The sequence below is a fragment of the Massilia agri genome (assembly GCF_024753255.1).
Taxonomy (GTDB): Bacteria; Pseudomonadota; Gammaproteobacteria; order Burkholderiales; family Burkholderiaceae_D; genus Telluria; species Telluria agri.
Genome location: NZ_JANUHA010000017.1, coordinates 56182 through 113028, shown reverse-complemented (window position 1 = coordinate 113028; position 56847 = coordinate 56182). Strand labels below are relative to the sequence as shown.

52 protein-coding genes and 1 riboswitch (2 of these 53 cut by a window edge) are annotated in these 56847 nt (G+C 66.8%); of the genes, 35 read left to right on the top strand and 17 right to left on the bottom strand.

The window, feature by feature from the left end; genetic code table 11:
- Positions 1–58: the 5' end (the start) of an FAD-binding oxidoreductase gene (locus NX780_RS20455; RefSeq protein WP_258829722.1), read on the bottom strand. It extends 1538 nt beyond the left edge of the window; only the first 58 of its 1596 coding nucleotides appear in the window; its start codon is at positions 56–58; its stop codon lies off the left edge, out of view.
- A 127-nt stretch (positions 59–185) separates the two neighbouring features.
- On the opposite strand from NX780_RS20455, the gene NX780_RS20450 reads away from it, so the two are divergent.
- From NX780_RS20450 to NX780_RS20395, 12 genes are all read left to right on the top strand, one after another.
- Positions 186–1175 carry an AraC family transcriptional regulator gene (locus NX780_RS20450; protein ID WP_370663632.1) on the top strand — a complete coding sequence of 330 codons (990 nt, stop codon included), beginning with the start codon at positions 186–188 and terminating at the stop codon, positions 1173–1175.
- Positions 1176–1469: 294 nt separating this feature from the next.
- Positions 1470–2681, top strand: coding sequence for a succinyldiaminopimelate transaminase (gene dapC / locus NX780_RS20445; protein ID WP_258829720.1), 1212 nt, complete (start codon positions 1470–1472; stop codon positions 2679–2681).
- A 39-nt stretch (positions 2682–2720) separates the two neighbouring features.
- Positions 2721–3548, top strand: a complete 828-nt coding sequence (dapD, locus tag NX780_RS20440) for a 2,3,4,5-tetrahydropyridine-2,6-dicarboxylate N-succinyltransferase (RefSeq protein WP_258829719.1) — start codon at positions 2721–2723, stop codon at positions 3546–3548.
- Positions 3549–3605: 57 nt separating this feature from the next.
- A complete protein-coding gene (locus NX780_RS20435; RefSeq protein ID WP_258829718.1) occupies positions 3606–4748 on the top strand; it encodes a PilT/PilU family type 4a pilus ATPase in 1143 nt (380 codons plus the stop codon).
- Positions 4748–5632, top strand: coding sequence for a LysR substrate-binding domain-containing protein (locus NX780_RS20430; RefSeq protein ID WP_258829717.1), 885 nt, complete (start codon positions 4748–4750; stop codon positions 5630–5632). The genes NX780_RS20435 and NX780_RS20430 overlap by 1 nt, the downstream gene beginning before the upstream one ends.
- A gap of 134 nt (positions 5633–5766) precedes the next feature.
- Entirely contained in the window at positions 5767–6831 is a 1065-nt protein-coding gene (locus NX780_RS20425) for a porin (RefSeq protein WP_258829716.1), read from the top strand.
- A gap of 154 nt (positions 6832–6985) precedes the next feature.
- Entirely contained in the window at positions 6986–8281 is a 1296-nt protein-coding gene (locus NX780_RS20420) for an MFS transporter (protein WP_258829735.1), read from the top strand.
- Positions 8282–8310: 29 nt separating this feature from the next.
- Positions 8311–9651: a glucarate dehydratase gene (gene gudD, locus NX780_RS20415; protein ID WP_258829715.1), complete on the top strand. Its 1341-nt coding sequence runs from the start codon at positions 8311–8313 to the stop codon at positions 9649–9651.
- A gap of 194 nt (positions 9652–9845) precedes the next feature.
- Positions 9846–10205 (top strand): ArsC family reductase, encoded by a 360-nt coding sequence (locus NX780_RS20410; protein ID WP_258829714.1) that lies wholly within the window; start codon positions 9846–9848, stop codon positions 10203–10205.
- Positions 10202–11341, top strand: a complete 1140-nt coding sequence (gene dapE, locus NX780_RS20405) for a succinyl-diaminopimelate desuccinylase (protein WP_258829713.1) — start codon at positions 10202–10204, stop codon at positions 11339–11341. Before NX780_RS20410 ends, dapE begins: the two co-directional genes overlap by 4 nt.
- 27 nt (positions 11342–11368) lie before the next feature.
- Positions 11369–12259 (top strand): 50S ribosomal protein L3 N(5)-glutamine methyltransferase, encoded by an 891-nt coding sequence (gene prmB, locus NX780_RS20400; RefSeq protein ID WP_258829712.1) that lies wholly within the window; start codon positions 11369–11371, stop codon positions 12257–12259.
- Between the two features lie 123 nt (positions 12260–12382).
- Positions 12383–14359: an ATP-binding cassette domain-containing protein gene (locus NX780_RS20395; protein WP_258829711.1), complete on the top strand. Its 1977-nt coding sequence runs from the start codon at positions 12383–12385 to the stop codon at positions 14357–14359.
- 6 nt (positions 14360–14365) lie between these two features.
- Here NX780_RS20395 and NX780_RS20390 read toward each other — a convergent pair whose 3' ends face one another.
- The 5 genes from NX780_RS20390 to NX780_RS20370 all read right to left on the bottom strand — a co-directional run bounded on the left by NX780_RS20390 (position 14366) and on the right by NX780_RS20370 (position 20053).
- Positions 14366–14827 (bottom strand): chemotaxis protein CheW, encoded by a 462-nt coding sequence (locus tag NX780_RS20390; protein ID WP_258829710.1) that lies wholly within the window; start codon positions 14825–14827, stop codon positions 14366–14368.
- A gap of 97 nt (positions 14828–14924) precedes the next feature.
- Positions 14925–15368 carry an SRPBCC family protein gene (locus tag NX780_RS20385; RefSeq protein WP_258829709.1) on the bottom strand — a complete coding sequence of 148 codons (444 nt, stop codon included), beginning with the start codon at positions 15366–15368 and terminating at the stop codon, positions 14925–14927.
- A 105-nt stretch (positions 15369–15473) separates the two neighbouring features.
- Positions 15474–16430, bottom strand: a complete 957-nt coding sequence (locus NX780_RS20380) for an IS1595 family transposase (RefSeq protein ID WP_441295000.1) — start codon at positions 16428–16430, stop codon at positions 15474–15476.
- A gap of 80 nt (positions 16431–16510) precedes the next feature.
- A complete protein-coding gene (locus NX780_RS20375) occupies positions 16511–17143 on the bottom strand; it encodes an NUDIX hydrolase (RefSeq protein ID WP_258829708.1) in 633 nt (210 codons plus the stop codon).
- 9 nt (positions 17144–17152) lie between these two features.
- Positions 17153–20053: a hybrid sensor histidine kinase/response regulator gene (locus tag NX780_RS20370; protein ID WP_258829707.1), complete on the bottom strand. Its 2901-nt coding sequence runs from the start codon at positions 20051–20053 to the stop codon at positions 17153–17155.
- Between the two features lie 193 nt (positions 20054–20246).
- On the opposite strand from NX780_RS20370, the gene NX780_RS20365 reads away from it, so the two are divergent.
- The 3 genes from NX780_RS20365 to NX780_RS20355 all read left to right on the top strand — a co-directional run bounded on the left by NX780_RS20365 (position 20247) and on the right by NX780_RS20355 (position 22194).
- Positions 20247–21089, top strand: a complete 843-nt coding sequence (locus NX780_RS20365) for a DUF817 domain-containing protein (RefSeq protein WP_258829734.1) — start codon at positions 20247–20249, stop codon at positions 21087–21089.
- 114 nt (positions 21090–21203) lie between these two features.
- Positions 21204–21710, top strand: coding sequence for a nuclear transport factor 2 family protein (locus tag NX780_RS20360; protein ID WP_258829706.1), 507 nt, complete (start codon positions 21204–21206; stop codon positions 21708–21710).
- A gap of 163 nt (positions 21711–21873) precedes the next feature.
- Positions 21874–22194, top strand: coding sequence for a DUF1330 domain-containing protein (locus tag NX780_RS20355; RefSeq protein ID WP_258829705.1), 321 nt, complete (start codon positions 21874–21876; stop codon positions 22192–22194).
- A gap of 80 nt (positions 22195–22274) precedes the next feature.
- Here the strand turns inward: NX780_RS20355 and NX780_RS20350 are convergent, their stop codons facing one another.
- Together NX780_RS20350 and NX780_RS20345 are read right to left on the bottom strand one after the other, a co-directional pair.
- Positions 22275–24191, bottom strand: a complete 1917-nt coding sequence (locus NX780_RS20350; RefSeq protein ID WP_258829704.1) for a flagellar assembly protein A — start codon at positions 24189–24191, stop codon at positions 22275–22277.
- A 161-nt stretch (positions 24192–24352) separates the two neighbouring features.
- Positions 24353–24724 (bottom strand): hypothetical protein, encoded by a 372-nt coding sequence (locus NX780_RS20345; RefSeq protein WP_258829703.1) that lies wholly within the window; start codon positions 24722–24724, stop codon positions 24353–24355.
- A gap of 283 nt (positions 24725–25007) precedes the next feature.
- Here NX780_RS20345 and ompR point away from each other — a divergent pair, with 283 nt between their 5' ends.
- The 6 genes from ompR (at position 25008) to NX780_RS20315 (ending at position 29752) form a co-directional block, all read left to right on the top strand.
- On the top strand, positions 25008–25709 hold the full coding sequence (gene ompR / locus NX780_RS20340; protein WP_051306146.1) for an osmolarity response regulator transcription factor OmpR: 702 nt from the start codon (positions 25008–25010) through the stop codon (positions 25707–25709).
- Entirely contained in the window at positions 25709–27082 is a 1374-nt protein-coding gene (locus NX780_RS20335) for an ATP-binding protein (RefSeq protein WP_258829702.1), read from the top strand. Before ompR ends, NX780_RS20335 begins: the two co-directional genes overlap by 1 nt.
- Positions 27083–27229: 147 nt before the next feature.
- Positions 27230–27877 (top strand): exopolysaccharide biosynthesis protein, encoded by a 648-nt coding sequence (locus NX780_RS20330; RefSeq protein ID WP_258829701.1) that lies wholly within the window; start codon positions 27230–27232, stop codon positions 27875–27877.
- A gap of 53 nt (positions 27878–27930) precedes the next feature.
- Positions 27931–28905 carry a threo-3-hydroxy-L-aspartate ammonia-lyase gene (locus NX780_RS20325; RefSeq protein ID WP_258829700.1) on the top strand — a complete coding sequence of 325 codons (975 nt, stop codon included), beginning with the start codon at positions 27931–27933 and terminating at the stop codon, positions 28903–28905.
- Positions 28905–29279 (top strand): RidA family protein, encoded by a 375-nt coding sequence (locus tag NX780_RS20320; RefSeq protein ID WP_258829699.1) that lies wholly within the window; start codon positions 28905–28907, stop codon positions 29277–29279. Before NX780_RS20325 ends, NX780_RS20320 begins: the two co-directional genes overlap by 1 nt.
- A gap of 95 nt (positions 29280–29374) precedes the next feature.
- Positions 29375–29752: a DUF4124 domain-containing protein gene (locus tag NX780_RS20315; protein ID WP_258829698.1), complete on the top strand. Its 378-nt coding sequence runs from the start codon at positions 29375–29377 to the stop codon at positions 29750–29752.
- Between the two features lie 33 nt (positions 29753–29785).
- On the opposite strand, the gene NX780_RS20310 is transcribed toward NX780_RS20315, so the two are convergent.
- The 3 genes from NX780_RS20310 to NX780_RS20300 form a co-directional block, all read right to left on the bottom strand.
- On the bottom strand, positions 29786–32734 hold the full coding sequence (locus tag NX780_RS20310; protein ID WP_258829697.1) for a putative bifunctional diguanylate cyclase/phosphodiesterase: 2949 nt from the start codon (positions 32732–32734) through the stop codon (positions 29786–29788).
- A gap of 96 nt (positions 32735–32830) precedes the next feature.
- Entirely contained in the window at positions 32831–33628 is a 798-nt protein-coding gene (locus tag NX780_RS20305; RefSeq protein ID WP_258829696.1) for an N-acyl amino acid synthase FeeM domain-containing protein, read from the bottom strand.
- A gap of 234 nt (positions 33629–33862) precedes the next feature.
- On the bottom strand, positions 33863–34723 hold the full coding sequence (locus NX780_RS20300) for a PhzF family phenazine biosynthesis protein (protein WP_258829695.1): 861 nt from the start codon (positions 34721–34723) through the stop codon (positions 33863–33865).
- A gap of 146 nt (positions 34724–34869) precedes the next feature.
- Here NX780_RS20300 and NX780_RS20295 point away from each other — a divergent pair, with 146 nt between their 5' ends.
- On the top strand, positions 34870–35157 hold the full coding sequence (locus NX780_RS20295; RefSeq protein WP_258829694.1) for an autorepressor SdpR family transcription factor: 288 nt from the start codon (positions 34870–34872) through the stop codon (positions 35155–35157).
- Positions 35154–35801 carry an SdpI family protein gene (locus NX780_RS20290; RefSeq protein WP_258829693.1) on the top strand — a complete coding sequence of 216 codons (648 nt, stop codon included), beginning with the start codon at positions 35154–35156 and terminating at the stop codon, positions 35799–35801. The genes NX780_RS20295 and NX780_RS20290 overlap by 4 nt, the downstream gene beginning before the upstream one ends.
- 101 nt (positions 35802–35902) lie before the next feature.
- On the opposite strand, the gene NX780_RS20285 is transcribed toward NX780_RS20290, so the two are convergent.
- Positions 35903–36796, bottom strand: a complete 894-nt coding sequence (locus NX780_RS20285; protein WP_258829692.1) for a LysR family transcriptional regulator — start codon at positions 36794–36796, stop codon at positions 35903–35905.
- A 108-nt stretch (positions 36797–36904) separates the two neighbouring features.
- Between NX780_RS20285 and NX780_RS20280 the strand changes: the two genes are divergently transcribed.
- On the top strand, positions 36905–38110 hold the full coding sequence (locus tag NX780_RS20280) for an MFS transporter (protein ID WP_258829691.1): 1206 nt from the start codon (positions 36905–36907) through the stop codon (positions 38108–38110).
- Positions 38111–38133: 23 nt separating this feature from the next.
- On the top strand, positions 38134–38934 hold the full coding sequence (gene dkgB / locus NX780_RS20275; RefSeq protein WP_258829733.1) for a 2,5-didehydrogluconate reductase DkgB: 801 nt from the start codon (positions 38134–38136) through the stop codon (positions 38932–38934).
- Here the strand turns inward: dkgB and NX780_RS20270 are convergent, their stop codons facing one another.
- Positions 38935–39642, bottom strand: a complete 708-nt coding sequence (locus NX780_RS20270; RefSeq protein ID WP_258829690.1) for a glutathione S-transferase — start codon at positions 39640–39642, stop codon at positions 38935–38937.
- Between the two features lie 337 nt (positions 39643–39979).
- Here NX780_RS20270 and NX780_RS20265 point away from each other — a divergent pair, with 337 nt between their 5' ends.
- Entirely contained in the window at positions 39980–40951 is a 972-nt protein-coding gene (locus NX780_RS20265; RefSeq protein WP_258829689.1) for a DUF535 family protein, read from the top strand.
- Between the two features lie 22 nt (positions 40952–40973).
- Entirely contained in the window at positions 40974–41405 is a 432-nt protein-coding gene (locus tag NX780_RS20260; protein ID WP_258829688.1) for a GNAT family N-acetyltransferase, read from the top strand.
- Here the strand turns inward: NX780_RS20260 and NX780_RS20255 are convergent.
- Positions 41369–42973: a methyl-accepting chemotaxis protein gene (locus NX780_RS20255; RefSeq protein ID WP_258829687.1), complete on the bottom strand. Its 1605-nt coding sequence runs from the start codon at positions 42971–42973 to the stop codon at positions 41369–41371. The two genes, NX780_RS20260 and NX780_RS20255, sit on opposite strands and share 37 nt — an antisense overlap.
- A 203-nt stretch (positions 42974–43176) precedes the next feature.
- Positions 43177–43285, top strand: a riboswitch (TPP riboswitch).
- A 95-nt stretch (positions 43286–43380) separates the two neighbouring features.
- Between NX780_RS20255 and NX780_RS20250 the strand changes: the two genes are divergently transcribed.
- Positions 43381–45516 (top strand): TonB-dependent siderophore receptor, encoded by a 2136-nt coding sequence (locus NX780_RS20250; protein WP_258829686.1) that lies wholly within the window; start codon positions 43381–43383, stop codon positions 45514–45516.
- A 133-nt stretch (positions 45517–45649) separates the two neighbouring features.
- Here the strand turns inward: NX780_RS20250 and NX780_RS20245 are convergent, their stop codons facing one another.
- Positions 45650–46612 carry an HDOD domain-containing protein gene (locus tag NX780_RS20245; RefSeq protein ID WP_258829685.1) on the bottom strand — a complete coding sequence of 321 codons (963 nt, stop codon included), beginning with the start codon at positions 46610–46612 and terminating at the stop codon, positions 45650–45652.
- A 244-nt stretch (positions 46613–46856) separates the two neighbouring features.
- On the opposite strand from NX780_RS20245, the gene NX780_RS20240 reads away from it, so the two are divergent.
- Both NX780_RS20240 and NX780_RS20235 read left to right on the top strand, forming a co-directional pair.
- The gene (locus tag NX780_RS20240) at positions 46857–49130 is read left to right on the top strand and encodes a TonB-dependent receptor domain-containing protein (protein ID WP_258829684.1); all 2274 of its coding nucleotides are present in this window, start codon (positions 46857–46859) and stop codon (positions 49128–49130) included.
- Positions 49131–49153: 23 nt separating this feature from the next.
- Positions 49154–50299 carry a hemin-degrading factor gene (locus NX780_RS20235; RefSeq protein WP_258829683.1) on the top strand — a complete coding sequence of 382 codons (1146 nt, stop codon included), beginning with the start codon at positions 49154–49156 and terminating at the stop codon, positions 50297–50299.
- 4 nt (positions 50300–50303) lie between these two features.
- Here NX780_RS20235 and NX780_RS20230 read toward each other — a convergent pair whose 3' ends face one another.
- Together NX780_RS20230 and pnuC are read right to left on the bottom strand one after the other, a co-directional pair.
- Positions 50304–50807, bottom strand: coding sequence for an AAA family ATPase (locus tag NX780_RS20230; protein ID WP_258829732.1), 504 nt, complete (start codon positions 50805–50807; stop codon positions 50304–50306).
- Between the two features lie 17 nt (positions 50808–50824).
- Positions 50825–51418: a nicotinamide riboside transporter PnuC gene (gene pnuC, locus NX780_RS20225; RefSeq protein ID WP_258829682.1), complete on the bottom strand. Its 594-nt coding sequence runs from the start codon at positions 51416–51418 to the stop codon at positions 50825–50827.
- 210 nt (positions 51419–51628) lie between these two features.
- Here pnuC and NX780_RS20220 point away from each other — a divergent pair, with 210 nt between their 5' ends.
- The 5 genes in view from NX780_RS20220 to NX780_RS20200 are tightly spaced (at most 18 nt apart) and all read left to right on the top strand, a layout consistent with a single transcriptional unit that may run on beyond the window.
- A complete protein-coding gene (locus tag NX780_RS20220; RefSeq protein WP_258829681.1) occupies positions 51629–52876 on the top strand; it encodes an efflux RND transporter periplasmic adaptor subunit in 1248 nt (415 codons plus the stop codon).
- Positions 52877–52892: 16 nt separating this feature from the next.
- On the top strand, positions 52893–53555 hold the full coding sequence (locus tag NX780_RS20215; RefSeq protein WP_258829680.1) for an ABC transporter ATP-binding protein: 663 nt from the start codon (positions 52893–52895) through the stop codon (positions 53553–53555).
- Between the two features lie 18 nt (positions 53556–53573).
- Complete coding sequence (locus tag NX780_RS20210; protein ID WP_258829679.1) at positions 53574–54821, top strand: ABC transporter permease; 1248 nt, start codon at positions 53574–53576, stop codon at positions 54819–54821.
- Complete coding sequence (locus NX780_RS20205) at positions 54818–56020, top strand: ABC transporter permease (RefSeq protein ID WP_258829678.1); 1203 nt, start codon at positions 54818–54820, stop codon at positions 56018–56020. The genes NX780_RS20210 and NX780_RS20205 overlap by 4 nt, the downstream gene beginning before the upstream one ends.
- Positions 56021–56038: 18 nt before the next feature.
- Positions 56039–56847: the 5' portion of a sigma-54-dependent transcriptional regulator gene (locus NX780_RS20200; RefSeq protein ID WP_258829677.1), read on the top strand. 589 nt of this gene lie beyond the right edge of the window; only the first 809 of its 1398 coding nucleotides appear in the window; it begins with the start codon at positions 56039–56041; the stop codon falls past the right edge of the window.

Genomic DNA, 56847 nt, shown 5'->3' with positions numbered 1-56847 from the left:
CCTCCACGCCCAACGCCACATCGATCCCGTCGTCGCCCCAGCCATTCCAACGCCGCATTGCCATCCCTCTTATATACTGTTGATTGTTTTTCATGCCAGAGTAAGCATTCGTTCCTCAACCGTATTGCGCTTTCATGACACAGCCTTGCTCCATTGCGTCAATTTCGCCCCCGGATGGCGGCCGGGTGACGGGTTCCTACCTGCAGCCGCTCGTGGAGACGGCGGCGGCGCGCGGCGTCACGGCCGACCGCCTGGCCGCTGCCGCGGGCCTGCCGGCCGGCGCCCTGCGCCCCCTGCCCGACTCGCTCGCCGCACGCGACTACATCGCCCTGCTGGATGCGGGGGCCATGCTCACGGAAGACCCGCATTTCGGCCTGCACGTGGGCGAACGGGTCCGTCCCGGCACTTACACGGTCTACGGCCTGGTCCTGATGGCCTGCCGCGACGTCGGCCAGGCGCTGGAACAGACGCGGCGCTACGAAGTCCTGGCCCACGACCTGGGACGCACCCAGCTCAGTGTCGAAGGCGCGGATGCGCTCTACGCCTGGATCAGCCACTACCCTGCCGCTTCCCGCCACCTGGTGGAAAGCGTGTTCGCCGGTATTCGCATTTTCGGCAGCTGGCTGGCCGGGCGCCCGCTCAGCCCGCGCCATGTCGCTTTTGCTCACCGCAGCGACGCGCCGCTGGACGAGTACGAGCGCGTGCTGGGCGTACGTCCGCAGTTCGGCGCAGCTGGCAATGTGGGGCGCTTCGACGCCGCCATCCTCGCCATGCCGGTGCCGGACGCCGATCCCAGCCTGTATCCGGTGCTGCGCCAGCACGCCGAGCGCCTGCTGGGCGCCCGCAATGCGGAAGGCAGCGGCATCCTGGCCCAGGTCCGCGCGATGCTCGTCAAGCAGCTCCCGCAAGGCGGCGCGCGCCTGCCGGCGGTGGCGGCGGAACTCGGCATGTCGCCCCGCACCCTGCAGCGCAAGCTGGCCGACGCCGGCTCCAGCCTCCAGGAGCTGCTCGACGGCGCCCGCTACGAGCTCGCCCGCGACTACCTGCGCCAGCGCGAGCTGGGCCTGGTCGATATCGCCTTCCTGCTGGGCTACCAGGAACAGAGCGCCTTCACCCACGCCTTCCGCGAGTGGTCGGGCGTGAACCCGGGGGCCTGGCGCGACGCCGCGGCCTGAATCCAGCCTGTCCCGGAGAACACATGGCCACATCGATACCCCGTCTCCTGCTCGGCCTTCTTTCCCCCAAACAATCGGTGTCAGGTTGCAATCGGTGTCAGGTCTGACAAACGGACACGAACCCATGCATTGAACCTGCTTAATGCTCAGCTCGTGTCTGAATGTCAGACCTGACACCGAGTTTGTGACACCGAGTTTGCCCCCGACTTACGCAGCCTGAGCAGCCGTCCATCGCCCCTTCGTGCAAGGGCTATAATTGTCAGAATATCGAAAGCGCACATACCGGTAACCGACGTGAACTCCCATCTCGACCAGCTCCACCCCTATCCCTTCGAACAGCTGCGCCAGCTATTCAGCGGCGTGACGCCGAACGCCGCCTACAGCCCGATCAGCCTGGGCATCGGCGAACCCAAGCACCCGACCCCGGCCTTCATCGAGAAAGCCCTGATGCATGCGATGTCCGGCCTGTCGAGCTACCCCAGCACCCACGGCAACGAAGCGCTGCGCGTGGCGATCGCGGGCTGGCTCGAGCGCCGCTACGGCATCCCGGCGGTCGATGCGAACACCATGGTGCTGCCGGTGAACGGCTCGCGCGAGGCGCTGTTCGCCTTTGCCCAGTGCGTCATCGACGCTTCAAAAGGCGAGGCGCTGGTGATGAGCCCGAATCCCTTCTACCAGATCTACGAAGGGGCGGCCCTGCTCTCGGGCGCCCAGCCCTACTACGTGAATTCGGAACCGGGCCGCAACTTCGCGCCCGACTACGGCAGCGTGCCGGACGAGGTCTGGTCGCGCGTGCAGCTGCTCTACGTCTGCTCGCCCGGCAACCCGACCGGCGCGGTGCTCACGCTGGAAGACTGGAAGCAGCTCTTCGACCTCTCCGACCGCCACGGCTTCGTGATCGCATCGGACGAGTGCTATTCCGAGATCTATTTCGGCTCCACGCCGCCGCTGGGCGCGCTGGAGGCGGCGCACCAGCTGGGCAGGAGCAGCGGCGAGCGTCCCTACGCCAAGCTGGTCGTGTTCTCCAGCCTGTCGAAGCGTTCCAACGTGCCGGGCATGCGCTCGGGCTTCGTGGCGGGCGACCCGCATCTGCTCAAGAAGTTCCTGCTCTACCGCACCTATTGCGGCGGCGCGATGTCGCCGCCGGTGCAGGCGGCATCAAGCGCTGCGTGGAGCGACGAGCACCACGTGCAGGACAACCGCGCGCTCTACCGCGAGAAATTCAACCTCATCACCCCGCTACTCAAGCAGGTCATGGACGTCGAGCTGCCGGACGCCGGCTTCTACCTGTGGGCCGACGTGCGCCGCAGCGGGCTTTCCGACACCGAGTTCGCACGCCGCCTGTACGCCGAATATAATGTGACGGTTTTGCCAGGCAGTTACCTTGCACGCGAAGCGCACGGCCTCAATCCGGGCCGCAACCGTATCCGCATGGCGCTGGTCGCCAGCGTCGACGAAGGACTCGAAGCCGCCAACCGCATCGTCGAGTTCTGCAAGAGCCTCTGAGGCAGCACCACCGAAATACCCTAACCAGAGAATCGCATCATGACCCAACAACTCCAGAACATCATCGACACCGCGTGGGAACAGCGCGCGGAGATCAGCCCGACCAGCGCCAGCGCCGAAGTGCGCGACGCGGTCGCCCACGTGCTTGCAGGCCTCGACGCCGGCACCCTGCGCGTGGCCCAGAAAGACAGCGGCAGCTGGGTCGTGAACCAGTGGATCAAGAAGGCCGTCCTGCTGTCCTTCCGCCTCGAGAACAACGTGCCGGTCGCCGGTGGCGGGGGCATGCAGTTCTACGACAAGGTCCCGACCAAGTTCGCCGACTACACCGCCGAAGATTTCGCCAAGGGGGGCTTCCGCGTGGTGCCGCCGGCCGTCGCCCGCCGCGGCAGCTTCATCGGCAAGAACGTGGTCCTGATGCCGTCCTACGTCAACATCGGCGCCTACGTCGACGAAGGCGCGATGGTCGACACCTGGGCCACCGTCGGCTCCTGCGCCCAGATCGGCAAGAATGTCCACCTGTCGGGCGGCGTCGGCATCGGCGGCGTGCTCGAACCGATGCAGGCTAACCCGACCATCATCGAAGACAACTGCTTCATCGGCGCGCGTTCGGAGATCGTCGAAGGCGTGATCGTGGAAGAGAACTCGGTGATCTCGATGGGCGTGTACATCGGCCAGTCGACCAAGATCTACAACCGCGAGACCGGCGAAGTCACCTACGGCCGCGTGCCGTCGGGCTCCGTGGTGGTGTCGGGCAGCCTGCCGTCCGCCGACGGCAAGTACAGCCTGTACTGCGCCGTGATCGTCAAGCGCGTGGATGCGCAGACGCGTTCGAAGACCGGCATCAACGAGCTGCTGCGCGGCGACTGAGCATGACCCGGCCGGCCATGTGAGATGGCCGGCCACACGACAAAAGGAGACGATGCCATGGCCATGGACCGCCTGTTCCAGCTGATGAAGGAGAAGAACGCTTCCGACATGTTCTTCGCCGTGAACTCGCCGGTGCACATCAAGATCAACGGGAACCTCATCCCGATCAACCAGCATCGTCTCGAACCGGAGAACATCCTCTCGCTGCTGTCCGAGATCGCCACGCCGGAGCAGATGCAGGAGCTCGAGCGCGAGAACGAACTGAATATGGGCGTCTCGGTGCCGAACCTCGGCCGCTACCGCCTGTCGGCCTTCCGCCAGCGCGGCACCATCTCGGCCGTGTTCCGCTTCGTGCCGGCGACCATCCCGCCGCTCGGCGAACTGGGCCTGCCGCCCGTGCTGTCCGAGCTGATCATGGAAAAGCGCGGCCTGCTCCTGATCGTCGGCGCGACGGGTTCCGGCAAGTCGACCACCATCGCCTCGATGCTGGACCACCGCAACGAACAGCGCACCGGCCATATCCTGACCCTGGAAGACCCGATCGAGTACCTCTTCAAGAACAAGAAATCGATCGTCAACCAGCGCGAGATCGGCAGCGACGCCACCAGTTTTGCCACTGCCCTGCGCAACTCGATGCGCCAGGCGCCGGACTGCATCCTGATCGGCGAGATCCGCGACAAGGAAACCATGGCGGCGGCGTTGGCCTATGCGCAGTCGGGCCACCTGGTCCTGGCCACGCTCCACGCCAACAACAGCTATAACGCGCTGAACCGCATCATCAGCTTCTACCCGATCGAGAACCGCGCCGCCCTGCTGCAGGACCTGTCGTCCGCTGTGAAGGCGATCGTCTCGCAGCGCCTTGTGAAATCCGCCGCGGGCGGCCAGCGCCAGGCTGCGGTCGAGGTCATGCTGAACACCCGCTACATCGCCGACCTGATCGAGAAGGGCGAGATCGGCCAGATCAAGGACGCGATGGACAAGAGCCTGTCGCCGGGCTCGCAATCCTTCGAGACAGCGCTGCTCAAGCTGGTCAAGGACGGCCTCGTGACGCAGGAAGAAGCGCTGGCGAACGCCGACTCGGCCACCAACCTGCTCTGGCTGCTCAACAACGGGCCGGAAAGCCAGGTCCAGCCCGAGGACGAAAACAAACCGGCCGAACCGCAGGCCGCGTCCTTTACGGAGTTCACCCTCAACTCCTGATGTTCGAACTCAGCCAGCTGCGCTGCTTCGTCGCCGTCGCCGAGGAGCTGCATTTCAGCCGCGCGGCAGAGCGCCTGAACATGACGCAGCCACCGCTCAGCCGGCAAATCCGGCTGCTCGAGCACCACGTCGGCGTCCAACTCCTCGAACGCAACAGCCGCACCGTCAGCCTCACGGCGGCCGGTAAAGCCTTCTTTCCGGAGGCGGCGCGCATCCTGCGGATCGCCGAGGAGGCCACTTTCGCCGCCCGGCGCGCCGCCAAGGGCGAACAGGGCAACCTGGCCATCGGCTTTACTTCCGCATCCGGCTACAGCCTGCTGCCCGAAGTCGTGCGTCGCCTGCGCGAATGCGCGCCCGGGGTGTCGCTCACGCTCAAGGAACTGGTCAGCACCTCCCAGGTCGAGGCCCTGAATGCCGGTGAACTCGACCTCGGCCTGCTGCGTCCCCATCCCATGAACGGCGAGCTGGAAAGCCGCCTGATCGCGACCGAGTCGCTGATGCTGGCGATTCCCGAAGGCGAGGCCGACGCCTGGCCGAGCGAGCCGACCTTGAGCGACCTGCACGGCAAACCCTTCGTCATGTATTCGCCCTACGAAGCGCGGCCCTTCTACCTCATGCTGAGCGAACGCTTCGCGCGCGCCGGCGCCGTGCCGGACATCGTCGAGCACATCGGCCAGGTGCACACCATGCTGGCCCTGGTGCGGGCGGGCGTGGGCGCGGCCCTGATCGCGGAAGGCGCCTCGCGCCTGAAATTCGACGGCATCGTCATGCGCCGCCTGGCCACGGAGCCGGTCGAGATGGTCTGCACCTGGCGCCGCGACAACGACAATCCCGTCCTCGCGCTCTTCAAGCAGCGCATCCTGCCGAGTTTCGACAACAAATAAGTTCCTCTCGATTGATTCAAACACTGAATCAATCACAACACTCTTTGATTTGGTCATGAATCGATCAGCGCCTATGATCGTTTCCAACAAAGCCACGCTGCACGACCAGCCGGCACGACAAATCAGGAGACACCATGAAGAAGGCAGCACGCATGCTGCTGGTCCTGGCCGGCGCGGCAGGAGCGGCGCAAGCCCAAGCGCAGGCAGCGGTCAGGATCTACGGCATCATGGACGCCGCGATCGTCGGCGAACGCGGTGGCAAGGAAGGCGCGGTCACCAAGGTCACGAGCGGCGCTGCGGCAGCCTCGCGCATCGGCTTCAAGGGCAGCGAAGATCTCGGCGGAGGCCTGTCGGCCTTCTACACCCTCGAGATGGGCGTCAAGATTGACAGCGGCCAGGTCGACGCCACCGGCACCCTCTTCAACCGCCAGGCCCTGGTCGGCCTGAAGGGCGGCTTCGGCGCGGTGGCGCTGGGTCGCCAGTACACGCCCTGGCACAACACCTTGGTGCAGGTCATCGACCCGTTCAACACGGGTTACGCGGGGACAGCGAAAAACCTCTTCCCCCATTTCGGCAGCAATATCAGGACCAGCAACACGGTGACCTGGTTCTCGCCGCGCGTGCGGGGCCTCGACGTGGAACTGGCCTACAGCGCCGGTGAACAAAGCGATTCGTCCGGCAAACGCCAGTTCGGCGGCGCCGTCGGTTTCGTAGATGGTCCCCTCACCCTGCGCCTGGCGTACAACAGCAGGAACGGCGACGCCGCAAGCGGCTTTGTCCGCAGCCGCAACACCCTGCTGGGCGCGCAATACCGCTTGACATCGCTGACCCTGCACGCCGGCTATGGCATCGACCGCGGTCCTGACGCCAGCCCGCTCGGCAACCCGAATAATCCTTATGGCGGCGTGGCGCCCACGCCTTCGAGCGACGGCCGCGAAGTGCTGCTCGGCGTGGCCGTGCCGATCGGCCAGGGCAAGCTGATGGCCTCCGTCATGCACAAGGACGACCGCACGGCCTTCAACCAGGACGGCAGTTCCTGGGGCATCGGCTACCTGCACGCCCTGTCCAAACGCACTGGCCTGTACGCGTCCTACGCGCACATCCGCAACCGCAACGGCGCCGGCTTCACCGTGGCCAACAACACCGAAGCGGGCACCGGCAACACCGGCTACAACCTGGGAATACGCCACAGCTTCTAAACGCACGCACAGACCGGTAGCATAAGCCGGCGCGGACCTCATGCAGAACCCGAAGTAACAACAGGAGACATTCGTGGAACAAGCACCAAGCATTCTGGCTGCCAGCGCCGCCAAGACCCAGACACGGACGCGTACGCGCTGGCTCATCCTCGCCATGCTGTTCGCGGTCACGACGATCAACTACGCCGACCGCGCCACCATCTCGATCGCCGGGCCGGACATCAAGCGCGAACTGGGCCTCTCCGCGGTCCAGATGGGCTATGTGTTCTCGGCCTTCGCCTGGTCCTATGTGATCGCCCAGCTTCCGGGCGGCTGGCTGCTGGACCGCTTCGGCTCGAAGATCACCTACTTCTTCAGCATCTTCCTGTGGTCGCTGTTCACCTTCTTCACGGGCGCGGTCGGCTTCTTCGCCGGCGGTACGGCGGTCGCCCTGCTGTTCGCGCTGCGCCTGGCGGTCGGCGCGGCCGAAGCGCCCTCCTTCCCCGGCAACAGCCGCATCGCCTCGTCGTGGTTCCCGACGCACGAACGCGGCCGCGCCGCCGCCATCTTCAACTCGGCCCAGTACTTCGCCACCGTGCTGTTCGCCCCGATCATGGGCTGGCTGGTGCACGCGCACGGCTGGCACAGTGTCTTTTATGTGATGGGTGCGCTGGGCATCCTGGTGTCCTTCGTCTGGCTCAAGGTCATTTATGGACCGAAGCAGCACCCGAGCGTGAACGCGAGCGAGTTGCAGTACATCCAGGAAGGCGGCGCCCTGGTCGACCTCGAGGGCAGCAAGCCGGATGCGCGCAGCGCCCAGCCGAGCCAGGTGAACACCTTCGCCTGCATCAAGGAGCTGCTGGGCAACCGCATGCTGTTCGGGATCTACCTCGGCCAGTACTGCATCACCACGCTGACCTACTTCTTCCTGACCTGGTTTCCCGTCTACCTGGTGCAGGAACGCGGCATGACCATCCTGAAGGCCGGCTTCGTGGCCTCGCTTCCGGCGATCGCCGGCTTCGTCGGCGGCATCGTGGGCGGCTGGATGTCGGACCGTCTCAGCAAGGCCGGCTACTCGCTGTCTGTCTCGCGCAAGGCGCCGATCGTGCTCGGCATGCTGCTCTCGATGAGCATGATCGCCTGTAACTACATTGAGACCGACATGCTGGTCGTCGCGATCATGTCGCTGGCCTTCTTCGGCAAGGGCATCGGCGCGCTCGGCTGGGCAGTCGTCTCGGACACCTCGCCGAAAGAGGCCGGCGGCCTGAGCGGCGCCCTGTTCAACACCTTCGGCAACACCGCCGGCATCACCACGCCCATCGTGATCGGCTACATCGTGCAGGCCACCGGCTCCTTCTCGGGCGCCCTGGTCTTTGTCGGCGCGAATGCCGCCGTGGCCATCGCCTGCTACCTCTTCATCGTCGGCGACATCGGGCGCGTCAAGCTCGAAAAGTCGCTCATCGCCAAATAAGCTGTCAACCACTTCAGGACCCTACAACCATGAACAATACCGTCTCCGGCGCTCCCACCGTCACCAGCCTGCGCGTCGTTCCCGTCGCCGGCCAGGACAGCATGCTGCTCAACCTCTCCGGCGCACACGGCCCCTGGTTCACCCGCAACATCGTCATCCTCACCGACAGCGCCGGCAATACCGGCCTGGGCGAGGTGCCGGGCGGCGAGAAGATTCGCCAGACCATCGAGGACGCGCGCGAACTCGTCGTCGGCAAGTCGCTGGGCGACTACAACGGCGTGCTGAACGCCATGCGCCGCGCCTTCGCCGACCGCGACGCCGGTGGTCGCGGCCTGCAGACGTTTGACTTGCGCACGACCATCCACGCGGTCACCGCGGTGGAGTCGGCCATGCTCGACCTGCTGGGACAGTATATGAACGTGCCGGTCGCCGCCCTGCTGGGCGAAGGCCAGCAGCGCGACGCGGTCGAGATGCTGGGCTACCTGTTCTACGTGGGCGACCGCAAGAAGACCGACCTCGCCTACCGCAGCGAAGAGGATGCGGGCAACGCCTGGTTCCGCCTGCGCAATGAAGAAGCCCTCACGCCCGAATCCATCGTGCGCCTGGCCGAGGCGACGCGCGAGCACTACGGCTTCAACGACTTCAAGCTCAAGGGCGGCGTTCTGAGCGCGGACGAAGAGATGGAAGCCATCGTCGCCCTGCACGAACGCTTCCCCGGGGCGCGCGTGACGCTCGACCCGAACGGCGGCTGGCTGCTCAAGGACGCGATCCGTGTCTGCCGCGACAAGCACGGCATCCTGGCCTACGCCGAAGACCCCTGCGGCGCCGAAGGCGGCTTCTCGGGCCGCGAAGTCATGGCCGAGTTCCGCCGCGCCACCGGCCTGCCGACCGCCACCAACATGATCGCCACCGACTGGCGCCAGATGGCCCACTCGATCCAGCTGCAGTCGGTCGACATCCCGCTGGCCGACCCGCACTTCTGGACCATGCAGGGCTCGGTGCGCGTGGCCCAGCTGTGCGAGATGTTCGGCCTGACCTGGGGCTCGCACTCGAACAACCACTTCGACATCTCGCTGGCCATGTTCACCCACGTCGGCGCGGCGGCGCCGGGCAAGGTGACGGCGATCGACACGCACTGGATCTGGCAGGACGGCCAGCGCCTGACCAGGGAGCCGTTCAAGATCGAGGGCGGCATGGTGCACGTGCCGAAGAAACCGGGGCTGGGCGTCGAGCTCGATGAGCTTGAATTGGAGAAGGCGCATCAGGCGTACAAGAACATGGGACTGGGTGCCCGTGACGATGCGGTCGCGATGCAATACCTCGTCCCAAGTTGGAAGTTCGACAACAAACGCCCCTGCCTCGTGCGTTAATTACCGTAGGGTGGGCCTGGGCGGCCCCGCGAGTCCTCCGCCCACGCGTTCGGCCAGCCCAAGCGCAGCCACAGCGCATCCGTGAGTTGAACGCGCGCACGGCAAAGCCGCGCACCCTACCCCACCTGTGTACAATCTTCCCCTGCGAAGCTTGTGCTATCCTCGCGCGTTTCCAAATTTCAAGACCCGCGCCCATGACCATCACCCTCTACGGCATCCCGAACTGCGACACCGTCAAAAAGGCCCGCACCTGGCTGGCGGACAACGGCCACGATTTCACCTTCCACGACTTCAAGAAGCAGGTCCTGGCCCGCGAACTGGTGGCCGGCTGGCTCGAGCAGCTCGACTGGGAAGTCCTGGTCAACCGCAAGGGCACGACCTGGCGCAACCTGCCTGACGAGCGCAAGGCGCAGGTCAATGACAAGGCAAGCGCACTGGAGCTAATGCTGGAAAACCCTTCCGTGATCAAGCGCCCTGTGCTGCAGGGCGTCGGCCCGGTATCGGTCGGCTTCTCGCCCGACATGTACGCAGCCAAGTTCAAGGCCGCCGCATGAAGCCCTCCCGTACCCTCCTGCTGACCGAAGAGCTGATCGCCCTCGATTCCGTCACGCCCCAGGACAAGGGTTGCCAGGAGCGCCTGAAAGAGCTGCTCGCGCCGCTGGGCTTTGCCTGCGAGACAATCGAATCGAACGGCGTGACCAATCTGTGGGCGCGCAAGGGTACGACCTCGCCGGTGTTCGTCTTCGCCGGCCACACCGACGTGGTGCCGTCCGGCCCGGAACACCAGTGGGCCTCGAGCCCCTTCGTGCCGACCCGCCGCGACGGCAAGCTGTACGGCCGCGGCGCCTCCGACATGAAGACCTCGATCGCCGCCATGGTCGTGGCCTGCGAAGAGTTCATCGCGGCCCACCCCGACCATAAGGGCTCGATCGCCTTCCTGATCACCAGCGACGAGGAAGGCCCGGCCGTGGACGGCACCGCGGTCGTCTGCGAGCGCCTGGAAGAGCGCGGCGAGACGCTCGACTACTGCCTGGTGGGCGAGCCCACCTCGTCCCACGTGCTGGGCGACATCATCAAGAACGGCCGCCGCGGCTCGCTCTCGGGCCACCTGGTCATCAAGGGCATCCAGGGCCACATCGCCTATCCGCACCTGGCGCGCAACCCGATCCACCAGGCCGCACCGGCGCTGGCCGAGCTGGCTGCCGAGGTCTGGGACGAGGGCAACGAGTACTATGCGCCGACCTCCTGGCAGATCTCGAACATCGCGGCCGGCACCGGCGCCAACAACGTGATCCCGGGCAGCATGAGCCTCGACTTCAACTTCCGCTTCTCGACCGCCAGCACCGCCGACGGCCTGGAAGCGCGCGTGCACGCCATCCTCGACCGCCACGGCCTGGACTACGATCTGCAGTGGACGCTGTCGGGCCAGCCCTTCCTGACGCCAAAAGGAACGCTGTCGGACACGCTGTGCAATGCCATTCAAGCGGAGCTGGGCGTGCAGACCGAGCTGTCGACCACCGGCGGGACGTCGGACGGCCGCTTCATCGCCCGCATCTGCCCGCAGGTGATAGAATTCGGGCCGCCGAACGCCAGCATCCACAAGATCGACGAACACATCGAGCTGCGCTACATCGATCCCCTCAAGAATATCTACCGCCGCACGCTGGAGCAGCTGCTGGCGCCGCAGTAAACAACGACTCAACGGGAGCCCAGTGCCATGACCAATACCACCTTCAGCACGCCACGCGACCTGCTGCGCTATGCCATCACCCGCTTCAACGGCGCAAAGCTGTTCTTCGGCCACGGCAGCGCCGAAGCCTTCGACGAGGCGGCCTACCTGATCCTGCACACCTTGCGGCTGCCGCTGGACCGCCTCGACCCCTTCCTGGACGCGCGCCTGCTGCCGGAAGAAGTGATCCAGGTGATGGAAGTGATCGAACGCCGCGTCAGCGAGCGGGTGCCGGCCGCCTACATCACCAGGGAAGCCTGGCTGGGCGAGTACCACTTCTACGTCGACGAGCGCGTGCTGGTGCCGCGCTCCTTCATCGCCGAGCTGATCCCGCAGACCTTCAGCCCCTGGGTGCAGGATCCCGAGAGCGTGGAGAACGTGCTGGAACTGTGCACGGGCAGCGGCTGCCTGGCGATCATGATGGCCGACGCCTTCCCGAACGCCGTCATCGACGCCGTGGACATCTCGAAGGATGCGCTGGCCGTGGCCGAGCACAACATCCGCGAGTACAAACTGGAAGGCCGCGTGAACCCGATCGAGTCCGACCTGTACGAGCACGTGCCGTTCAAGAAGTACGACCTGATCGTCACCAACCCGCCCTACGTGAACAGCACGTCGATGGGCAAGCTGCCACCGGAATACCTGCGCGAGCCGCAGATCGCCCTGGCCGGCGGCGAGGACGGCATGGACCTGGTGCGCAAGATCGTCGCCGGCGCGGCCGAGCGCCTGACGCCGGAAGGCATGCTGGTGGTCGAGATCGGGAACGAAGCAGAGTATGCGGAAGCGGCCTTTGGCCACCTGGGCCTGACGTGGCTGAGCACCAGTGCGGGTGACGATGCCGTGTTCCTGCTCACCGCTGAACAACTCCAATCGCAGTAAACCGTAGGGTGGTCGGCTTCGCCGACCGCGCGTTCAACTCCCGGATGCGTCGTGGCTGCGCATGATCGGGCTGGACGCGCGGTCGGCACAGCCGACCACCCTACATAACCCCAGAAATCCGCAATGATCCGCTTCCAGAACGTCAGCCTGATGCGCGGCACCAAGCCGCTGTTAGAAGACGCCGACCTCACCCTCAATCCGGGCGACAAGATCGGCCTGATCGGCGCCAACGGCGCCGGCAAATCGAGCCTGTTCGCCATGCTGCGAAACGAGCTGCACCCGGACCAGGGCGCGATCGACTTCCCCGCAAAATGGCGCATGGCCTACGTGGCGCAGGAGACCCCGGCGCTGGACCGTCCGGCGCTGGAATACGCGATCGACGGCGACGCCAACCTGCGCAAGCTCCAGGCCGAGCTCGACGAACTGGAAGCGCACCCGGACGCGAACGACCACGGCATGCGGCTGGGCGAACTGCACAGCCTTCTCGCCGATGCCGACGCCTATACCGTGCAGTCACGCGCCGAACAGCTGCTGCTGGGCCTGGGCTTCTCGCTGGACCAGATGAAGCAGCCGGTGGCCAGCTTCTCGGGTGGCTGGCGCATGCGCCTGAACCTGGCGCAAGCGCTGATGTGTCCATCCGACCTGCTGCTGCTGGACGAACCGACCAACCACCTGGACCTCGATGCGATCATCTGGCTGGAAGACTGGCTCAAGCGCTACCCCGGCACCCTGATCATCATCTCCCACGACCGCGACTTCCTCGACGAGATCGTGAACGTCATCGTCCACATCGACCAGCGCAGCTTGACTCGCTACTCGGGCAACTATTCGAGCTTCGAGCGCCAGCGCGCCGCCAGCCTGGTGCTCGCCGCGGCCGCGTTTGAAAAGCAGCAGCGCCAGCGCGCCCACCTGCAATCCTTCGTGGACCGCTTCAAGGCCAAGGCGACCAAGGCCCGCCAGGCCCAGAGCCGCATGAAGGCGCTGGCCAAGATGGAAGAACTGGCTCCGCTGCGCGCGGCCGCCGAATTCTCCTTCGAATTCCGCGAACCTTTGTCCGCGCCGAACCCGCTGCTGGTACTGGAGGACGTCGATGCCGGCTATCCGATCCTGGATGGCCACGGCGACAAGGTCGGCGGCAAGGCCATCGTCAAGCGCGTCAACTTCTCGCTGCAGATCGGCCAGCGCATTGGCCTGCTGGGCGTGAACGGCGCCGGTAAATCCACGCTCATCAAGACCGTGGCGGGTGAGCTGATGCCTTTGGAGGGCAAGGCCACGCTCGGCAAGGGCCTGTCGATCGGGTACTTTGCCCAGCACCAGGTCGAGATGCTGCGCCACGACGAGTCGCCGCTGTGGCACCTGGGTAGAATCGCGCCGAACGTGCGCGAACAGGAGCTGCGCAACTTCCTCGGCAGCTTCAACTTCCCGGGCGATATGGTGACCAGTAAGATCGCCCCCTTCTCCGGCGGCGAGAAGGCGCGCCTGGCGCTGGCCCTGATCGTCTGGCAACGCCCGAACCTGCTGCTGCTCGACGAACCGACCAACCACCTGGACCTGGAAACCCGCGAAGCCCTGACCATGGCGCTGGCCCAGTTCGAGGGCACGCTGGTTCTCGTCTCGCACGATCGCCACCTGCTGCGCGCCACCACCGACCAGTTCATCATCGTAGCCGACGGCAAGCTGCAGCCCTTCGACGGCGACCTGGACGACTACAAGGAATGGCTGTTCCAGACCAAGCTGGGCAAGGGTACCGATACCCTGCCCGCGCCGACACCGGCGAAGGAAGCAAGCGCCACGGCTCCCGCCGCGCCGGTCGACCGCAAGGAACAGAAGCGCCTGGAAGCGGAAGAACGCCAGCGCCTGGCCGCCCTGCGCAAGCCGCTCGAGAACCGCGTCAAGCGCCTGGAAGAGCAGATGGCCAAGCTGAACGCGAAGAAGGCCGAGATCGACGTCCAGCTGCTGGAGCCGGGCATCTACGAGGCCGAGAACAAGGAAAAGCTCAAGACCCTGGTGGCCGACCAGGCCTTCGCCTCGCGCGACCTGGAGCAGCTCGAATCCGAATGGCTGGAGCTGCAGGAGCAGCTCGAAGGCCTGGCCGCCTGAGCGGCATCAAGCCACCCGGGCGTCCTCGCTGGGCGCCAGCGACATCAGGCGGTCGATGTCGATCAGGATCATGCGCCGGTCCTTCATGATGCCGAGACCGATGAGGTAGTCGGCCTCGCCGCTCGCCCCCGGCAGCGGCGCCACCTGCTCCGGGCGCAGGCGCACGACGCCCGTCACTCTCTCCACCACCACTCCGACGATCCCGGCCGAGACCCGCACGACGATCACGTCGAGGCCGGGCTTGGGCAGGGAGCGATCGGCCGTGAATGCCACGCGCAGGTCCACCACCGGCATGACCACCCCGCGCGAAAGCGCCACGCCGCCGATGATCCCGCCGTCATTGGAAAAGCGTTCGAGCGAACTGTAGGCCTTGAGTTCCTGCACGGCGGCGTAATCGAGCCCGTATTCGAGCCCGCCCAGGCTGAAACCGAGGAACTGCTGGGGTGCGGCGAAGAAGTGTCGGTGCATGGCGTTTCCTTTCATGGGCAACACCTATCCTAAAGGTGTAGCGGGCTGAAATGTTGACTGCAGTCAACTAACGCACTGCGGCGGGGCGCCTGTCGGCTCACTCCTTGATTTCGGGTTCGACGAGCCGGGCCAGTTGCGCCAGCGATTCCTGCCAGCCGAGGTAGCAGCTTTCGACCGGAATGAAGTCCGGAATGCCTTCCTGCGTGATCCGCACCTCGACCCCGCACACGACTTCGCGCAGGGTGACGGTGGTCTGCATCCGGCCCGGCATGCGCGGGTCTTCGAATTCGGCCGAGTAACGCACCCGCCTGCCCGGTTCCAGCTCCAGGTATTCGCCCCCGAAGGCGTGGCTGCCGCCCGTCGTCAGGTTGGTGAAGGACATCCGGTAGCGGCCGCCGACCCGGCTGTCCATCTCGTGGACGGTGCCGAAGAAGCCGTAGGGCGGCAGCCATTTCGCGAAGGCGCCGGCAGTGGTGAAGGCGCGGTAGATGCGGTCGGGGGTGGATTTCAGGACACGGTGCAATTCGACGGTATTGGACATGGCGGTCTCCTTGTTTGATGTGGCAGAGGACGTCCCTCTGCCATGACGACGAAGAAGCGAGGCGGTTTTCGACATACGGCCTGCTTTTTTACGGCGCTGTCACCATCAGGTGTGGAAAATTCCGACCGCCGCTCTCAGGAGATGTTCGGGTGATGCGATCCGTTCTCCATCCAGCGCCCAGCGCCAGCCGAGGTAATTAGGCAGGTAGCGCGATGCTACGCCGTGAAAGCGCGCCAGCCAGCTGCGCAAACGCTGGTGGTAGGCGTTCACGTTTTGCACGTGCACGGCGCCGCGCACACGCTCGCCCAGACGCAAATTAACGAACGCATGCGCGATCCGCGCTTGCCTGGCGAAGGACCGGTAGGCCCGGTGCCCGTCCGTCACCAGGAGCACGTCCGGGTCGAGCACAGGAAGCAGATGGCGGTGCAGCTGCCTGGCGGTGACGGCAGCCCGGCCGGTGACGAAGGAGCAGGTCTGGCCGCCGCGGTCGCGGGCAACGAGGATGCAATCGTGTTCACGCGAGATCCCCCGGCGCTGCGCGACCCCGCCGCGCTTGCGGGCGGGCCTGTCCAGCTTGCGTGAACCCTTCTGTGATTCGAGCAGGAACAATTCGTCGGCCTCGGCGATGCCCGTCAGGCGCTCGGGCTGGTCATGCCGGATGCCGCCGAGAAAGCGGTGGCGCCAGCGAAAGCTCGTATTGCGGTGTATTTCCACTGCTTTCGCGGCCGCGCGCACACTACGCGAATCAAGCATCTCCGTTGAAAAGTCGAGCCACTTTTCCCGGTAGCGCAGGCGCGCCAGCGGGGTGCCGCTCAAGGCGTTGAAAGTTCGGTTGCAGGCCCGGCAGCGATAGCGTTGCAAGCCGCGGGTTACCCCATGCCGGTAGTGGCGGCTGCCGCCGCAGTCCGGGCAAGACAGTGGCGCCGGCCTTGCCTGCTCGATCGTTTCGCATACGCTGTCCAGTCCGATGGCAGGCCGCAGCGCTGCCAGCAACTGCGAGCGTTGCTGCCTGTTGAGCATGGGTACTTGCCGAAGCAAGCGGACAAAGCCTGGCGAGCGCATGATCCCTCCTGACGGTCCTGTTTGGACATTCGCTCAGCTCAACAGTTCAATTTCTACATCTGACGGTGACAGCGCCTTTTTTACTTCTGCACCAGCAAGGCCACCAGCGGCGCATCGTTCGGATTGACCAACACTTCGGCAAGCCGGGCGCGCGGCACCAGCGACACGGCCTGGCTTTCCCATCCCATGTCGGCCGGGCAGCCGCCCACGCGCCGGGCCGAATAGTAACGGGTCTTGCTGCGGCTGCGCACCAGGTCGCACAGGAAGCCGCTGAGCACCACGCGCAAGCCGCTTTCTTCCCAGGCTTCGCGGATCGCCGTGGCGCGCAGGGACATGCCCGGGTCGCGCGTCCCTTTCGGGAAGGTGGCGGGATAGCCGCCGAAGGCATTCGACGGATGCACCACCCAGACCCGCCCGTCGGGCTCCTCGATCACGACCCCGGCGGCCACGCGCCTGCCGGGCGCCGGCTCGAATGCGGGCTCCTCGAAAGACCCCTGTCCCTCGACCGCGCTCCAGCCGGCGTCATCGACGGGCGCCTCGCGCCACGGCAGGAATGCGATGCCGTTCAGGGAAGCGGGCATGGCGCCGCCGGGCACCACGGTGGCGGTCTGCAGCGGGTCGATCCAGCTGCCGGGTGGCGTCGGCGCAGTCGGTAGCGCGATGCTGACCGCTCGGCCGTATTCGTCTTTCCTGGGATGGATGGCGGAAGGCATGCGGCCATTCTAGCCGAGCAGCGCCAGCAGCTCGCGGATGTCGACCGGCTTGACCAGGTGATGGTCGAAGCCGGCGGCCAGCGAGGCCTCGCGGTCCTGCGGCCTGCCGTAGCCGGTGACCGCCACCATCAGTGCAGCCGCCATGCCGGGCAGCGCGCGCAGGCGACGCGCCAGTTCGTTGCCGTCCATGCCGGGCAGGCCGATGTCGAGGATGCAGGCGTCGAGCCCTGCCCCACCCTGCGCAGCGACGTAGTCGAGGGCGCTGTGCGAATGGTGTTCGATGTGCACCCGGTGCCCCGCGCTTTCCAGCATCATGCCGAGCAACTCGGCCGCGTCGACATTGTCGTCCACCACCAGCACCCTGCGCCCGCTGGCCGCGCTCTGCAAGGCGTCCGGGCCAGGCAGGCTCGCGGCGCCGTGCTCCGCGGACGCCGCCATGCGCGGCAGGAGGACCGAGAAGCGGCTCCCCTGCCCCGCCCCTGCGCTGTACACCGACACGCTCCCGCCATGCAGCTCGACCAGGCTCTTGACCAGGGCAAGGCCGATGCCCAGGCCTCCCTGGGAGCGGTCGGCGCTGCGCTTGGCCTGGGTGAACAGGCCGAACACGTCGCCCTGCACTTCCCGCGTCATGCCGATGCCGTTATCGCTCACGCACAAGAGCACCTCTTCGTCCCGCACGTCCATCTCGAGCACGATGCGTCCGCCGTCCGGCGTGTACTTCGCCGCATTGTTGAGGAGATTGGCCAGCACCTGCACCAGGCGCTTGCGGTCGCCGGCAACCACGGCCTGTTCCGGCGCCAGGTGCACTTCCAGCCGGTGGCGCCGGCCTTCGACCAGCGGGCGCACCTGCTCGACCGCGTCGGCCACGGCATCCTTGACGTCGACCGGCGCATGCTCGAGCGCCACCAGGCCGCGCGTGACGCGCGAGACGTCCAGCAGGTCGTTGATCAGGCTCGTCATGTGGCCCACCTGGCGCGTGACGATGGCGCTCGTGTGGCGCACGCCCTCCGCGTCGAGCCGACCGAGCGCCAGCAGCTCGGCCGCGGCGCCGATCGGCGCCAGGGGGTTTCTGAGCTCGTGCGCCAGCATGGCCAGGAATTCGTCCTTGCGCTGGGCCTCGAGGCGCAGCTGGTCCTGGGCCAGGCGGCGCGCGGTGATGTCCCGGAAGAAGACGGCCAGGCCGCCGCCCATCGCGGGATAGACCCGCACTTCCATCCAGCGCCGCTCCCCGCCCGGCAGCGGATAGGCATAGTCCACCACACCCGGCGAGCGGGATGCCATTGCCACGCGCAGGATGCGTTCGACCTCGCTCCCCATTGATTCCGGAAAGGCTTCCCAGTGGTCGCGTCCGAGCACCTCGGCCGCCGGCCGTTCGATCAGCTGCAGGCCGGTGGCGTTCATGCGCCGCACGATCCAGTCCGTATCGACCATGGCGAAGCCCTCGGTCATCGTGTCGAAGATGTACTGCGACTGGTCGCGTTCGGCGCGCAGCTCGGCCTGGACGGCGGCGGTTTCCACTGCGGCCCAGGTGCGCTCGGCCATCTCGCGCGCCATGCGCAGGTCGTCCTCGCTCCACTCGCGCGGAACCTCGCTATGCATGCTGAGCACGATGCGCAGGACGCCGCCCTTGATCAGCGGGAGGGTCAGGTGGGCGCGCACCCCGATCGCCTCGTGCGCCGCCAGCGAGCCGCGCGTGCGCGGGTCGCCCGCCACGTCGGCCACCAGCACGTCGCGGCCGGCGCGCAGGTCCTGCGCCGTCTCCGGACCGAAGGCCTCGAGCGTGGTGAGCAGGCCCGCGATACTGGCCACGCCGGGGCGGCACCAGTCGCGCCGTACGCTGACTTCGCCGCCCGGTTCGCGCACTTCGGCAAACAGCACCCGCGCGAGATGCAGCCACTCGCCCAGCAGGGCGCTGGCCGCGCCGACGATCTCCCCACCGTCCGCCAGCGGACGCAGGCGGTCGGCCAGCGCCAGCAGGAAGGCCTGCTGGCGCTCGACCCGGCGCAGTTGCTGGACCTGCTCCTCGACCTTGCGCCGCGCCATGTGCTGTTCGGTGACGTCGGTGCCGAGGGCGAAGATGCCGGCGATCGCGCCGTCTTCGACGATCGGCTGGTAGATCACGTTGATGTAGACGCGCTCCAGGGCGCCGCCGGAATCGCGCCGCACCCGGATCGGCACCTCGTAGCCGAGGTATTCGCGGCCGGAGGCGTAGACCGCGTCGAGCACCTCGAACAGGCGCTGGTCCGCCAGCTCGGCCAGGGCCTCGCGCACCGGATGCCCGACGTAGTCGCGCGGCCCGAGCAGGTCGACCATGGCTTCGTTGACGAACTCGAACACGTGCTGCGGTCCGCGCAGCACCGCCATGAAGCTGGGCGCCTTGCGAAACAATGCCTGCAGGCGGTCGATGTCGGCGCGCAGGTGCTGGTTGGTCAGGGTGACGTCGCGCGCGCGTTCGAGCAGGCCGCTCTGCTCCGCCAGCATGGCCGGCGCCTGCGCGTCGGCTGCGCCGCTCGCCCGGCGCCGGCGTTCGACTTCGGTGACGTCGATCGGATGCTGCAGCACCAGCTCCAGTTCGCCCGCCTCGTCGAACACCGGCGAATGCGTGATGGTCCAGTAGCGCTCTTCGAAGCCGCCTTCGGCGCGCGGAATGTCGAAGCGCAGCAGGGCCAGGGTATCGGGCCCGCCGCTGCGGATCACGCGCTCGATCGATGCAACCATCTGGCGCTCGGTCTCCGGGTCGGCCGGAAAGGCCTCCAGCGCCCAGCGCCCGGCGATGTCCTCCAGCCGGCGCCCGGTCGAGGCCAGGTAGGCGCGGTTGGCATACGCGATGACGAGCCGGCGGTCCATGACCAGGTAGGGATTCGGTGATGCGTCGAACAATGCGCGGTAGCGGTGGTCAAGGCTGGCCATTGCCGGATCGGATAGATGATGTGTCCCGCCATTCTACCGATGTCCAGCTGGACGGGCCCTCCTGTTACATCGGAGCATCGCCGCCCGGCCTGGACATTGATTCCGGCAGCCATCTGTGACAACATCGGCTGACCTCCCGGATGGGGCAACATCACAGGCCAGAACAATGCACAAGACGCCCGGCTCCTCGCCCATGACCCTCGCGCTCGACAACGTCCTGCTGGACAAGCGCCCGCGCCAGCTCGGCGGCTGGCGCCGCGGCGGCGTCGAATTCCTCTGGTTCGGCTTCAAGAACGCGCGCGCCTGCCTGTTCGTCGGCCTGTTCTTCGCCGCCATGATGCTCACGCCGCGCGCCGGCGTGTTCGGCATTCCGCGCTACGACCTGCTCCTGCTGGTGGCCCTCGCCATCCAGCTGTGGATGGTGAGGTCCGGCCTGGAAACCATGGACGAACTGAAGGCGATCTGCCTGTTCCACGCCATCGGCTTCGTGCTCGAGGCCTTCAAGGTGTCGAGCGCCATCCAGTCCTGGGCCTATCCGGACTTCGCCTACACGAAGGTGATCGGCGTGCCGCTGTTCTCGGGCTTCATGTACGCCGCCATCGGCAGCTACATCGTGCAGGCCTGGCGCCTGTTCGACCTGCGCATCCGCCACCATCCGCCGCACTGGATGGCGTGGACCATCGCGATCCTGATCTACCTGAACTTCTTCACCCACCACTACATCGGCGACTACCGCTGGTACCTGGCCGCCTGCGCCCTCGGCCTGTACTCGCGCACCACCGTGGTGTTCCGGCCGCTCGACCGCGACCGCAAGATGCCGCTGCTGCTGTCCTTCGTCCTGATCGGCTTCTTCATCTGGCTGGCCGAGAACATCGGCACCTTCTGGGGCGTGTGGCGCTACCCGAACCAGCTGGGCGCCTGGTCCGTCGTGCACGTGAGTAAATGGAGCTCCTGGTCGCTGCTGGTGATCATGACCTTCACCATCGTCGCCAACCTCAAGCACATCAAGGAAAAGATCCACGTCGCGCGTGCCTGAACGCCGCTGCACCGGATTTGCCGCGCGGGAGCCCCTCGAGAACTGTCCGGGCCGTTCAGGCGCTGTTATGATGAATGCATGCGGCATGCTCGCGTCCGCATGGAAGGAAGCACCATGAAACCGCTCATCGGCATCGTCCTGTGCCTGGCGCTCCCGCTCTTGCCAGGCGCCGGCCGTGCTGCCTTGCAGAACGACCGCCCGGCCGTATCCACCGACACGCCCGCCCACGTGCAAAGCGTGCTGCAGTCGCTCGAACGACAGCGCTCGAACGCCATCCTGCAGCGCGACATCTCTACCTTGCGCAAGCTGATGGACCGCGAGTATTCCCACGTCGAAAGCCGCGGCCGCGCGCGCAGCAAGACCGAGCTGCTGACCGCCCTCGACCGGGGCGACATCCGCTTCAAGGTGTACGAGAACGAATCAAGCGAGGTCCAGCTGCTCGACAACGGCGAGGCGGCGCTGGTCACCGGGATCTTCCGCAGCGTGCTGGCCCAGCCCAATGCGAAGATGTTCCGGGGGCGCTACGTGCGGGTCTGGGTGCGGCAGGAGGATGGGTGGAAGAATACCTATCACCAGGCGACCGAGATCCGGCCGGCGCAGACTGCCTGCCCCTGCGATTAGGAATCGACTGAACTGCATGCGGTACTCCGATTGCTATTACCTCCGACGTAATTGGCGCGAACTGGAGTGAAGCCGATACTCCAACCGTGACGACTTTCCTGACGAAGGCCTCATCCAGGTCGGGGAGTCGCAGCACACTTTGCCAATCCAAAAGGAGAACAACATGAGTGCATACGCGGTCGGTCTGCTGAAGGAAGTCCGTTTCGGTCCCGACATCGTCAAGTATCTTGAACGCATCGACGAGACCATGAGGCCGTATCGGGGCCGTTTTCTGGTTCATGGTCAAGGACCTGAAGTCCTGGAGGGAAGCCTCCAGCAGGACCTGGTCATCATAGAGTTTCCCGATATCGAGCATGCCCGCGACTGGTATCAATCGCCCGCCTACCAGGAAATCCTGCCCCTCCGTGCCCGGAACGCGTCGAGCGTCATCTTCCTGCTCGATGGGCTGCCGGAAGGCCACCTGGCGACCGATATCTTGAGATAGCAAGCACCCGGGTCCGCAGCCGCTGGGCGTTCTCGCCCGGCGCCCGCTTTGCCCATGCTTCGATCATCGATCCGCCTGCGTCAGGACGCGACGACGTCCGACGTACTCCAGCTGAAGCTCCCGCTGCTGCCCGCAAACAGCAACTCCGCCCCGCTCGCCTCGCGCAACCTCGCCTTGATGGTCCGCGCCGGCAGGTCGTAGGGCTTGCTCTCGCTCCCCGAGGTATCCGGCTCGACATCCAGCGCCCGCACCGTGATGTCCCCCGCCACCGCCACGATGCCCACGCTGACCGCGCCATCGTGGGCCGCGCGCTGCGTCTCCAGCCGGCCCAGCACCTCCATGCCCGCCTTCTGTTCAAGCTCGATGTCCTTGACTTCCTGGTTGAGAAGCGACATCTGCTTGAGCGCAGGCGCCACGGCCGCCGCCATTTTCTTGAAGGCCGGCTGCTGCTGCTCCGTGAGCACCAGCTCTCCCTTGCGCACCCGCCCGGCCAGCTTGACGTAGTTCGCCACCTCCGGCTGCGCGGCGAGCGAAGCGATCGCCGCGCGGCGCTGCTCGACCAGCCGGCCGAACTGCCCCACGCGCTCGCGGATCATGCCGATCGCCTTGTCGATGCGCGAACAGTCCGGACGCAGCACGAACACGCGCATCTCGCTGTGCCCGCGCGGCAGGGCGCGTTCGATCGACACGCGGCGCGCGGCGATCGCGCAGCCTTCGGCCTGCCCCACGTCGACTTCGTCGGCCATGATGTCGCAGTTGATGGCCTCGACCACCGTCACCTTCGCGCCCGAGATGATGCAGTTCTCGGCGCGCTGCAACTGGACATTGCCCTTGGCGCTCTGGATCACGGCACCGGAGGCCACGCCCTGCACCACGACCGGGCCGTCGGCATTCTTCGCGCTGCCGCCCATCAGGTTGCGGTTCAGGAGCACGGTGCCGCCGCGCGAGGCAATGTGGCCATAGACGTCGGCATGCACGGTGATGCTCTCGCCCTCCACCACGCGGTTTTCCTGCACCTCGCCGAATTCCTCGAAGTCGCCGGATAGATCCAGGTTGCCCGTGGTACGGACGCTGACGCCGTCGTGGCTGATGATCTTGTCGCCCACCGACACGCGGTTGCTGCCGCGTTCCACGTTGACGAAGCCATCCTGCAGCGCGACCAGGAATTCGCCTTCGGCCAGGCGGTCGATGATGGTGCCCGGCCCGCACCAGCCATTGAAGTCGAGGTCGTCCGGCAGCTCGGGCGGGAGCACGATGCCGGACAGGTCGAAGCCGGACTCGCCCGCCACGCGCGGCAGTTTCTGCAGCAGGCGCTTGCCGCGCTGGACCTGGGGAAAACGGTTCTGGAAGCTCAGCAGGTCGAGCTTGCCGTTGGCGAGCTGGCGCGGGGCATCGCTGCGGTGCAGGTCGCCCGTGACCTCGACCACGCGCGCGTCCTGTCCCGGGGTCGGCGGCAGGCGGCGCGCCACCACGATGCGGCCGGCGGCGCCGCTGGAGATGGCGCCGCGCACGGCCTCCAGGTCGATGCCGAAGCGGATGCCCTTCATCCACATGTCGGCGACGAATTCGTCGAGGTCGAGGCTGGTGGGCTGTTCTTCGCCGTCCTCGTCGCGCATGAAGACCGGTTCGAAGTAGTACTCGGCCTCGCCGTCGGCGATCCTGGCGGCGCGATACAGCTGGCGCCGGGCCGGGGAGAAAGGCAGGATGTCGCCGGCCAGGCGCACCAGGGGCTCGCCGCGCGGATGGCGCGGCAGCTCGGGGCCGTGGCCGAACAGGGCCTTGACCAGTACCGGATAGTCGAGCCCTGCGAAGTACTGGTTCTTCAGGAAGATGGCGTCGACAGCGGCGACCAGGGCTGGGCCGAGGGCGTTCAGGTCGGCATACACGCCGTCGTCCTGGCGCACGATGCAATGGGCCGGCGCCGCGGGAGGCGCGACATGCGCTGAATGGCGTGCAGCCGGGCTATCCGGCAGGATGCTTGCTGCGGAGTTGGACACGGGGCGCCCTCCAGTCTGGTCTAGTGGGCGCCACGATAGCATGTTGCGCAATGTAAATAAACATATGGCAACAAATTTTCTTTGAAGAAACCCCATCCAAGGGGGAAAGCCGAAAAAGAAAACGGCGCCCGCAGGCGCCGCCTTTCCAGCCAGCCGCTTGTTCAGCGGCGGCGGGCGTTGGGATACAGGTCGACGTTGGCCTCGTTGATCTGGCGCTTCAGTTCGCGCCGCTCGTCGGGCGTCAGGCGGCCGCGGCGGCTTTCCTCTCCACGGCGCATCTGGTCTTCCATCTGCTCCTGCCGGCGCGCATTATCGCGCATTTCGTAGGCGCGGCTGTCGAAACGCTGGTCCTGCGCACGCGCCTCGTAACGGTCGCGCATCTGCTGTTGCTGCATCTCGTCGCGGCGCGGGCCGCGGTCTTGCGCCATGGCGCCGGCGGCGGTGCAGGCGAGGACGCAGGCCACGATGCCATGACGCACCAGGCCCAGTGCCCCGTCTTTTACTGCCTGAATTGTATTGAGCGCGTCGTTCATGGTGTCCCTCTTCCGCGATGCCATATAAACAGATAAGCTGTGATGACCACTTGCCGCCAGTGTATGTGCATACCGTCCGAGGAGTAAGCCTGATTGGGTAAAGTTTGTAACACAATGTAATGCCTGAGCAATTCGAACGCGATGCTCAAGCCATAAGACGTTACCATAGCGACATGCTTCTGACAATTCTGGAATCCATATGAACGCATCGACGAATAACTCGAACAATAGCGCTGCAAATACTGCGACCCCGGGCGCCGCGGGCGGCCACTCCGCGAAGATCATGGTGGTGGACGACGACGTGCGCCTGCGCGACCTGCTGCGCCGCTACCTCACCGAGCAGGGCTTCCAGGTGGTGACGGCCGAAAGCGCGCCGGCCATGAACAAGCTGTGGCTGCGCGAGCGCTACGACCTGCTGGTGCTGGACCTGATGCTGCCGGGCGAAGACGGCCTGTCGATCTGCCGCCGCCTGCGCGGCGCCGGCGACCAGACCCCGATCATCATGCTGACCGCCAAGGGCGAGGACGTGGACCGCATCGTCGGCCTCGAGATGGGCGCCGACGACTACCTGCCCAAACCCTTCAACCCGCGCGAGCTGGTGGCGCGCATCGGCGCGGTCCTGCGCCGCAAGGGTCCGGACGAGATCCCGGGCGCCCCGAGCGAGACCCCGCAGACCTTCGAGTTCGGCGACTTCGTGCTCGATCTCGGCACGCGCACCCTCAAGAAGAACGGCGAGACCGTGCCCCTGACCACCGGCGAATTCTCGGTGCTCAAGGTGTTCGCCCGCCATGCCCGCCAGCCGCTCTCGCGCGAGAAGCTGATGGAGCTCGCGCGCGGCCGCGAATACGAAGTCTTCGACCGCTCGCTCGACGTGCAGATCTCGCGCCTGCGCAAGCTCATCGAACCCGACCCTTCCAGCCCCCTGTACATCCAGACCGTCTGGGGCCTGGGTTATGTGTTCATCCCTGAAGGACAGCCGCGCTAGTGTTCGCACCATTTTCCGCGGCGCGCCGCGCCGCGCGCTTCGCCTGGTACCGCAGCGGTCTGTTCTGGCGCACCTTCCTCCTGATGTCCCTGCTGACCGCGGCCTCGATGGGCTCGTGGATCGGCATGCTCAATATGTTCCAGCGCGGACCACAGGTGCAGCAAACGGCCGAACTGGTGGGCTCGGTGGTGACCCTGACCCGGGCCGCCCTCACCCACTCCGCGCCGGACCTGCGCCGCGAGCTGCTGCTCGAACTGGTGTCCAATGAGGGCATCCGCATCCTCACGATGAACGACTACGACGTGGTCGAGCCGCCGCCCAACACGGCCCTGATGGCGGACATCGCCACCGCCGTGCGTGAGCGGCTGGGCAAGCAGACCCGCTTCTCCAGCAGCGTGAATGGCGTGCCGGGCTTCTACATCAGCTTCAACATCCAGGAAGACGAATACTGGCTGATGCTCGAGCGCGAGCGCCTGGCGGGCCTGACGCGCGTGCAGTGGCTCGGCTGGGCGACCCTGGTGGGCCTCCTGTCGCTGGTCGGGGCCGCGTTTGTTTCTTCGTTGGTGAACCGTCCGCTGGCGCGCCTGACGGCGGCCGCGCGCGCGATCGCCAAGGGCGAACGCCCGACGCCGCTGCCCGAGAAGGGCTCGCAGGAGATCATCGAGGCGAACCGCAGCTTCAACCAGATGGTCGAAGACCTGGCCCAGGTCGAGAAGGACCGCGCCGTCATCCTGGCGGGCATCTCGCACGACCTGCGCACCCCGCTCGCGCGCATGCAGCTGGAAGTCGAGATGGCGCACCTGCCGCAGGATGCACGCGAAGGCATGCAGTCGGACATCAACCAGATGGACGCCATCATCGGCCAGTTCCTCGACTTCGCCAAGCCGACCGACGCCGCCACCTTCGTCGCCGTGAACCTGTCGGAGATGCTGTCCGAGGTCGGGCGCGAAGCGGGCCGCATCCGCGACCTGCGGGTGCAGGTCGACCTGATGCCGGGCATCCATGTGATGGGCAATGCGACCGACCTGCGGCGCGTGGTCAACAACATCATCGAGAACGCGCGCAAGTACGGCAAGACACCTGGCCAGGACATCACCGAGATCGACATCGTCCTGCGCGTGAAAGCGACCGGCCACGGACGGCGCGCCGTCATCGAGATCGGCGACCACGGCGTGGGCGTGCCGGAAGACCAGATCGCCCAGCTGCTCAAGCCCTTCACGCGCCTGGACAGCGCGCGTGGACAGGCCAACGGCGCCGGCCTGGGCCTGGCCATCGTCGAGCGCGTGCTGTCGCGCCACAACGCCGAACTGTCGGTGAGCAACCGCGAAGGCGGCGGCCTCTTGCTGCAGATCGCGCTGCCGCTTGCCGGCTGAGGCCAGTCGATCAATACATAGTAAACTCGTAGGGTGGTCGGCTTCGCCGACCGCGCGTCCAGCTCCGGCCTGCGCAGTAGCGGCTCGACCGGGAGTCGAACGCGCGGTCGGCACAGCCGACCACCCTACCAACCCGGTACCTCGATCATGAAACACGAACAAGAACAGTTCCTCGACAATATCCCGCTGTCCCAGAAGATCCGCGCCATGGTGCGCTCCCTGCCGCGCACCGGCATCACCCTGAGCGAGCTGATCCAGCTGGTCGGCAAGGACGGCCTCCTGATCCTGGCGGGCCTGCTGACCCTCGTGTTCCTGATCCCGGTGTCGATCCCGGGCGTCAGCACCGTGTTCGGCGCGGCCATCCTGCTCATCGGCCTCTCGCGCCTGTTCGGCCGCGAACTATGGGTGCCGGAGCGCCTGAAGCACCGCGTGATCGGCACCCGCAAGCTGCGTCCCCTGCTGCGCAAGGCCCTGCCCTGGATGGTGAAGATCGAAAAGGTCAGCCGCCCCAACCGCATCCAGTGGCTGGTGGCCAAGGGACCGATCCAGTACCTGAACGACGCGGCCCTGGTGCTGGGCGCGGTGCTCCTGATGATGCCCTTCGGGCTGATCCCCTTCAGCAATACCTTCCCGGCCGTGGCCCTGCTCTTCCTCGCCATCGGTCTCTTGCAGCGCGACGGCGTGTGCGTGCTGCTGGGTCACATCGGCAACCTGTTCACCATCCTCTATTTCAGCCTCCTGATCGGCGGCGGCGGCCTGGCGGCGCGCGAGGTCTTCCAGCGCATGAACGGCTGAGGAGCGGGGCCCGATTCGCTATACTGGCGGCTTTCGACCCATCCGAGAGCGCCATGACCGTCACCGCCCCCACCTACCATGACATCGAACTGGCCGCCGAGCGCCTGAAGGGCGCGGCGCACCGCACGCCGGTGCTGACCTCGACCACGGCCAACCGCATCAGCGGCGGCGAGCTGTTCTTCAAGTGCGAGAACTACCAGCGCATGGGCGCCTTCAAATTCCGCGGCGCCTATAACGCGATCGCGAAGTTCGACGACGCCCAGCGCGCGGCCGGCGTGCTGACCTTCTCCTCGGGCAATCACGCGCAGGCGATCGCCCTGTCGGCCAGGCTGGCCGGCATCAAGTCGACCATCATCATGCCGCACGACGCGCCGGCCCTGAAGGTCAAGGCGACCAGGGAGTACGGCGGCGAAGTCATCACCTACGACCGCTATACCGAGAACCGCGAAGAGATCGGCCGCCGCTTGTCGGAAGAGCGCGGCATGACCCTGATTCCGCCCTACGACCACCCGGACGTGATCGCCGGACAGGGCACGGCGGCCAAGGAACTGTTCGAGGAGACCGGGCCGCTCGACATCCTGCTGGTTTGCCTGGGCGGCGGCGGCCTGCTGGCCGGCTCTGCGCTGGCGGCGCGCGCCCTGGCCCCGGACTGCAAGGTGATCGGCGTCGAGCCGGAAGCCGGCAACGACGGCCAGCAGTCGCTGCGCAAAGGGGAAATCGTGCACATCGCGGTGCCCAAGACCATCGCCGACGGCGCCATGGTGACCCATATCGGCGAGCACAATTTCGAGGTGATTCGCCGCGCGGTAGACGACATCGTCCTTGTGACCGACACCCAGCTGGTGCAGACCATGGCCTTCTTTGCCGAGCGCATGAAGATGATCGTCGAGCCGACCGGCTGCCTCGGCGCGGCCGCGGCCCTGCACGGCGTGGTGGACGTCAAGGGCAAGCGCGTCGGCATCCTGATCTCCGGCGGCAACGTCGACCTGTCGCGCTTCGCCGAGCTGGTGTCCGGCGCGCAAGCCTGATGGAGTTCGTCCAGGCGCCCGGCCTGCCATTACCCGCCGGCCATTACTCGCAGGCCGTCGTCACGCGCGGCGGCCTGGTCTTCGTGTCGGGCGTGCTGCCGGCACGCGACCTGCCTGACACCTCTTTCGAGGCGCAGTGCGCATCGGTATTCGCGCAATGCGAGCAGATCCTGCGCGCGGCGGGCTGCGGCTTGCATGACGTGGTGCAGTGCACGGCCTACCTGGCCGGGGTCGAGCACTGGCCGGCCTTCAATGCCGCGTATGCGGCCGTGTTCGGCGCACACCGGCCGGCGCGGGCGGTCGTTCCGGTGCCGGCCCTGCATTACGGTTGCCTGGTGGAAGTGCAGCTGGTGGCGGAACAGCCGAACGGCTGAGAGATTCTTGAATGCATGCCGCGCACACGTGAGGCAGCGAACAGAGCATTGTAAGACAGACGCGGACACTGGAGGCTCCAGAAAAGGAGTCGACCATGAAGCGTCATCTCTGCCTCAGCATTCTTTGCGCGGCCCTTGCCTCATCGGCCCCCGCAACCTACGCCGGCACCGACATCGTCAAGTGCGTGGACGGCCTCGGGCGGGTCACCCTGACCGACCAGCCCTGCGACGGCGGCGCCTCCACGGTGCGCCTGGCCAGCATGCCGGCCGATGAAGGAGCCAACCGCGTGCAACCCTATCCGCTGGCCGTCGAGCACAGCGTGCTGCCGCCTCCGCCCGCGCAAAGGCGCGTGATGGCGCCACGGGCCAAGGCCAAGCCCTTGACGCGTGATGTCGCGACCCTGAAGGCCGCCAGGGCCAATTTCCTGTTGATGGATGCAGGCGGCAAGCAGACGCTTGCGACCCTGGATTGAAGATCTATCCGGCCGAGGCTGCGTGAGCGCGCATCAGAACAGATCGCGAATCTTCTGCACGCTCGCCAGGTGCGGCGTCATCGGCGTGCCCAGCACCTTCACCAGTTCCTGCACCGCCGGATCCGTAATGAAATCCGCAGCCGAACGCGCCTCCAGGATGCGCTCTGGCGGCAGCGAACGCGCCACCGCCCAGCCCTGCACATAGTCCACGCCGATCTCCGACAGCGTCTGCACGGTGGCGGCATCTTCGGCCCATTCCGCGATGGTCTTCATGCCCAGGTTGCCGGCCAGGCTGACGATCGCCTCGACGATCGCCACATTGGCCGGGTGGGCGTTGATGTTCTTGATGAAGTTCCCATCGATCTTGAGCACGTCGGCCGGCAATTCCTTCAGGTAAGAGAAGGAGGTGTAGCCGGCGCCGAAGTCGTCCAGCGCAACCTTCACGCCGAAGCTGCGCGCCTGGTCGATGAAGCGGCGCGTGTTGTCGAGGTCGTGCAGGGCCACGCTCTCGGTGATCTCGAGGCAGAGGCGGCTCGCCACATGCACGAAGCGCCCGAGGATCTCGAAGGTGTCCTGCACGAAGCGCTCGTCGTTGAGGGAGGCGCCCGACAGGTTCATGCACACGAAGCGGGTATTGCCCAGCTGCTCGGCATGCTCGGCGATCCAGGACAGGGTCGTGTTCATCACCCAGCGGTCGATCACGCTCGCGCGGCCGCTCTTCTCGGCGGCGGCGATCACGGCGCCGGCCGGCACGATGCGGCCGTCCGGCTCGCGCATGCGCAGCAGCACTTCGAAGTTCAGCGATTCGCGCGGGTGGCCGAGCGACATGATCGGCTGCATTTCCAGCAGCAGGCAATCGGTCGCATTGGGACCGGACAGGCGCGCCACCATGTCCAGTTCCGCCGCGCGCTGGCGGAAGGCTTCGGCGCCGCGCTCGTAGACCACCAGGCCGTCGCCCTGCCCCGTCTTGGCTTCGCGGCAGGCGCGGTCGGCGGTCGAGATGGCATCCTTCATGGCAATGCTGGGTTCGACTTCGATCAGGCCGACCGAGCCGCGCACGTGGAAGGCCTTGTCGCCCACGCGGTAGGGCGTGCTGCCGAGGCGGTCGACGATGCCGCGGCAGATGATCGAGGCCAGCGGGATGGCCGTCTCCGGCATCAGGATCACGAATTCGTCGCCGCCCACGCGGCCGATCTGCTGGCCGCCGGCCAGCATGGTGGCCATGCGCTCGCACACCTGCTTGAGCACCTCGTCGCCGGCCGCGTGGCCGAACAGGTCGTTGATCAGCTTGAAGCGGTCGAGGTCGACGTAGGCCAGCGCCATCGGGCGCCCGGCCGCCAGGCCCGCTGCGGCGAGCTGGAATTCCTGCTCGATGCCGCGGCGGTTGAAGACCTTGGTGAGCGGGTCGTTGTTGGCCATGAACTGCAGCTGCTCGGTGGCCTTGTGTTTTTCGGTGGTGTCCTGCAGCACCCCTTCGATGCGCGAGCGCGCCAGGGTCGCCGACACCAGGAAGCGCTGGCTGCCGTCGCGGCTGGCCAGTTCCATCTCGGCCTCGGCCTGGGTGTGCACCTGCTCGTGCAGCTCGGTCCAGGTGCTCTCGGTGAAGAACTGGCGCCAGGCGGTGCGGCCGGCATTGAAGCTCGAGATGCCCAGCATCTTCTGCAGGGCCGGATTGACGCTCAGGAAGTGCCCGTACATGTCGAGCGTGAAGAGACCCACCGGCATGGCCTGGTAGGCGTGCTCCAGCTCCTGCTGGGCCGCTTCGCGCTGCTCGGTCTCGCTGCGCATCTGTTCGGCCACGGCCAGCGCGGCCAGCAGGCTCGAGGCCAGCGCGGCCGTGACGCTGTTGATGATGCCGAGCAGCTCGCGCATGCCCAGCGCCGCCGACGCGACTTCGGCGATGGTCGCCAGGAAGCTGACCACGAAGGAGGCCGCGAACCACGCGGCAACGCGGTTGCGCGATTCGACGATGATCTTGAACAGGCCCACCGTCATCACCGAGAAGCAGCAGGTGCAGATCACCCACAACAGCGGCAGGTAGACGCCGTAGGGCAGCAGGATGGCGGCCGCCAGCATCGGCATGCACAGCCACTGCATGATGCGGAAAGGCAGCACGTAGCGCAGCGCCGCGATATGGTCTTTCAGGAGCGCCTGGTACAGCGTCAAGGTGGCGATGCCGTACAGGGTGATGCCGATCGAGCGGCTGCGCAGCAGCCAGTCGCTTGGTATGGTCTGGCCCAGCCACTGGATGTCCCAGCCCGCCGAGAGCGCGGCCACGCGCAGATTCAGGACCAGCCAGCCGGCGAACAGCACGTACAGGGGCTGGCGGTTGATCAGGGCGGTGATCAGGATGAACAGGGCCAGCACCACCATGCCGCCATCGAGCAGGCCGGACTTGCGATGGTACTGCTCGACCGACAGCGCGTACTGGTCGGCCGGCCACTGCAGCACCGTCAGGCGCGCGGGGCCGGCGAAGTTGGCGCGGCACAGCAGCTCGGACGGCATGGGCGCCATGCGCAATGCGAAGCCGGCCTTGGAGCCTTCGATGAAGCCGGCGCCGGCGCCGCGCACGGCATTGCCCAGCGGAGCCAGGCTGACGGCGTCCCAGCAGGCCACGTCGAGGGCATGGCGCGACGGGAACTCGATCACCTGGGCGCCGCTGCGCGGCATCGGTTCGACAGCGAACCAGACCGGCGCTTCGGACAGGTGGGTGTCATGGCCGGTGACCAGGCCCGCGGCCTGCACGCGCGCGAGCGCGCCGCGCGGATCGAGCGCCTCTTCGGTCTGCACGGCGACGTGCATCGACAGCGGCACGTCGCCGCTGGTGCGGTACTGGTCGTTCCAGAAGACCAGGGCGATGAAGGAAACGAGGCCGATCCCGAGCGGGATCAGGTAATACGAAAACAACTTCAACACCCGCTCCACGGCCGCGTGCGCGGCGGCCAGGAGCGAAGAACGACGTTGCGGTGTTGGGATGGGCATAAGCTATATCGATGCGAGCGAATGCCGGTGCCGTTCGGGCGCCGGCTCAAAGCGCAAGGATACAGGCTTACATTGATGCCGTCATGCAATAACTGCTCAGGCAGCCGCGAATTCGCGCGGCAACAACGGTGAGTACTGCGCGATTTTAGTACGAGCTAGTACCAGGGCTGGCGGCGGCGCGGCCGGGCCGATGTCGATGTCCGGATGGTGCGTGTTGAAGAAGAAATTCAGCAAGGGATGGCGCGCATCGCGGTAGCGCTGTTCGAAGCTCGCGATCTCGAAGGCCATCACGCGGTGCGGGATGTTGCCGACATGGCGCAGCGGGACCGGGCCCTGCTCCGGGAACACGTCGGCGAACAGCAGTTGCTCGTACTGGCGGTCCACCGGCGGGCGGCCCGTGGCAACCGAGAAGTCGATGGCGTTGTCTTCGCAATACATGAAACAGGCTTTGATCAGTGCCATTTTGACCACGCGTCCGACACGGCCCTCATCGATGCCCAGGCGGGTGGCCTCGACCAGGCGGCGGCCCTGCAGCCATTCCGGCAGCACGATCGATTCCTCGACGCCGAGCGGGCGATGCAGGTTGGTGCGGATGCGGGTGCTGCCCAGCGGCGATCCGTCCAGCTTGGACTCGGCCAGCAGCACGATGGTGTCGTCGTCGTAGTCGGCGGCCTCCGGATGCAGCAGCGTACGTGCGAATTCGGGCACGTGGCGGGCATAGGCGGCATGGCGGATGCGCACGGCCTTCAGCAGGTCGGACTCGGTCTCGACGCGGCGGATGGTGAAAGGCAGACGCTCGACATTGCGGCCAGCCGCGCGCGCCTCGCGCTCCTGGCGTGCGGCGGGCGCCGCGGCGCTGGAGGGAGTGGAAACGACTGGGTCGAACAACGACATGGTGAAACTCCTGGATTGAAATTGTGAAACAAAACTTGCCTGCTTCAAATTATCAATCCGCTCAGAAATATTCTAACTGCTGAGCAGGAGTACTTTTTGCCTTCTATTTGTCCTACACGGACTGCAAGACTATTCCTACAACCATAGGACGGTCGTACGTAACAATCTCGCCACAGTCCTGAGTCGGTGTCGGACGGGCCGCAGGCGCTGCGACCCATCCGCTCATGCACCGACCTACATGGTGCGCGCGCTCCCGGAAACGCGGATCGAGCTGCCCGGCTCGTCGCCGAACTCGGCCGTCAGGCGCGAGCGCATGCCCATGTCCTCGCCCTGCACCACCTCGATCCGTCCGCCGTGCGGCCACTGGATGTCGCGCAGGTAGCCGGCGAAGGCGGCGGTGCCGGCGCCGGTGGCCGGGTCTTCCAGCACGCCACCGGAAGCGAAGGGGTTGCGCGTATGGAAGCGCTGCGGCGTCTCGGCCCAGGCCAGCACGATGGTCACCAGGCCGTGCCCGTTCATCAGGCGGCGTCCGGCTTCGAGTTCGTAGTGCATGCGCGAAAGCAGCTCGCGGCTATTGAGGGCCAGCACCAGGTGGTCGTTGCCGCCATGGGCGATCGCCGGCGGAATGCGCACGTCGAGATCGGCCTGCGTGTAGCCGAACAGGGCCAGCGCCGCATCGACCAGGGCGGCGGGGGCCGGGCTGCTCCGGGTCGGCGGCGACTGCAGGCTGGCGGCGACACGCTCGCCTTCCTTGCGCCCTTCGACCGAGATCTGCGCCGCGTTCAGCGTCAGATCGAAGCGGCCGTCGCCGAAGCGGCGGGCCAGCGCGGCGCCCAGGGCGATGGTGGCGTGGCCGCAGAAGGCGACTTCGGATTCGGGCGAAAAATAGCGCACCCGCCAGCCCTCGCCTTGCGGCGCCGCGAAGGCGGTTTCGGAGAAGCCGACCGCATGCGCGACGGCCGCCATCTCCGCATCCGGCGGCAAGGTGTCGCCGATCCAGACGCCGGCAGGATTGCCACCGGCGTCGCCATCGGAGAAGGCGGCGATGCGCTCGACGTGTTGAAGCGAGCCATGCATATACTGGGCTTCTTTCATGACGGTCCTTTTCTTGTTGGGGGGTCGGCCATCATAATCCGCGCCGCCGAAGCTTGCTCGGGAGCGCCGGTTTTCAGCTCCTGCTTGACCTGGCGCGCCAAGGCAACTAGTATTTAGACATTCATCTAATTAGAAAGCGATCTAACATGGCAGGACCGTTGAACGAGGTGTTCAAGGCCATCGCCGATCCGACGCGGCGCGAGATCCTGCGCCTGCTGCGTCACGAAGAGCTGAGCGCTGGCGAGGTGGCGGCGCATTTCGACATGAGCAAACCGACCATGTCGCACCATTTCGCGGTACTCAAGGGGGCCGGACTGATCACCAGCCGGCGTGAGGGACAGACCATCTGGTACTCGCTCGACACCACGGTGCTCGAGGACGTGCTGGCCTGGTCGATGGACATGGCGCGCGGCGCCAGGGGAGGCAAACAATGAAGCGTTACCTGTTCGTATTCGCGGCCGTGGTGCTGCTGGTGCTGGCAATGGCCCTGGCCATCTATCCCGGACTGCCGGCGCAGGTGCCGGTGCACTGGAATGCGGCCGGCGAAGTCGACGGCTGGGGGCCGCGGATCGAGGTGCTGATGCACTCGGTCTTCCTCCTCGGCCTGGGCCTGCTGTGGCCGTTGCTGCCGAAGGTGTCGCCGAAGCGCTTCGCGGTGGAGGGTTTCGAGGCGACCTGGTGGTTCAGCGGCATGGCGATGGTGCTCCTGATCGGCTATATCCAGTGCGTGCACCTGTGGGCCGCCTGGCAAGGCGGCTTCGCGATGGACCGCGCCATCGTCGGCGGGCTCGGGATGTTCTTTGTCCTGGCAGGCAATGTGATGGGCAAGGTGCGGCGCAACTTCTGGCTCGGCGTGCGCACGCCCTGGACGCTGGCCAACGACCGGGTCTGGTATGCGACGCACCGGCTGGCGGCGCGCACCATGGTGGCGGGCGGCGCGCTGGCGGTGCTCGTCGCGCTGGCGGGCTGGCACGGGGTGCTCGGAATTGCGGGACTGGTCGCGGGGGCGATCGTGCCGGTGGTGTTTTCGCTGGTGTACTACAAGCGCCTCGAAAAATCAGGAACGCTTGAAACGTAGGGTGTTCGGCTTCGCCGAACGCGCGTTCAAATACACGGTGAAATGAGGCGCATCGTCCATCTTCGCGCTGCTTGAACGCGCGGTCGGCAGAGCCAACCACCCTACGAAAGCCTGCCCTGCAGCCGCTTGGCCAGGAAGTCCACCAGGGCCGACACCCGCGGCGCCAGCGCGCCCTGCTTGTAGAACACCGCCCATACCGGCTGGGTCCAGTGCAGAGTGGCGTCTTCCAGCACCGGCAGCAGCCGTCCCGCCTCGACGTCGGGGCGGGTGAGGAAGTCCGACAGCGAGGCGATCCCCGTCCCCGACAACGCCAGGTGGCGCACCGTTTCGCCGCTCGATGCCGTCACCGAGGGCGTCACCGTCCACCCTTCCCCGCCGGCGTGCCGCAGCGGCCAGGTATTCAGCGACGCCGGCGCCGTGAAGCCGAGCGTGCGGTGGGTTTTCAGGTCCTCGACCCTGGAAGGCAGGCCATGCTTCTCCAGGTAGGCGGGCGCGGCCAGCACGCGGATGTGCGATGCCCCGAGGCGGCGCGCGTTCAGGGTCGAATCGGGCAGCGCGCCGATGCGGATCGCCAGGTCGGCGCGCTCCTCGATCAGGTCGACATAGGTCTCGCCGCTCACCAGTTCCAGCTGCACCAGGGGATAGGCTTCCAGGAAGTCCGGCAGCAGCGGCGCGAGCAGGTGGTCGAGCGCCGGCGTGGCCGCGTTCACGCGCACCAGGCCCGAAGGCTGGGAGCGGCGCGCGGCGGCTTCCAGCTCGGTATTGGCCAGGTCGGCTAGCAGGCTGCGCGCCCGGCCCAGCAGCCAGGTCCCCTCTTCCGTCAGTTGCAGGCGCCGCGTCGTGCGGTGCATCAGCGTCATGCCCAGGTGCTCCTCCAGGCGCGAGATGGTGCGCGAGACGCCCGAGGGCGTCTGGCCGAGGCGCTCGGCGGCGGCCGAGAACGAGCCCGTATCTATGACTGCAGCGAAGGCAATCAGGGCGTCGACATCGATCATTCGTGACTCCACGTCAAAAGTCAATTGTACGCCAAGGCATTTTTCTACGCCTGGCAAGCAGGCACACTGCGGGCCTTGCTTCACATTGGCAGACCAAAGGAGAACACCATGCCATTCGCACTCTGGGCGCTCACGCTGAGCGCCTTCGCCATCGGGACGACGGAATTCGTCATCGTCGGCCTGATTCCGACCATCGCGGCCAGCCTCGGCGTCTCGGTGCCGTCCGCCGGCCTCCTCGTCAGCCTGTACGCGCTCGGCGTCGCCGTCGGCGCGCCGGTGCTGACCGCCCTCACCGGCCGCGTGCCCCGCAAGCAGCTGCTGATCGGCCTGATGATGCTGTTCACGCTCGGTAACCTGGTCGCCTGGATGGCGCCCGGCTATGCGGCCCTGATGGCGGCCCGCGTGCTGACCGGCCTGGCCCACGGCGTCTTCTTCTCGATCGGCTCGACCATCGCCACCAGCCTGGTGCCGAAGGAAAAGGCCGCCAGCGCCATCGCCCTGATGTTCACCGGCCTGACCGTGGCCCTGGTGACGGGCGTGCCGCTCGGGACCTACATCGGCCAGCACTTCGGCTGGCAGGCCACCTTCCTCGCCGTCTCGCTGCTGGGCGTGGTCGCCATCGTCGGCAGCTGGGTCCTGGTGCCAGGGAATATCGCCGGCAGCAAACCCGCCAGCCTGCTGACCCAGCTGGCGGTCTTGAGGAAGCCGCGCCTGCTGCTGGTGTACGCCATGACCACGCTCGGCTATGGCGGCTCCTTCATCGCCTTCACCTATCTCGCGCCGATCCTGCAGGAAGTCTCGGGCTTCGCGGCCTCCAGCGTGAGCCTGGTGATGCTGGTCTATGGCGTTTCGGTCGCGGCCGGGAACATCTGGGGCGGCAAGCTGGCCGACCGCAAGGGACCGCTGCCCGCGCTGCAGATCGTGTTCGCCCTGCTGGCCCTGGTGCTGCTGGTCCTGAGCTTCACCGCGCCGAACAAATGGCTGGTGCTGGCCACCGTGCTGGCGTGGGGCGCCGTCGCCTTCGGCAACGTGCCCGGCCTGCAGGTCTATGTCGTGCAGCGCGCCGAACGCGATGCGCCGCAGGCCGTGGACGTGGCATCGGGCCTGAACATCGCCGCCTTCAACGTCGGCATCGCCCTGGGCGCCTGGGGCGGCGGCCTGGTGGTGGCCCACTTCGGCCTGATGGCTACGGCGCCGATCGGCGCCCTGATCGTCGTCGGCGCCTTCGGGCTGACGACCCTGGCCGGCTGGCTCGACCGCCGCGACGGCCTGCCGGCAAAGGCGGCCGTGAAGACCGCCATTACCACCCACTGAATACAAAAGGAGTCAACATGAACATGACCATGCCCCAACTCGGCCTCGGCACCTTCCGCCTGCAGGGCCAGCAAGCGATCGACTCGGTCGCCAATGGACTCGAACTCGGCTACCGCCACATCGACACCGCCCAGATCTACGGCAACGAGGAAGAAGTCGGCACGGCCCTCGCGGCCTCGAACGTGGCGCGCGACGAGGTCTTTGTCACCACCAAGATCTGGACCGCGAACCTGGCCGGCGAACTGGTCGCGCCGAGCCTGAAGGAGAGCCTGCGCAAGCTGCGCCTCGAGCAGGTCGACCTGGCCCTGGTGCACTGGCCGTCGCCCGGCGCCGAAGTACCGGTGCGCGAGACCATGGAAGCGCTCCTTGGGGCGCGCGAAGCGGGCCTGAGCGCCGCCATCGGCATCTCGAATTTTCCGGTCGCCCTGATGCGCGAGGCGATCGATGCGGTCGGCGCCGCCAACATCGCCACCAACCAGGTCGAACTGCATCCCTACCTGCAGAACCGCAGCGTGGCGGCGTTCGCGCGCGAGATGGGGATCCACGTGACGGCCTACATGCCGCTCGCCTACGGCAAGGTGATGGACGATCCGGTCATCGCCAGGATCGCCACGCGTCACGGCGCAACCGCGGCCCAGGTCACCCTGGCCTGGCTGCTGGCCAAGGGCTATGCGGTGATTCCATCGTCCACCAAACGCGCCAACCTGGCCAGCAACCTGCAGGCCCCGCGGCTGGCGCTGGACGCCGGCGACATCGCCGCGATCGATGCGCTCGAGCGCGGCGAGCGCCTGGTCAGCCCCGAGTTCGCGCCAAGGTGGGACTGATTATTCGTCCAGCTCCGGATAGTGGCGGAAGATCCCGTTCTCGTTGAAGGGAATGCGGCGGTTCGATGCGAGGTAGGCCGCGATGTTCGGCCGCGCCGCCACCCGGTCGCGCAGGCGGCTCAGGGCGGGATACTCGCCCTCGAGCCGCTTCATTGCGTTCGGGAAGGCGTAGCGCAGACCCTCGATCACCTGGAACAGCGAGAGGTCGGCGTAGGTCGGCTTGTCACCCACCAGCCAGTCGCGCGGTTCGGGGTTGCTGAGGATGCGCGAGAAGTAGCCGAAGAACTTCGGCAGGCGCGTCTCGATCAGGTCGGCCGCGCGGCGCAGCGCTTCCGGCTTCTGGTCTTCGTAGTAGAGCGAGGTGGCGATGGGATGGTGGGTGTCGTGGATCTCGGCGACCAGGTCGGCGATGGTCAGCTGCAGCTGGTGGGTCCACAGGCGGCCCGGATCGCTGCGCGGCGCCAGCGCATGCTGTTCGCCGAGCCAGAGCAGGATATTGGCCACCTGGCCGATGGTCATCTCGCCCGCCTTCAGGAAGGGCGGCGCGAACGAGGGATGGGATTCGGTGTCCAGCGCCGACAGCAGGAGGTCCATGCCGCCTTCGCGGCGCGCCACGTCCACGTAGTCGGCGCCGGCTTCCTCCAGGGCAAGCCGGACAAATTCGCCACGGCCTTGGATACCGGGCCAATAAAAAAGTTCGTACGCCATCAGTTGCCTCCGGGGTGGTTCGGTCTGGCGCAATTATTGACGATGAAAGCCAAGCGTGTCGCCGCACAAACATGGTAATCTTGTAGTGCCTGTCAGGCGAAAACAAAAAGTCGCAAATTGGCGAAAAAGCCGATACCGTGAGAGAGACCTATGAACGCAAGCCACCGCCGTGCTTCGCTTCGAAAATTCCTGACCTACCCTGGCGCCAGTTAGCTCCCCGGCCCTTCATGGCAGAATGTCGTTTCTGCCGTGCAAGCCCGTCTTGTGCGGGCATCCAAGATAAAGACAGTGGCGCCGCGCCAAGCGCCCGCAACTTTACGCCGAATGGAGCAGCATCGTGATCTTCGCTCACCTATCCAGAAGTTGGCTGGCCCGCCGCGGCCAGTACACGCCCGCCTCGTGGATGCTCAGCATCGTGCGCAGCCTGCGCGTGCTGCGCTACTGGCGCGAACACCAGGCCCTGTGCCGCCTCGACCTGGTGCGCCGCTTCGTCGCGAGCGCGCCGGGCGACGACCTGTTCCACCACCTGAGCCACCGCAGCTATCTCTCGAAAGACCTGAGCGCGCGCCAGCGCGTCCAGTGCGTGCTCTCGCACTACCGTTTCGAAGACGCCGCCTTCAGCAACGCCTATCACCAGGCGGTGTATGGCGGCGGCGGGCTCACGCTGTGGCAGCACCTGTCGCAGGACGACAACGGTGAGCACAGCTTCCTGATGCGCCTCGAGATGGCCCCGCGCCTCGACGCCGAGGGCGACCTCACCATCTCGCTGGTCGCCGACGGCAAGTACCTGCACCGCCTGTCCTATACCTGGGTCGACGGCCAGCTCGCCGGCGTCGAGCTGCCGACGGTGCCCTTCGTCACCCGCAACCAGGGCCGCTGGACCGATTCCGGCGCCGCCTTCGCGGCCTTCGAGCAAGCCTTCCCCAACAACTCGCCGAGCTTCTTCTGCTTCGCCGCCATGCAGGGCGTGGCGCAAGCCCTGGGCATCGACCAGGTGGTGGCCATCAAGTGCAGCTCGCACATCGCCTACGACCCGCAGGACGTCAAGCATTTCGAGAACGCCTACGACGGCTTCTGGAAGATCCTGGGCGGGGTCGAGATGCCGGGCCGCAGCTACCTGATCCGCCTGCCCTTCTACCTCAAGCCGCTGGCCGACATGCCGTCCAAGCACCGCAAGCGCGCCGCCCAGCGCCGCGAGTTCTGGCGCGCCATCGGCGACTCGACCCGCAGCACGATGCTGCGCCACATGGCGCCGGCCGCCGCCAGCCAGGCGCGCTCGGTCAGCGCGCCTGCCGTCGCCGAGGCCTGAGGCGGCTGCCGCGGGTTCGGGCTTGCAGTCGTCGATCGACATCCTGGCCGCGCGGCCGCTGGACCGCGACGCCATTGCCCGCCTGTATGCCGAGGCGGGCTACGGCGCGGTCCCGGGCGCGGACGATACCGTGATCGTGGCCAAGCTTGGCGCCACCCTGGTCGGGGTGGCGAGGCTGTGTCCCGAAGAGGGCGTCACGGTATTGCGCGGCATGCAGGTGAGCAAAGCCTTCCAGGGCCAGGGCATCGGCGCGCGCCTGCTCGCCGCCTGCGTCCCCCATATGGCGCAGAGCGACACCTTCTGCCTGCCCTATACCCACCTCGAGCACTTCTATGCCGCCGCCGGGTTCGCGCCGATCCACGGCGCCGGGCTGCCCGGCTTTCTCGCGCAGCGCCTGGCTGCCTATCGCGGACGGGGTCAGGACGTGATGGCGATGCGCCGCCCGGCCGCCTGAATCGCCCTGCCGCCTGCACTCTCTTCCAGCTGGAAGATGCTCACCACCGCATGCAGCTGAGCCGCCTGCACCCGCAGCGACTCGGCCGCGGCTGCCGCTTCCTCCACCAGGGCCGCGTTCTGTCCCGTCATCTCGTCCAGGCGGGCGATGGCGCCGTCCACACGCTCGATGTCGGCGCGCTGCGAGCCGGTCGCCTTGCCGATGCGCTCGATGATGCCGTTCACCCGCTGCACCCCGTCCACCACCTTTCGGATGGTCTCGCCTGTCTGGCCCACCAGCGCGGCGCCGGTATCGACCTTCGCCACCGTATCCTCGATCAGGCCCTTGATTTCCCTGGCTGCCGCGGCCGAGCGCTGCGCCAGGTTGCGCACTTCGCCCGCGACGACCGCGAAGCCCCGTCCCTGCTCGCCGGCGCGCGCCGCCTCGACCGCCGCGTTCAGCGCCAGGATATTGGTCTGGAAAGCGATGCCGTCGATGACCGCGATAATGTCGACGATCTTGCTGGACGCATCGTGGATCAGCCCCATGGTGGCGACCACCTGTTCGACCGCCGCGCCCCCTTCCAGCGACACCTTCGACGCCTCGCCGGCAAGCAGCCCGGCCTGCTGGACGTAGCCGGCATTCTGCTGCACGGTCTCGACCAAATGGCTCATCGACTGCGCCACCTGGGCCAGCGCGGCCGACTGGGTCTCGGTGCGGGCCGACAGGTTGACATTGCCGGTGGCGATCTCGGACGAGGCCGCGGCGATGGTCTCGGTGCCGCTGCGCACCTTGCTGACGATGGCCGACAGCTCCCTGCGCATCGTGCCCATCGCATGGATCATGCTCGCGGGCCCGGCGCGGCGGGTGTCGATCGGGTGATAGAGGCGGCCGTCGGCGATGGCGCGCGCCACGCCCGTCGCCTGGGCCGGCTCCCCGCCCAGTTGCGCCAGCAGGCTGCGCACGATGACCACGCCTACCGTGGCGCACAGGAATACGGCGATCGCGCTCAAGGCCATGATCCAGGAGCGCGCCTGCGCGGCCTCATCGCTGGCAGCCGAGCTGTTGGCGGCGTTGCGCTGCTGGAGAGACTGGACCAGCGCGTCGATGTCGGCGACGATCTGCCGGCGCAGCGGGCTGCACTCCTGCACCAGGAACCGGCCGTAGCCTTCGAGATCCTGGCTGGCGCGGTAGCTGCGCGGACGCTCGAGCTCCTTCGCCATGGCCAGCAGGCCCTCCTTGACCTTGCGGTACTGCGGGTCGCTTCCCATGGACTCGTCGAGCGTGGGCAGCGCGGCCAAGTAGTCGGCCTTGAAGCTGTCGACGAGGTCGAGTTCGCGCCGTGCGGCATTCTCGTCCTCGAAAATATAAGCATTGCGGGCCGCGATACCGGTCTGAGCGAGGGCCTCCCGCGCCGCGTACAGGGGCTCGAGCTGGGTGTTGCGCACGCCGTTCGCGGCGTCCAGCGCACCCTGGATGCCATTGACCCGGGACACCGCAAATACGGCGAGGACCAGTGTGACGGCCAGTACCAGGCCGAATGCCGTATAGAGTTGCCGGGCAATACCAACACGGTGAAGAAGTTTCATGGTTATGGGCAATTTGTCAAAGAATCGGCAATTTAATCACATTTACAAATTATATTGCCACACGATAACAACAATATCCCAGATTTAATAAATTTGCGTTGTATTTATGATTTTTATCCTGGCAACAAGAACAATATTGCCGATTCCGGTGCCCACGGCGCTGTTGCCACCTTCGCCACACTGCGCGGGTCCGTGTTACACTGCCGCCTCGCTAGGGGTCCTGGCGCGTGCGAACAGCGCGCTGCCGGGTGAGAGATACCCTTCGTACCTGATCTGGATAATGCCAGCGAAGGAAAGCGCAACGCAGTTCCCATCCTTGTTTGCCCTTCCCCCACGTTGGCTCCGGCTTTTTGAAAAAGCAGCGCGCCATTTCGCATCGAGCGTGGCGCGCGAAGACGAGCAAACCCATGACATCCAAGCTGAAACCTACCCTCCTCGCCTGCGCGATCCTGCAGGCCTTCTCGCTTTCTGCCTCGGCGCAGCAGGCCGCGCCCGAAGGCGTGGCCTCGGTGGTCGTCACCGGCAGCCGCTGGGTCGCCAGCGACCGCGCCAGCATCGGCGGCTTCACCGAGGCGCCGCTGCTCGACACCCCGGCCTCGATCACCGCCCTCAGCACGACCCAGATGCTGGACCTGTCGATCCGCAACGTGACCGACGCCGCCCGCTTCGACGCCTCGATCGGCGACGCCTACAACGCGGTCGGCTATGCCGAGCAGTTCTCGATCCGCGGCTTCGCCCTGGACAACGCCACCAGCTACCGCAAGGACGGCATCGCGATCCCCGCCGATACCCAGATCCCGCTCGAGAACAAGGAGCGCATCGAAGTGCTGCGCGGCCTGGCTGGCCTGCAGGCCGGCGTCGCGGCGCCGGGCGGCATGGTCAACTTTGTCACCAAGCGCCCGACCAGTGCGCCGCTGCGCTCGGCGCTGATCGAGGTGAGCGAGCGCGGCACCCTGCACGGCTCCATCGACCTGGGCGGCCGCTTCGAGGACCGCCGCTTCGGCTACCGCGTCAACGCCGCGCTGGAGGACCTGAAATCCTATGTGCGCGGCGCCGATGGCGAGCGCCAGTTCGTGTCCGGCGCGTTCGACTGGCAGATCACGCCGGATGCCCTGTTGCAGCTGGACCTCGACCACCAGCACCGTTCGCAGATCACGGCGCCCGGCTACCAGCTGCTGCGCAACGAGGCGCTGCCGCGCGGGATCTCCCCCAAGACCCTGCTGAACGACCAGCCCTGGACCAAGCCGGTCGAAACCGACAGCAGCAATCTCGGCCTGCGCTTCCAGGTTCGCCTGAACGCGGACTGGACCGCCACCATCAACGCCAACAAGCACTGGTTCAAGCGCGACGACTACACCGCCTTCCCCTACGGCTGCAGCAACGAGGGTGAGGGCTTCTATCCGGGCTACTGCTCGAACGGCGACTACGACGTCTACGACTACCAGAGCGTCGGCGAGCGCAAGACCCCGTGGGGTGCGCAGGCCATGCTGCAGGGGCGCATCAAAACCGGCGCGGTGCGCCACCAGTTGACCATTGGCGCCGCGATGTCCGAGCGCCACGACAGCTTCGGCGAATACGTCTACGACTATGCCGGCTCCAGCAATATCTGGAACAACCAGCACGTCGAACCGGCCCCCGGCAATCCGGCGACCGGCCCAGTGATGGAGCGCCGCAACGACCGTGAAAGCGCCCTGTTCGTGCAGGACGTGGCCACGCTGTCCGAGCAGTTCACGCTGCACACCGGCCTGCGTTGGGTGAAGCTCAAGCGCAACGAGAAGGCCGAGGTCGAGCTGCCCTGGGCGCATGCGGACGACTCCTTCGTGCTGCCGAGCGTCGCTCTGGTCTGGAAGCCGGCGCGCGACTGGAGCGTCTACGGTTCGCTGTCCCACGGCCTGCAGCATGGCGGCATCGCCGAGATGGGCACCACCAACGAAAACACCGTGCTCGATCCGAGCCGTTCGAAGCAGGTCGAGCTGGGCGTGAAGGGGATCGTCAATAACGCCATGATGGTGTCGGCCGCCGTCTTCGATATCAGGCAGGGCCTGGAGTACGTGAACGCGGGCGGTACTTTCGTGCGCGCCGGCGAGCAGCGCCACCGCGGGCTGGAACTGGCGGCCCAGGGCAAGCTGAACCCGGAATTGAACTACAGCCTGTCGGTGATGGCGCTCGACGCCGAGCAGACCGGCACGGGCGACCCGAGCGTGGAAGGCAAGCGCGTGACCAATGTGCCGGAGCTGCGCTCGACGGCCTGGGTGGAATATGCGCTGCCGGCGGTCCAGGGACTGAAGGTGGACGCGGTCTGGCAGTATTCGGGCAGCAAGGCCTTCGACCCGGCCAACCGCGCCATCGTGCCGGGCTACCACGTGGCCAGCCTGGGCACGTCCTATGCAATGCGTGTGGGGGGCATGCACACCATCCTGCGCGCGCGCGTGGACAATGTGTTCGACAAGTTCTATTGGCGCGACGTGACGCAGTCGCTGGGCGGCTACCTGCTGCCGGGCGCGCCGCGCACCTTCCGCGTGTCGGCGCAGTTCGACTTCTGATGTTCGTAGGGTGGACGGCTTCGCCGTCCGCGCGTTCAACTCCCGGATGCCCAGTAGCCATGCACGCCTAAGCTGAACGCGCGGTCGGGGGACCCGACCACCCTACGAAGACCGCATAGCCGCGGTCCCGGAATCAATCGCCCAGGTCGGCCAGCTTGCCCAGGCAGCGCCGCTGGAAGCCGTTCAGTCCGGTGGTGACGAAGCTGTCGTCTTCTTCGATCACTTCCGCATCGAGCAGCAGGCGCAGCTTGGCGATACGGTCGCCCTGGGCCAGGGCCTGGGCCAGGTGCGAGGCATCGGGATCGCCCATGCGGGCGATTGCATCGACCACCTCCACCGGGAAGTCCCAGTGCGCGGCGATCACCGAGGACAGCAGGCGGCTGGCCGCGAACAGCTCGACGCCGAAGGTCCCTGAACCCGGCACCTTGCCTTCGCAGATGCGGTCGGCCACCTGGAAAGCCACCTGCAGGCCCACGTTCTGCATCAGGCCGGCCAGGTAGGATTCAAACACGCCCGCGGACAGGCCGGGCGCCATCACGCTCGCGGCAAAGGCGCAGCGCTCGGAATGCTTCCAGACCGTGGGCGCCAACTGGCGCGCCACGCCCTGCGTCTTGGTACGGATCAGCGGACGCATCGCGATTTTCGCCAGCAGCATGCGCAGGCCGTTCAGGCCGAGCATCGTGACCGCGCCCTCGAGCGTCTCGATCGGCTTGGCCGGACGGTAGTAGGCGCTGTTGGCCTCACGGATCACTTCGGCGACCAGCACCAGGTCGCGTCCCACCTCGGCCGACAGCGCGGCCGTGGAAATATTCTCGTCCGACAGCGCGCCGAGCAGCTGGCCCACCAGCTCGGGAACGCGCGGCACCAGCACCGACGCCCCCTGCGGATCTCCCGCCAGGGCCCGCACTTCCGCCAGCACCTGCTCCTCCAGCTCCCGGGCGATATTGCGGCCACTCGAGGCGGTCAGGTAGCGGTAGTAGGCGGCATCGACTTCGGCCGCCAGCGCTTCTTCGTCCATCGCCACGGCCGTTCCGGCGCCGGTGGCGACTTCCGTCTCCTTGTCGCCGCCTAACAAGCGGCCGATCCATTTTTTCACAGTACACCGCCTATCGATGCCAGTACAGACAGGTATTTTAATACCAGAAGGCAACGATTGACATCTAAAAAAAGTCTCTAGTTGCATCCCCCACGGAGCGTCGCAAACAGGTGGCACATTTTGTTTGCAAATGCGAATGATTATCATTTGGTATACCTCGCACTTCCATGCGAATGATTCTCATTACGGAAGCTGGGCCGCCCTCGACGGCGGCGTGACGACAACAACAAACGAAAGACCACCCATGGCAGCATCCCTTCCCAGCTTGCGGCTTCTACCCGCCCTCATCGCCCTTGCCTGCATTGCCCCGGCCCGCGCCGCGACCAGCGACGCTTCCCCTCTCGAGACGGCGCCCACCGCCACCAGTCCCGGCACCGTCGTCGTGACCGGCCAGCGCGTCGACCAGTCCGGCAGCGCTACCCTGCTCGACGCCGAGGCACTGCGCCGCCAGGGCGCCAACGACATGCAGAACATGGCCCGCTATGCGCCGCTCGTCAGCGTGCCGGGGGCAGCCAGCGGCAGCGGCAATATCTGGGACGGCGCCGGCAACACCGGCTTCAATGTCCGCGGCGTGGAAGGCAACCGGGTGAGCCTGGACCTGGACGGCATCGAACTGCCCGACGCCGCGCCGAAGCCCGATGCCTCGACCGTCAACAGCTTCGGCGTCGGCCGCGACTACTTCGACCCCGAGACCTTCCGCAGCGTCAGCATCGCCTCCGGCACCAGCACGGCCGGCCCCGGCGCCCAGGGCCTGGGCGGTGCGGTCTCCTTCGTCACCAAGTCTCCGGACGACTACGTGAGCGCGCAGCGACCGCGCTACGCCGAATACAAGTTCGGTCTCGACCGCTCGAACGACATGCGCATGCATGCGCTCACCGGCGCGGCCCAGCACGGCGTGCTACGCGCGCTGGCAATCGCGGTGCACCGCGAGGGCAGCCAGATGGACAGCCAGGGCAGCGCGCCCGTGAACCCGGACGACTGGGATTCCGACGCCCTGCTGGCCAAGCTGGCCTGGTCGCCCCGGGCCGGCCACGACTTCACCGCCACGCTGGACGGCTTCCGCGCACGCCACGAGCGCGCCTACGACAACAAGCAGGGCGCCTCCTATCCGGACGGCGCGCGCCAGCATTCGACAACCCGCCGCGACCGCGCCAGCATCGACCACGCCTACACCGGCGGCACGCCCTGGTTCTCGCGCCTGGAAAGCCGCCTCTACTTCCAGGACGCCGAGATCGCGGACCTGACCCATGCGCGCTACGTCACCGGTGGCCAGCCGACGCTGCGCGACATCGCCACCAGCTACCAGACCCGCAGCGTGGGCTTCGCCAGCAATGCGGGCAAGTCGATCGGCGCGCATTCGCTCGACTATGGATTCAGCATCGAGCATACCGAGACGCGCCGTCCATGGGTCGAGAACCGCACCATCGTCGCCACCGGCGCCCGCCAGGTCACGGTGAAGAACCGCATGGCCGACATGGACACGCTCAAGGCCGGCGCCTTCGTGCGCGGCGTCCTGCGCCTGTCGAACACCTTCAGCGCGGTCCCGGGCCTGCGCGCCACCTGGCGCGAGATGAAGCCCGACAGCACCGCCGGCTATGCGGTGTCGATCCCGAACGCGGCGCGCGAGCTGGGCAAGGAAACGGACAGCTACGCCACGCCGAGCCTGACCCTCAACGCGCAGCTGAACCGCGACATGCTGGCCTACGCGCAGTACAGCCGCGGCACCCGCCTGCCCACGAGCGCCGAGCGCACCGGCACCTACGATTCCTTCAGCTACAGCGGCGCCGGCAACGGCTACGCGGTGCTCGGCAACCCGGACCTCGCACGCGAGACCAGCAACGCCTTCGAGATCGGCCTGAAAGGGCATGCGGCGCGCGGCCTCAAGCTGCACGCGGCCCTGTTCCAGACCCGCTACAGGAACTTCATCGAGTACGCGGCGCAGCCCGCCGACCCGGTCAACTACCCGACCATCACCTTCGGCCTGTACCGGCCCGAGAACGTCGGCGACGCCCGCATCTGGGGCGGTGAAGCAACGCTGGAAGCCGAGCTGGGCGCCTGGAACAATGCCTTGCGCGGCGCACGCCTGCTACTTGCCAGCGGCGTCCAGCGCAGCAAGGCGCACAACACCGCGAGCGGCAAGGAAGGGCCGCTGGCCTCGACGCTGCCGCGCAAGAGCAGCTTCATCGCGGCCTGGGACGACCCACTCGGGCGCGGCGGCGCCTCCCTCGCCGCCGTGTACGTGGCGGCCAAGCAGGCGGAGCCCGACGTGATCTCGGGCGTGACGACGGCGCGCTTTGCTGTTCCCTCGAGCACCGTGCTGGACCTGACCGCCTACTGGAACATCAACCGCCGCGCGGCGCTGACCGCCGGCATCTACAACCTGGCCGACCGCAAGTACTGGGACTACGCCTCGTCGCGCGGCCTGCCCGCGGGAACGAGCGCCGCCGCCCTCGCCGACATCGAGCGCCAGGCGCGTCCCGGCCGCTACGCCGCCCTCAGCCTGAAGATCAGCTACTAATCATCCAACAACAAGGAGAACCCATGAAGACCACCCGCCGCATTTTTATCGCAGCCACCATCGCCATCGCTACCATCGGCAGCGCCCACGCCGCCACCCTGCTGGAACGCTGGAATACACTGCGCGCCGAGAAGCCGCACCTGCGCATCCGCGACGCCGCCCGCCAGCTGGGCGTGTCCGAAGCGGAACTGCTCGCAACCGGCATCGGCAGCACCGTGGTGCGCCTGAACGAGGCGAATCACGGCCCGCGCGAGATCATGCGCCGCGCCCTCGACCTGGGGACCGTGATGGCCCTGACGCGCAACGACAACTGCGTCATCGAAGTCACCGGCACCGCGATGCGCCTGAAGCCCGGGCAGGACGCGGCGGATGCGCAGGCCGACCCGGAACGCGAGGCGCGCATGCTCAACATCGCCGGCGGCTACCTGGGCGGCCCGATCGACCTGCGCTTCCAGTTCCCCCAGTGGAAATACGTCTTCGCCGTCAGCCAGCCGATGCGCGACGGCGCGGTGAGCCGCAGCCTGCAGTTCTTCGACGCCGGCGGCACCGCGGTCCACAAGCTGTACGTGAAGAGCGATGCCGGCGTGCCGGTGTTCGAGAAGCTGGTGGCCGACTTCCGCCATCCGCGCCAGGACGCCAGGCTGGACCTCGCGCCGGCCAGCCTGGCGCCGCCCGAGAAGCCGGACAGCGCGATCGACGTCAAGGAATTCCAGCAGGCCTGGCGTGACATGAGCGACGTCCACCAGTTCAACCGCATCGTGTCCGAGTTCGGACTCACGCGCGAACAGGCGCTGCGCCTGGCCCCCGGCGGCATGGTGCAGAAGCTCGACCCCAGCGCCGTGCGCGGCCTGCTCCAGGGCGCGGCGAAGAACGGGGTCGCCATCATGGCTTTTGTCGGCAACGCGGGTGTGACCCAGATCTACAGCGGCAAGATCAGGAAGGTGGCGGATGCCGAAGGCTGGCTCAATGTGCTCGACCCGGACTTCAACCTGCACCTGAACGACGACGCCCTGCGCAGTGGCTACGTGGTGCGCCGCGCCGGCGTGACCTCGGTGGAGTTCTTCGACACCGACGGCAAGCTGGTGGTGACCTTCTTCGGCGTGCGCCAGCCGGGCAAGCCGCAGCCACGGGAATGGCTGGACCTGGCGGCCTCGCTGAAGAAAGCGTAAAGGGTCAGGCGGCGGGGCCGAGCAGCGTCTCGACCCGCCGCAGGCGCTGCGCCAGGTCTCCTTCGAGCAACACATAGGGGATGGCGCGCGCCGCCAGGGTGTCCAGCAGCATCCGGTGCACCTTCTGGCGCACCTCTTCCGACTCGCGCTGCAGGCCGTCCGGCTCCCAGGGGCTGTCCGGCGCCGTCACCAGGGTCAGGGCGTAGTCGTGGCGCGCGTCCAGGCGCGCCAGCTGGGGGTCGACCCGGCCCCAGTACTGGCGGCTGTAGAGGGCCGTCATCAGGGGCGTGGTGTCGCAGAACAGGAGGCCGTTCGCACGCAGCGCCGCCTCGTCTTCCCGCTCCACCTGGGTGCGGGCGATCGGATACTGGTCGCTCTCGAACGGCACGCGGCCGCGCGTATCGACGAACTCGCGCAGGTACTCCGGCACCCAGAGGGTGCCATAGCGCGTCGCCAGCGCCTCGGCCAGCGTCGATTTGCCCGACGATTCGGCCCCGAGGATCGCGATTCTTTGCACGGGCCGGCTCACACATCCCTCCGCGCGATGTTCGACCAGGCGCGCCAGCCGGTCCAGGCCAGGCCGACGAACACGGCATACAGCAGCGCCGTCAGCATCAGGCCCTTGTAGACGTAGAGGCCGACGTAGAGCACGTCAACCGCGATCCAGACCAGCCAGTTCTCGACCTTCTTGCGGCCCAGCAGGAGCTGGCCCAGCAGGCTGCCGGCAGTCAGGAAGCCGTCCGCATGCGGCACGTCGGTATCGGTGAGGTGGTCGAGGAAGGAAGACAGCAGGAGAAAACCGAGCACCCAGCCGGCGATTCCCCACAGCCAGCCCGCGCGCTTGAGGCGCGTGACCACCAGCTGCTGTTCGCCGGCCCCGTGCAGCCACTGGTACCAGCCCCAGATCGAAGCGGCGATGAAGACGAACTGCAGTCCCATGTCGCCGTACAGCTTGGCCTCGAAGAAGACCGCGGCGTAGGTCGCCGAGGACGCGATCGAGAACAGCCAGGCCCAGTGTTTCTGGCGGATGTTCAGGGCGACGGTGGTGACCGCCAGCAGGAAGGAGATCAGTTCCAGCGGCGTGGTGAAGAAGCCCAGGAAGGCCAGCTGTTCGTTCATGGGCAGCGGATCGGGTGAAGGAAGGTGAGGTCGTCAGGTCAACAGTGGATTATGGAAGCTGGCGGGGGAATCCGCAAGCCGGACCGTCCGGATCCGGACACCCTTGCCCGCTTGCGTGCATTCCTGGCGCCGGAAAGCGCCGGTCCCAGAGGGACGCGCGGCTGGCACGGTGCTTGCAATAGAAGGCGCAAGACCATTATCACAAGCACCATGGACCGCGCACTTGACCCTGCCCTGATTCACCGCCGCCGCCGCATCCGCGTGGGCGGCGCCCTCCTGCTGCTCGCCTGCGCCGTGCTGGCCTGCTGGCAGCTCAACCGCCTGCTGCGCCCCAGCGTCTCCGCCGGCGACATCGTCGTCTCGACCGTGCGCCGCGGCGACGTCGCCAATACCATCAACGCCGCCGGCGTCGTCATCCCGGTCCACGAGGAAGTCGTCGCCAGTCCGGTGGCCAGCCGCGTGGCGAAGGTGAGGGCCAAGCCGGGCCAGCTGGTCAAGGCCGGCGACATCCTCCTGGAACTCGACGACCGCGAGATCGTGCTGGCCGTCGACACCCTGCGCGAGCAGCTGGCGCAGCAGGAAAACCGCATCGCCACCTCGAAGCTGGAGCTGGAGCAGAAGCACAAGCAGCTGACCAGCGCCATCGAGCTGCTCGAACTCGACCTGCTCTCGAGCCGCGCGCTGAACGAACGCAACCAGAAGCTGCGCCAGAGCGGCCTGGTCTCGGGCGAGAACCTGCTGGCGGGAGAGCTTGCGGTGAAGCGCGCCGAGATCCAGCTGCGCCAGCAGCGCGAACTGATCGCCGACAGCCGTCGCAGCACCGCCACCAGCATCGCGGCCGCCACCCTGCAGCAGGAGATCCTGAAAAAGCAGCTCGCCCAGCAGGAAAACAAGCTGGCCCAGGCGAAGGTCGCGGCGCCCTTCTCCGGCATGCTCACTTCGCTGGTGCAGGAGGAAGGCGCCAGCGTCGCCGTCGGCCAGCTGCTGGCGCGCGTGTCGGAACTGAACAACTACCGGGTCGAGGCAAGCGTCTCGGACTTCCATGCGCGCCTGCTCGCCCCTAGCCAGGAAGTGCGGATCGAGCAGAACGGCGAGCGATTGCAGGGACGCGTGCACACCGTGCTGCCGGAAATCCAGAACGGCACCGTCAAGCTGCTGGTCGACCTGGACAAGCCCGACAGCCCGCTGCTGCGCAACAAGATGCGGGTCGATGTCAGCGTCGTCACCGCCCACAAGAATGGCGCGCTGGTGCTCGACAGCGGCAGCGCATTCAACGGCGCCGGCCGCCAGGCCGTCTTCGCGGTGCAGGACGGCGTCGCCCGCAAGACCACGCTGCAACTGGGCAGCAGCGACGGCAAGCTGGTCGAAGTCGTGGCCGGCGCGCGCCCGGGCGATCGCTTCATCGTCTCGGACACCAAGGCATTCGCCAGGCTGGACACCATCCGCATCACCAATTAACGAGCAAGAGGGAGTCATGATCAAACTGAACAAGGTCAGCAAGACCTACCGCACCGACAAGGTGGAGACCCTGGCGTTGAAAGACGTCGATTTGCACGTCCAGAAGGGCGAGTTCCTCGCCATGATGGGCCCGAGCGGCTGCGGCAAGAGCACCCTGCTCAACCTCATCGGCCTGCTCGACCGGCCCGGCCAGGGCAGCATCGAAGTCGACGGCGTGCCGCTCACCCGCTACCGCGACAAGCAGGTGGCGCGCCTGCGCAACCAGACCTTCGGCTTCATCTTCCAGAGCTTCCACCTGATTCCCGACCTGCGCGTGATCGACAACGTCGAGCTGCCCCTGCTCTACCGCAGTCTGCAGGCGGGCGAACGGCGCCGCCTGGCGCGCGAGGCGCTGGAAAAAGTCGGCCTGGGCGCGCGCATGGACCACTACCCGAACCAGCTCTCCGGCGGCCAGCAGCAGCGCGTGGCGATCGCACGCGCCATCGTCGGCCGGCCCCAGGTGCTGCTGGCCGACGAGCCGACCGGTAACCTCGACAGCAAGATGGGCGAGGAAGTGATGGACATCCTGCTCAAGCTGAACCGTGAAGGCACCACCGTCGTGATGGTGACGCACGACGAGCGCGAGGCGCGCCGCACCAGCCGCATCGTGCGCGTGTTCGACGGCCAGCTGGTCGCGTAAGCGCAGGAGCAGAACATCATGTTACGCAACTATCTCCTGACGGCGTGGAAGGTCTTCATGCGCCGCAAGCTGTTCACCCTGATTAACCTGCTGTGCATCGTCCTGACGCTGGTGGTGCTGATGGTGGTGGTCTCGCTGCTCGAGACGGCGTTCCGCCCTTCAGGCGTCGAAGGCAAGAGCGAGCGCTTCCTGCAGATCATCCAGATGCGCATGGAAAGCCCGAAGCGCGACAGCATCAGCACCTCGCCGCTCGGCTACAAGCTGATCGACAAATACCTCAAGCCGATGCCGGGCGTCGAGCGCGTCGCCATGGTCACGATGGTGCAGCCAGTCTCGGTCTACCAGGGCGAGACCGTCAGCGAGCTGCAGATGCGGCGCGCCGACGCCGACTACTGGAAGGTGCTCGACTTCCGCCTGCTCGCCGGGCGCCTGCCCACCAGCGCGGACGATGCCGGCGGGCGCCATATCGCCGTCATCAACGCCTCCACCGCACGGCGCCTGTTCCCGGGCGTGCCGCAGGTCGCGATCGGCCAGCGCGTCGATGTCGGCGGCGTGGCCTACGAGATCGTGGGCGTGGTAGGCGACGCGATGCACCTGAACGCCTATGCCGACATCTGGGCGCCCGTGTCCACTTTCCCGTCCACGGACTACCGCGGCCAGCTCACCGGCCAGTTCATCGCCCTGATCCTGGCGCGCGACGCCGCCGACCTGCCGGCCATCCAGCGCCAGGTGGCGCAGATCGCCGCCAACCTGGTGCATGACGATCCGGCGCAGTGGAAGACCATCCGGTTCTGGGCCGACAGCAAGCTCGATCTGTTTTCCCGCGTCCTCGTCGGCAGCAGCGAGGAAGCCGATTCCGGCGCCAGCACCGTGCTGGCCGGGATCGCCGCCGGCATGCTGCTCTTCATGCTGCTGCCGGCCCTGAACCTGGTCAACCTGAACACCGGCCGCATCCTGGAACGCCGCACCGAGATCGGCGTGCGCAAGGCCTTCGGCGCCACCAGCCGCCAGCTGGCCGTGCAGCTGGTGGTCGAGAACGTCCTGCTGTGCGCCTGCGGGGGCCTGCTCGCCCTCGGCCTCACCGTGCTGGCGCTGCAATGGCTGGAAGCCAGCGCCCTGATTCCCTACCTCGAGGTCGACCTGAACCTGGCCGTCTTCGGCTGGGGCATGCTGATCGCCACCGTCTTCGGCATCGTTTCCGGCGTGCTGCCCGCCTGGAAGATGTCGCGCCTCGACCCCGTCCACGCCCTGAAAGGAGGCGCATGATGTTCCGCCACTTACTGAAACTGAGCTGGAAGCGCAAATCCAGGAACCTGATGCTGAGCCTCGAGATCCTGATCGCCTTCGCCATCGTCTTCGGCGTCGCCGCCTTCGGCCTGCGCTACTGGCAGCTCTACAACATGCCGCTCGGCTTCGAGAGCCGCGACCTGTGGGCGGTCAGGATGCACGTCGGCGACGAGGAGAAGACCCGGATCGGCGCCGAGGGCTACGAGGCCCTGCGGCGCGGCCTGATGGAGATGCCGGAGGTGCGCGATGTCGCCTTCGTCACCTTCGAGCCCTATGTCAACGCGAGCATGTTCAGCAACCTGCGGCGCAAGGCCGGCGAAGGCGATGGCTTCAATACGGAATTGCTCGATGCCGACGACCGCGCCGCCGCCGTGCTGGGCCTGAAGCTGGTCGAGGGACGCTGGTTCTCGGCGCTCGACAATGGCAGCGGCTATCGGCCGGCCGTCATCAACCGCAGGATGGCCGAGGCGATGTTCCCGGGCGAGCGCGCGCTGGGCCAGCTCTTCTTCGACCGCGAGGGGAAACAGGACGTGCCGCACCGCGTGGTCGGCGTGGTCGAGGCCTACCGCGCCAAGGGCGAGCTGGCGGCGCCGCTCAACCATGCCTTCACCCGCTTCGTCGCCGACCAGAACCGCTGGGACGTGCGCACCATCCTGCTGCGCGTGGCTCCCGGCACCGAACGCGCATTCGAGAAGCGCCTCAACGAGCGCCTGAAACTGATCCGCAAGGACTGGAGCTACCAGTTCACGCCCTCGTCCGCGGCCCGCGCCTCGATGCTCAAGCAGCATATGGCGCCCCTGGTCGTGGTGGGCATCATCGCCGCCTTCATGCTGGTGATGGTCGCCTTCGGCCTGTTCGGCGCCCTGTGGCAGAACACGACCCAGCGCATCCCGGAGATCGGGCTGCGCCGGGCCATCGGCGCCACCGCCGGCGAGATCTACCGCCAGATCGTGCTCGAGCAGGTCCTGCTCAGTTCCGTGGCCATCGTGGTGGGCCTGGCCCTGCTGGTGCAGCTGCCGCTGACCCGGGTGCTGGGCGAACACCTGGACTGGGCGGTCTTCGCCCAGGCAGCAGGCCTGTCGATGGCGGTGATCTATCTGCTATCCTTGCTGTGCGCCCTCTACCCGGGCTGGCGCGCCAGCCGCCTGAGCCCGACCGAAGCGCTGCATCACGAATAAGAACGAAAGAGATCCACCATGGAAGCACCACGCACGCCGCGCATCCTGGTCGTCGACGACGACGGCGCGGTCCAGGTTTCGCTGGCCCTGCTGCTCAAGCAGTCCGGCTTCGATGCGCACTGCTGCGACGGGCCGGCGGCGGCCCTCGCGCTCCTGGCAAGCCGGCCTTTCGACCTGGTCCTGCAGGACATGAATTTCTCCCTGCAGACCAGCGGCGCCGAAGGCCTGGCGCTGCTGGAACAGATCCGCCAGCGCCACCCTGCCCTGCCGGTGCTCCTGATGACGGCGTGGGGCTCGATCGCCCTGGCCGTTGCCGGCATCAAGGCCGGCGCCGCCAACTTCTTCACCAAGCCCTGGGACAACGCCCAGCTGATGGACCTGGTCGCGGCGACCCTGCAACTCAAGGGTCCGGATGCGGAGGGGCCGGGCCGCAAGGCGCTGGATGCGCAGTTCGATTTCGGCGGCATCGTCGGCGAACATCCGAAGTTGCTGCGGGTCCTGGCCACCATCGGCCAGGTCGCGCGCACCCGCGCGCCGGTGCTGATCCTCGGCGAAAGCGGCACCGGCAAGGAGCTGGTGGCCGACGCCATCCACCGCAACAGCCCGAGAGCAAGCAAGGCCATCGTCAAGATCAATATGGGGGCGATTCAGCCGACCCTGTTCGAAAGCGAGATGTTCGGCCACGTGCGCGGCGCCTTCACGGATGCGCGCAGCGATCGCAAGGGCCACGTCGCCTGCGCCGACGGCGGCACCCTGTTCCTCGACGAGATCGGCGAACTCAATCGTGGCGACCAGGTCAAGCTCCTGCGCGTGCTACAGGACCAGCG

What these genes read in the sequence shown, in the direction of transcription:
- dapD (WP_258829719.1), top strand. Translation starts at nt 2,721, where the DNA reads ATGACCCAACAACTCCAGAACATCATCGACACCGCGTGGGAACAGCGC.
- NX780_RS20435 (WP_258829718.1), top strand. Translation starts at nt 3,606, where the DNA reads ATGGCCATGGACCGCCTGTTCCAGCTGATGAAGGAGAAGAACGCTTCC.
- NX780_RS20430 (WP_258829717.1), top strand. Translation starts at nt 4,748, where the DNA reads ATGTTCGAACTCAGCCAGCTGCGCTGCTTCGTCGCCGTCGCCGAGGAG.
- NX780_RS20425 (WP_258829716.1), top strand. Translation starts at nt 5,767, where the DNA reads ATGAAGAAGGCAGCACGCATGCTGCTGGTCCTGGCCGGCGCGGCAGGA.
- NX780_RS20420 (WP_258829735.1), top strand. Translation starts at nt 6,986, where the DNA reads ATGCTGTTCGCGGTCACGACGATCAACTACGCCGACCGCGCCACCATC.
- gudD (WP_258829715.1), top strand. Translation starts at nt 8,311, where the DNA reads ATGAACAATACCGTCTCCGGCGCTCCCACCGTCACCAGCCTGCGCGTC.
- NX780_RS20410 (WP_258829714.1), top strand. Translation starts at nt 9,846, where the DNA reads ATGACCATCACCCTCTACGGCATCCCGAACTGCGACACCGTCAAAAAG.
- dapE (WP_258829713.1), top strand. Translation starts at nt 10,202, where the DNA reads ATGAAGCCCTCCCGTACCCTCCTGCTGACCGAAGAGCTGATCGCCCTC.
- prmB (WP_258829712.1), top strand. Translation starts at nt 11,369, where the DNA reads ATGACCAATACCACCTTCAGCACGCCACGCGACCTGCTGCGCTATGCC.
- NX780_RS20395 (WP_258829711.1), top strand. Translation starts at nt 12,383, where the DNA reads ATGATCCGCTTCCAGAACGTCAGCCTGATGCGCGGCACCAAGCCGCTG.
- NX780_RS20390 (WP_258829710.1), bottom strand. Translation starts at nt 14,827, where the DNA reads ATGCACCGACACTTCTTCGCCGCACCCCAGCAGTTCCTCGGTTTCAGC.
- NX780_RS20385 (WP_258829709.1), bottom strand. Translation starts at nt 15,368, where the DNA reads ATGTCCAATACCGTCGAATTGCACCGTGTCCTGAAATCCACCCCCGAC.
- NX780_RS20380 (WP_441295000.1), bottom strand. Translation starts at nt 16,430, where the DNA reads ATGCGCTCGCCAGGCTTTGTCCGCTTGCTTCGGCAAGTACCCATGCTC.
- NX780_RS20375 (WP_258829708.1), bottom strand. Translation starts at nt 17,143, where the DNA reads ATGCCTTCCGCCATCCATCCCAGGAAAGACGAATACGGCCGAGCGGTC.
- NX780_RS20370 (WP_258829707.1), bottom strand. Translation starts at nt 20,053, where the DNA reads ATGGCCAGCCTTGACCACCGCTACCGCGCATTGTTCGACGCATCACCG.
- NX780_RS20365 (WP_258829734.1), top strand. Translation starts at nt 20,247, where the DNA reads ATGACCCTCGCGCTCGACAACGTCCTGCTGGACAAGCGCCCGCGCCAG.
- NX780_RS20360 (WP_258829706.1), top strand. Translation starts at nt 21,204, where the DNA reads ATGAAACCGCTCATCGGCATCGTCCTGTGCCTGGCGCTCCCGCTCTTG.
- NX780_RS20355 (WP_258829705.1), top strand. Translation starts at nt 21,874, where the DNA reads ATGAGTGCATACGCGGTCGGTCTGCTGAAGGAAGTCCGTTTCGGTCCC.
- NX780_RS20345 (WP_258829703.1), bottom strand. Translation starts at nt 24,724, where the DNA reads ATGAACGACGCGCTCAATACAATTCAGGCAGTAAAAGACGGGGCACTG.
- ompR (WP_051306146.1), top strand. Translation starts at nt 25,008, where the DNA reads ATGGTGGTGGACGACGACGTGCGCCTGCGCGACCTGCTGCGCCGCTAC.
- NX780_RS20330 (WP_258829701.1), top strand. Translation starts at nt 27,230, where the DNA reads ATGAAACACGAACAAGAACAGTTCCTCGACAATATCCCGCTGTCCCAG.
- NX780_RS20325 (WP_258829700.1), top strand. Translation starts at nt 27,931, where the DNA reads ATGACCGTCACCGCCCCCACCTACCATGACATCGAACTGGCCGCCGAG.
- NX780_RS20320 (WP_258829699.1), top strand. Translation starts at nt 28,905, where the DNA reads ATGGAGTTCGTCCAGGCGCCCGGCCTGCCATTACCCGCCGGCCATTAC.
- NX780_RS20315 (WP_258829698.1), top strand. Translation starts at nt 29,375, where the DNA reads ATGAAGCGTCATCTCTGCCTCAGCATTCTTTGCGCGGCCCTTGCCTCA.
- NX780_RS20310 (WP_258829697.1), bottom strand. Translation starts at nt 32,734, where the DNA reads ATGCCCATCCCAACACCGCAACGTCGTTCTTCGCTCCTGGCCGCCGCG.
- NX780_RS20305 (WP_258829696.1), bottom strand. Translation starts at nt 33,628, where the DNA reads ATGTCGTTGTTCGACCCAGTCGTTTCCACTCCCTCCAGCGCCGCGGCG.
- NX780_RS20300 (WP_258829695.1), bottom strand. Translation starts at nt 34,723, where the DNA reads ATGAAAGAAGCCCAGTATATGCATGGCTCGCTTCAACACGTCGAGCGC.
- NX780_RS20295 (WP_258829694.1), top strand. Translation starts at nt 34,870, where the DNA reads ATGGCAGGACCGTTGAACGAGGTGTTCAAGGCCATCGCCGATCCGACG.
- NX780_RS20290 (WP_258829693.1), top strand. Translation starts at nt 35,154, where the DNA reads ATGAAGCGTTACCTGTTCGTATTCGCGGCCGTGGTGCTGCTGGTGCTG.
- NX780_RS20285 (WP_258829692.1), bottom strand. Translation starts at nt 36,796, where the DNA reads ATGATCGATGTCGACGCCCTGATTGCCTTCGCTGCAGTCATAGATACG.
- NX780_RS20280 (WP_258829691.1), top strand. Translation starts at nt 36,905, where the DNA reads ATGCCATTCGCACTCTGGGCGCTCACGCTGAGCGCCTTCGCCATCGGG.
- dkgB (WP_258829733.1), top strand. Translation starts at nt 38,134, where the DNA reads ATGACCATGCCCCAACTCGGCCTCGGCACCTTCCGCCTGCAGGGCCAG.
- NX780_RS20270 (WP_258829690.1), bottom strand. Translation starts at nt 39,642, where the DNA reads ATGGCGTACGAACTTTTTTATTGGCCCGGTATCCAAGGCCGTGGCGAA.
- NX780_RS20255 (WP_258829687.1), bottom strand. Translation starts at nt 42,973, where the DNA reads ATGAAACTTCTTCACCGTGTTGGTATTGCCCGGCAACTCTATACGGCA.
- NX780_RS20250 (WP_258829686.1), top strand. Translation starts at nt 43,381, where the DNA reads ATGACATCCAAGCTGAAACCTACCCTCCTCGCCTGCGCGATCCTGCAG.
- NX780_RS20240 (WP_258829684.1), top strand. Translation starts at nt 46,857, where the DNA reads ATGGCAGCATCCCTTCCCAGCTTGCGGCTTCTACCCGCCCTCATCGCC.
- NX780_RS20235 (WP_258829683.1), top strand. Translation starts at nt 49,154, where the DNA reads ATGAAGACCACCCGCCGCATTTTTATCGCAGCCACCATCGCCATCGCT.
- pnuC (WP_258829682.1), bottom strand. Translation starts at nt 51,418, where the DNA reads ATGAACGAACAGCTGGCCTTCCTGGGCTTCTTCACCACGCCGCTGGAA.
- NX780_RS20220 (WP_258829681.1), top strand. Translation starts at nt 51,629, where the DNA reads ATGGACCGCGCACTTGACCCTGCCCTGATTCACCGCCGCCGCCGCATC.
- NX780_RS20215 (WP_258829680.1), top strand. Translation starts at nt 52,893, where the DNA reads ATGATCAAACTGAACAAGGTCAGCAAGACCTACCGCACCGACAAGGTG.
- NX780_RS20210 (WP_258829679.1), top strand. Translation starts at nt 53,574, where the DNA reads ATGTTACGCAACTATCTCCTGACGGCGTGGAAGGTCTTCATGCGCCGC.
- NX780_RS20205 (WP_258829678.1), top strand. Translation starts at nt 54,818, where the DNA reads ATGATGTTCCGCCACTTACTGAAACTGAGCTGGAAGCGCAAATCCAGG.